This is a genomic window from Pseudomonas sp. OVF7 (genome assembly GCF_030644265.1).
Taxonomy (GTDB): Bacteria; Pseudomonadota; Gammaproteobacteria; order Pseudomonadales; family Pseudomonadaceae; genus Aquipseudomonas; species Aquipseudomonas gorinensis.
This window is the reverse complement of record NZ_CP128996.1, coordinates 3,199,440-3,257,110: the sequence shown is the minus strand read 5'-3', so window position 1 is coordinate 3,257,110 and position 57,671 is coordinate 3,199,440. Positions and strand designations below refer to the sequence as shown.

The 57,671-nt window shown below is 62.4% G+C and carries 49 protein-coding genes and 2 pseudogenes (1 of these 51 only partly in view); 14 read left to right on the top strand and 37 right to left on the bottom strand.

The genetic code is table 11. The features are described 5' to 3' along the window. Window positions 1-197: 197 nt before the first annotated feature. The 8 genes from QU606_RS14995 to QU606_RS14960 form a co-directional block, all read right to left on the bottom strand. Complete coding sequence (locus tag QU606_RS14995; protein ID WP_024074659.1) at window positions 198-785, bottom strand: hypothetical protein; 588 nt, start codon at window positions 783-785, stop codon at window positions 198-200. Then, complete coding sequence (locus tag QU606_RS14990; RefSeq protein ID WP_024074658.1) at window positions 785-1,483, bottom strand: hypothetical protein; 699 nt, start codon at window positions 1,481-1,483, stop codon at window positions 785-787. The genes QU606_RS14995 and QU606_RS14990 overlap by 1 nt, the downstream gene beginning before the upstream one ends. A 31-nt stretch (window positions 1,484-1,514) precedes the next feature. After that, a complete protein-coding gene (pstB, locus tag QU606_RS14985) occupies window positions 1,515-2,276 on the bottom strand; it encodes a phosphate ABC transporter ATP-binding protein PstB (RefSeq protein ID WP_017847588.1) in 762 nt (253 codons plus the stop codon). A 76-nt stretch (window positions 2,277-2,352) separates the two neighbouring features. Next, the gene (gene pstA, locus QU606_RS14980) at window positions 2,353-3,264 is read right to left on the bottom strand and encodes a phosphate ABC transporter permease PstA (RefSeq protein ID WP_024074656.1); all 912 of its coding nucleotides are present in this window, start codon (window positions 3,262-3,264) and stop codon (window positions 2,353-2,355) included. Then, on the bottom strand, window positions 3,264-4,229 hold the full coding sequence (pstC, locus tag QU606_RS14975; RefSeq protein ID WP_024074655.1) for a phosphate ABC transporter permease subunit PstC: 966 nt from the start codon (window positions 4,227-4,229) through the stop codon (window positions 3,264-3,266). The genes pstA and pstC overlap by 1 nt, the downstream gene beginning before the upstream one ends. A gap of 74 nt (window positions 4,230-4,303) precedes the next feature. After that, a complete protein-coding gene (gene pstS / locus QU606_RS14970) occupies window positions 4,304-5,332 on the bottom strand; it encodes a phosphate ABC transporter substrate-binding protein PstS (protein WP_069075677.1) in 1,029 nt (342 codons plus the stop codon). Window positions 5,333-5,549: 217 nt separating this feature from the next. Further along, window positions 5,550-7,328 carry an acyl-CoA dehydrogenase gene (locus QU606_RS14965; protein WP_304998521.1) on the bottom strand — a complete coding sequence of 593 codons (1,779 nt, stop codon included), beginning with the start codon at window positions 7,326-7,328 and terminating at the stop codon, window positions 5,550-5,552. A gap of 367 nt (window positions 7,329-7,695) precedes the next feature. Continuing rightward, complete coding sequence (locus QU606_RS14960) at window positions 7,696-8,718, bottom strand: AraC family transcriptional regulator (protein WP_024074652.1); 1,023 nt, start codon at window positions 8,716-8,718, stop codon at window positions 7,696-7,698. Between the two features lie 162 nt (window positions 8,719-8,880). Between QU606_RS14960 and QU606_RS14955 the strand changes: the two genes are divergently transcribed. Further along, on the top strand, window positions 8,881-9,732 hold the full coding sequence (locus QU606_RS14955; RefSeq protein ID WP_024074651.1) for a 3-hydroxybutyryl-CoA dehydrogenase: 852 nt from the start codon (window positions 8,881-8,883) through the stop codon (window positions 9,730-9,732). After that, window positions 9,725-10,339 carry a TetR/AcrR family transcriptional regulator gene (locus QU606_RS14950; protein WP_069075675.1) on the top strand — a complete coding sequence of 205 codons (615 nt, stop codon included), beginning with the start codon at window positions 9,725-9,727 and terminating at the stop codon, window positions 10,337-10,339. Before QU606_RS14955 ends, QU606_RS14950 begins: the two co-directional genes overlap by 8 nt. A 6-nt stretch (window positions 10,340-10,345) precedes the next feature. Here QU606_RS14950 and QU606_RS14945 read toward each other — a convergent pair whose 3' ends face one another. Both QU606_RS14945 and QU606_RS14940 read right to left on the bottom strand, forming a co-directional pair. Beyond that, complete coding sequence (locus tag QU606_RS14945; protein ID WP_081329171.1) at window positions 10,346-10,981, bottom strand: response regulator transcription factor; 636 nt, start codon at window positions 10,979-10,981, stop codon at window positions 10,346-10,348. Window positions 10,982-10,985: 4 nt separating this feature from the next. Further along, window positions 10,986-12,830 carry a PAS domain S-box protein gene (locus QU606_RS14940; protein ID WP_069075673.1) on the bottom strand — a complete coding sequence of 615 codons (1,845 nt, stop codon included), beginning with the start codon at window positions 12,828-12,830 and terminating at the stop codon, window positions 10,986-10,988. Window positions 12,831-13,069: 239 nt separating this feature from the next. Between QU606_RS14940 and QU606_RS14935 the strand changes: the two genes are divergently transcribed. Continuing rightward, on the top strand, window positions 13,070-14,692 hold the full coding sequence (locus QU606_RS14935) for an acyl-CoA synthetase (protein ID WP_024074647.1): 1,623 nt from the start codon (window positions 13,070-13,072) through the stop codon (window positions 14,690-14,692). Between the two features lie 88 nt (window positions 14,693-14,780). Here QU606_RS14935 and QU606_RS14930 read toward each other — a convergent pair whose 3' ends face one another. The 17 genes and pseudogenes from QU606_RS14930 to QU606_RS14850 form a co-directional block, all read right to left on the bottom strand. Then, window positions 14,781-15,851: a chemotaxis response regulator protein-glutamate methylesterase gene (locus QU606_RS14930; RefSeq protein WP_024074646.1), complete on the bottom strand. Its 1,071-nt coding sequence runs from the start codon at window positions 15,849-15,851 to the stop codon at window positions 14,781-14,783. Continuing rightward, window positions 15,848-16,360 (bottom strand): chemotaxis protein CheD, encoded by a 513-nt coding sequence (locus QU606_RS14925; RefSeq protein ID WP_024074645.1) that lies wholly within the window; start codon window positions 16,358-16,360, stop codon window positions 15,848-15,850. Before QU606_RS14925 ends, QU606_RS14930 begins: the two co-directional genes overlap by 4 nt. Continuing rightward, window positions 16,353-17,156, bottom strand: a complete 804-nt coding sequence (locus tag QU606_RS14920) for a protein-glutamate O-methyltransferase CheR (RefSeq protein WP_024074644.1) — start codon at window positions 17,154-17,156, stop codon at window positions 16,353-16,355. The genes QU606_RS14925 and QU606_RS14920 overlap by 8 nt, the downstream gene beginning before the upstream one ends. A 21-nt stretch (window positions 17,157-17,177) precedes the next feature. Continuing rightward, window positions 17,178-17,702: a chemotaxis protein CheW gene (locus QU606_RS14915; RefSeq protein WP_024074643.1), complete on the bottom strand. Its 525-nt coding sequence runs from the start codon at window positions 17,700-17,702 to the stop codon at window positions 17,178-17,180. 55 nt (window positions 17,703-17,757) lie between these two features. Further along, entirely contained in the window at window positions 17,758-18,270 is a 513-nt protein-coding gene (locus QU606_RS14910) for a chemotaxis protein CheW (protein ID WP_093235893.1), read from the bottom strand. 3 nt (window positions 18,271-18,273) lie between these two features. Continuing rightward, window positions 18,274-19,248: pseudogene (locus tag QU606_RS14905) on the bottom strand (methyl-accepting chemotaxis protein); the annotation flags it as partial. A 192-nt stretch (window positions 19,249-19,440) separates the two neighbouring features. Beyond that, window positions 19,441-20,691 (bottom strand): annotated as a pseudogene (locus QU606_RS14900) (MCP four helix bundle domain-containing protein); the annotation flags it as partial. A 23-nt stretch (window positions 20,692-20,714) separates the two neighbouring features. Beyond that, entirely contained in the window at window positions 20,715-22,865 is a 2,151-nt protein-coding gene (locus tag QU606_RS14895; RefSeq protein ID WP_304998519.1) for a chemotaxis protein CheA, read from the bottom strand. A gap of 4 nt (window positions 22,866-22,869) precedes the next feature. Further along, entirely contained in the window at window positions 22,870-23,187 is a 318-nt protein-coding gene (locus tag QU606_RS14890) for a lipid asymmetry maintenance protein MlaB (protein WP_102624675.1), read from the bottom strand. Window positions 23,188-23,220: 33 nt separating this feature from the next. After that, complete coding sequence (locus QU606_RS14885; RefSeq protein WP_024074638.1) at window positions 23,221-23,589, bottom strand: response regulator; 369 nt, start codon at window positions 23,587-23,589, stop codon at window positions 23,221-23,223. 13 nt (window positions 23,590-23,602) lie between these two features. Further along, on the bottom strand, window positions 23,603-24,880 hold the full coding sequence (locus QU606_RS14880; protein WP_370531098.1) for a methyl-accepting chemotaxis protein: 1,278 nt from the start codon (window positions 24,878-24,880) through the stop codon (window positions 23,603-23,605). A 70-nt stretch (window positions 24,881-24,950) separates the two neighbouring features. After that, window positions 24,951-25,580, bottom strand: coding sequence for a response regulator transcription factor (locus tag QU606_RS14875; RefSeq protein ID WP_024074636.1), 630 nt, complete (start codon window positions 25,578-25,580; stop codon window positions 24,951-24,953). Next, complete coding sequence (locus QU606_RS14870) at window positions 25,580-28,477, bottom strand: PAS domain S-box protein (protein ID WP_304998518.1); 2,898 nt, start codon at window positions 28,475-28,477, stop codon at window positions 25,580-25,582. The genes QU606_RS14875 and QU606_RS14870 overlap by 1 nt, the downstream gene beginning before the upstream one ends. A gap of 281 nt (window positions 28,478-28,758) precedes the next feature. Next, complete coding sequence (locus QU606_RS14865) at window positions 28,759-30,222, bottom strand: amidase (RefSeq protein ID WP_370531097.1); 1,464 nt, start codon at window positions 30,220-30,222, stop codon at window positions 28,759-28,761. Window positions 30,223-30,238: 16 nt separating this feature from the next. Further along, a complete protein-coding gene (locus QU606_RS14860) occupies window positions 30,239-31,471 on the bottom strand; it encodes an MFS transporter (RefSeq protein WP_150293536.1) in 1,233 nt (410 codons plus the stop codon). 10 nt (window positions 31,472-31,481) lie between these two features. Beyond that, complete coding sequence (locus tag QU606_RS14855; protein ID WP_304998516.1) at window positions 31,482-32,414, bottom strand: transporter; 933 nt, start codon at window positions 32,412-32,414, stop codon at window positions 31,482-31,484. Between the two features lie 68 nt (window positions 32,415-32,482). Next, window positions 32,483-33,475 (bottom strand): helix-turn-helix domain-containing protein, encoded by a 993-nt coding sequence (locus QU606_RS14850; protein ID WP_024074631.1) that lies wholly within the window; start codon window positions 33,473-33,475, stop codon window positions 32,483-32,485. A gap of 966 nt (window positions 33,476-34,441) precedes the next feature. Here QU606_RS14850 and QU606_RS14845 point away from each other — a divergent pair. From QU606_RS14845 to QU606_RS14810, 8 genes are all read left to right on the top strand, one after another. Further along, window positions 34,442-35,740: an FAD-binding oxidoreductase gene (locus QU606_RS14845; protein WP_024074628.1), complete on the top strand. Its 1,299-nt coding sequence runs from the start codon at window positions 34,442-34,444 to the stop codon at window positions 35,738-35,740. Between the two features lie 466 nt (window positions 35,741-36,206). Beyond that, window positions 36,207-36,572 carry a cupin domain-containing protein gene (locus QU606_RS14840; protein WP_024074627.1) on the top strand — a complete coding sequence of 122 codons (366 nt, stop codon included), beginning with the start codon at window positions 36,207-36,209 and terminating at the stop codon, window positions 36,570-36,572. A 56-nt stretch (window positions 36,573-36,628) separates the two neighbouring features. Then, window positions 36,629-37,288: a LuxR C-terminal-related transcriptional regulator gene (locus QU606_RS14835; protein WP_102623781.1), complete on the top strand. Its 660-nt coding sequence runs from the start codon at window positions 36,629-36,631 to the stop codon at window positions 37,286-37,288. Window positions 37,289-37,373: 85 nt separating this feature from the next. After that, window positions 37,374-38,195 carry a molybdenum cofactor biosynthesis F family protein gene (locus QU606_RS14830; RefSeq protein ID WP_304998515.1) on the top strand — a complete coding sequence of 274 codons (822 nt, stop codon included), beginning with the start codon at window positions 37,374-37,376 and terminating at the stop codon, window positions 38,193-38,195. Next, window positions 38,188-38,988, top strand: a complete 801-nt coding sequence (locus QU606_RS14825; protein WP_024074624.1) for an SDR family NAD(P)-dependent oxidoreductase — start codon at window positions 38,188-38,190, stop codon at window positions 38,986-38,988. Before QU606_RS14830 ends, QU606_RS14825 begins: the two co-directional genes overlap by 8 nt. Further along, window positions 38,981-39,751 carry an SDR family oxidoreductase gene (locus tag QU606_RS14820; protein WP_024074623.1) on the top strand — a complete coding sequence of 257 codons (771 nt, stop codon included), beginning with the start codon at window positions 38,981-38,983 and terminating at the stop codon, window positions 39,749-39,751. Before QU606_RS14825 ends, QU606_RS14820 begins: the two co-directional genes overlap by 8 nt. 173 nt (window positions 39,752-39,924) lie before the next feature. Continuing rightward, the gene (locus tag QU606_RS14815) at window positions 39,925-40,986 is read left to right on the top strand and encodes an aromatic ring-hydroxylating dioxygenase subunit alpha (protein WP_304998514.1); all 1,062 of its coding nucleotides are present in this window, start codon (window positions 39,925-39,927) and stop codon (window positions 40,984-40,986) included. 28 nt (window positions 40,987-41,014) lie between these two features. Continuing rightward, a complete protein-coding gene (locus QU606_RS14810; protein WP_304998513.1) occupies window positions 41,015-41,965 on the top strand; it encodes a PDR/VanB family oxidoreductase in 951 nt (316 codons plus the stop codon). A gap of 6 nt (window positions 41,966-41,971) precedes the next feature. Here QU606_RS14810 and QU606_RS14805 read toward each other — a convergent pair whose 3' ends face one another. The 6 genes from QU606_RS14805 to QU606_RS14780 all read right to left on the bottom strand — a co-directional run bounded on the left by QU606_RS14805 (window position 41,972) and on the right by QU606_RS14780 (window position 50,049). Continuing rightward, the gene (locus tag QU606_RS14805; protein ID WP_024074620.1) at window positions 41,972-42,685 is read right to left on the bottom strand and encodes a GntR family transcriptional regulator; all 714 of its coding nucleotides are present in this window, start codon (window positions 42,683-42,685) and stop codon (window positions 41,972-41,974) included. Window positions 42,686-42,740: 55 nt separating this feature from the next. Then, window positions 42,741-44,483 carry an acyl-CoA dehydrogenase gene (locus QU606_RS14800; protein WP_102623777.1) on the bottom strand — a complete coding sequence of 581 codons (1,743 nt, stop codon included), beginning with the start codon at window positions 44,481-44,483 and terminating at the stop codon, window positions 42,741-42,743. Between the two features lie 35 nt (window positions 44,484-44,518). Beyond that, window positions 44,519-45,760 carry a thiolase family protein gene (locus QU606_RS14795; protein WP_304998512.1) on the bottom strand — a complete coding sequence of 414 codons (1,242 nt, stop codon included), beginning with the start codon at window positions 45,758-45,760 and terminating at the stop codon, window positions 44,519-44,521. Beyond that, window positions 45,757-47,631 (bottom strand): feruloyl-CoA synthase, encoded by a 1,875-nt coding sequence (locus QU606_RS14790; protein ID WP_024074617.1) that lies wholly within the window; start codon window positions 47,629-47,631, stop codon window positions 45,757-45,759. The genes QU606_RS14795 and QU606_RS14790 overlap by 4 nt, the downstream gene beginning before the upstream one ends. Before the next feature lie 62 nt (window positions 47,632-47,693). After that, window positions 47,694-49,142, bottom strand: a complete 1,449-nt coding sequence (locus QU606_RS14785) for an aldehyde dehydrogenase (protein ID WP_304998510.1) — start codon at window positions 49,140-49,142, stop codon at window positions 47,694-47,696. A 76-nt stretch (window positions 49,143-49,218) separates the two neighbouring features. Next, on the bottom strand, window positions 49,219-50,049 hold the full coding sequence (locus tag QU606_RS14780; protein ID WP_010567568.1) for a p-hydroxycinnamoyl CoA hydratase/lyase: 831 nt from the start codon (window positions 50,047-50,049) through the stop codon (window positions 49,219-49,221). A gap of 213 nt (window positions 50,050-50,262) precedes the next feature. On the opposite strand from QU606_RS14780, the gene QU606_RS14775 reads away from it, so the two are divergent. Continuing rightward, the gene (locus QU606_RS14775; protein ID WP_304998509.1) at window positions 50,263-50,751 is read left to right on the top strand and encodes a MarR family winged helix-turn-helix transcriptional regulator; all 489 of its coding nucleotides are present in this window, start codon (window positions 50,263-50,265) and stop codon (window positions 50,749-50,751) included. Between the two features lie 5 nt (window positions 50,752-50,756). On the opposite strand, the gene QU606_RS14770 is transcribed toward QU606_RS14775, so the two are convergent. Further along, window positions 50,757-52,073, bottom strand: a complete 1,317-nt coding sequence (locus tag QU606_RS14770; protein WP_081329207.1) for an OprD family porin — start codon at window positions 52,071-52,073, stop codon at window positions 50,757-50,759. 308 nt (window positions 52,074-52,381) lie between these two features. Between QU606_RS14770 and mhpT the strand changes: the two genes are divergently transcribed. Beyond that, on the top strand, window positions 52,382-53,611 hold the full coding sequence (gene mhpT, locus QU606_RS14765) for a 3-(3-hydroxy-phenyl)propionate transporter MhpT (protein WP_277378382.1): 1,230 nt from the start codon (window positions 52,382-52,384) through the stop codon (window positions 53,609-53,611). On the opposite strand, the gene QU606_RS14760 is transcribed toward mhpT, so the two are convergent. The 3 genes from QU606_RS14760 to QU606_RS14750 form a co-directional block, all read right to left on the bottom strand. After that, window positions 53,608-54,555 carry a transporter gene (locus QU606_RS14760; RefSeq protein ID WP_193690441.1) on the bottom strand — a complete coding sequence of 316 codons (948 nt, stop codon included), beginning with the start codon at window positions 54,553-54,555 and terminating at the stop codon, window positions 53,608-53,610. The genes mhpT and QU606_RS14760 overlap by 4 nt on opposite strands. An 81-nt stretch (window positions 54,556-54,636) precedes the next feature. Continuing rightward, on the bottom strand, window positions 54,637-55,404 hold the full coding sequence (locus tag QU606_RS14755; RefSeq protein WP_069076181.1) for a coniferyl-alcohol dehydrogenase: 768 nt from the start codon (window positions 55,402-55,404) through the stop codon (window positions 54,637-54,639). A 57-nt stretch (window positions 55,405-55,461) separates the two neighbouring features. Next, entirely contained in the window at window positions 55,462-56,937 is a 1,476-nt protein-coding gene (locus QU606_RS14750) for a benzaldehyde dehydrogenase (RefSeq protein ID WP_150054496.1), read from the bottom strand. 270 nt (window positions 56,938-57,207) lie between these two features. On the opposite strand from QU606_RS14750, the gene QU606_RS14745 reads away from it, so the two are divergent. Beyond that, window positions 57,208-57,671, top strand: the start of a protein-coding gene (locus QU606_RS14745; protein WP_304998508.1) for a sigma-54-dependent Fis family transcriptional regulator. The gene runs 1,294 nt beyond the window's last position; 464 of the gene's 1,758 nt are visible here — the first part of the coding sequence; the start codon lies at window positions 57,208-57,210; its stop codon lies beyond the right edge, outside the window.

The following is a 57,671-nucleotide window of genomic DNA, read 5'->3' as shown; positions in this document are numbered from 1 at the left end:
TTGCCCTAATGCCGTTCAGTTAAGCGTACATCGCCTTCTGTAGGAGCGAGCTTGCTCGCGAAAAACGTCAACGATAACGCGTGTTTCCTGAGTGAACGCGGCGCCTGTGAGTTCTTCGCGAGCAAGCTCGCTCCTACAAAAAAGCCTTAACTGAACGGCATTAGGACAAGCCCGCTCACCAAAGCAGATACCCATGCTCAGGAGGAGAACACTTGCGCCCGTGGTCGCGCAGGCTGTGGGTGCCTGAGCGGTTGCTGCCGGGCGAGTTGCGCCTGGACATGAGCGACGGCATCCAGCACTCGCTGTGCCCAGTTTTCGTCCTGCGGGTCCACCACGACCACGCGGAAACCATGGTCATGGCCTTCACTGCGCACACCTTCGGAATCATCGACATGCAAGTCGATATCGAAGGCCGGCGGAAATTTGGAGGGGGTATTCGACAGGCCATGCACCGTCAGCGCACGGTTGTGCAGCACGCTGTTGACCACACCGTCGACACGGATGCCATACAGCATGAGCCAACGCCGAATATAGGACGGTGTGCGACCGGACGAGGTATAGACCCAGATGCTGCAACCCTGGCGGCGCAGTTCGCGGGTCAGGGCGCGTGTCCCCAGGCGCAGCGGCTCGCCGAGCAACCGGTGGACACAGGCCGGCAGCCGGCTGCGTTCGACGGCGCTATGGTGGAGCTGGCAGGCCAATGTGTCATCGATATCAAACGAGATACGGATGCGCGGGCGTTTGAACAGGCGCTGGAGCGTGTCGGTCACTGAATACCGTCCCATCAAAGGCCTCCCTGATAGGCAGGCACGGCGGTGTCGCTCAGGAAAAACTTCATTGGATCAGGCGCCTTATCTTCCAGGAACGCAGCGTATTTTTTCTTGATCTTGGGCAATTCGTACAACGCCTTGACGCCATGCTTGGCGGAGTTGCGTATGACCGAGGACGGGTTGAAATAGCCCTCGGCGTTATCCAGCGTCAGCACGAACGGCGGCAACCCGGCGCGCATCAGCAAGTAGCTGACGATCAGCGAGCCACTGCGGTTGTTGCCCTCGATGAACAATTGCGGCTTGCTGAGGATGCGCACATACACACCCGCGGCACGCTTCCACACGGACTCACTGCGATACGCGCAATACCAGTTGTACAAGTCCTTGATGCCACCTTCAACGTTGTTGAAAAAGTGCTCCTCGGTGGCCGCCAGGTGCTGGGCGTATTCCAGCCGACGCACCGGGTCCTTGCCGCAGAGCACGGTGGCGTTGATCTCCAGCATCAGGTTCAGTTGCTGCAGATCGAACAGGTCGACGCCGCGAGCGACATAATCGTCAATCAGCGCGTAGCCTTCAAGCACGTTGTGCAGCACTTCGTCCGTCAAGGGGTCGCGCGGCTCGGTAAAGTGCCGGCTGAGTTCGGCAAAGCGGCTCTGTACCTCACGCAGTGCGCGTTCGATCGCGGGCAAATCAAGGCGACGTGTTGCAGGCATTGGCAATCCTGAGAAACGTTGGATAAGTGGGTCAGCTGAACTTGCCGCTGATGTAGTCCCCGGTCATTTGTTCGCGCGGGTTGTCGAAAATCTGCGCGGTGGGGCCCATCTCCACCAGGTAGCCGGTGCGCGTGCCCTGGGAAATGTCCACTGAGAAGAAGGCCGTGGTGTCCGCCACGCGGATGGCCTGCTGCATATTGTGGGTGACCAGCGCGATGGTGTAGTCCTTCTTCAACTCGACCATCAGTTCCTCGACCCGGCGGGTGGCGATCGGGTCCAGCGCGGAACAAGGCTCGTCGAGCAACAGCACCTCCGGCTCGGTGGCGATGGCTCGGGCGATACACAGCCGTTGCTGCTGGCCACCGGACAGCGACAGGCCGCTGACCTTGAGCTTGTCCTTGACCTCATCCCACAGCGCGGCGCCTTGCAGGGCGTGCTTGACGCGATCACCCAGGTCGCCCTTGTAGCGGTTGAGGCGCAGGCCGAAGGCGACGTTGTCGAAGATGCTCATCGAAAACGGGTTCGGCTGTTGAAACACCATGCCGATATAGCGGCGCACGACCACTGGATCAACGCCCTTGCCGTAGACGTCCTGCCCGAGGAAATGCACATGGCCCTCGAAGCGAAAGCCCTTCACCAGATCGTTCATGCGGTTGAGGCTACGCAGCACGGTACTTTTGCCGCAGCCGGAAGGCCCGATGAAGCCGGTGATCTTGTTTTTTTCGATCGGCACATGGCTGTCACGCACGGCCATGAAGTTGCCGTAGAAAATCTTGTCCAGTTTGCAGTCCATGACCACAGGCGCCTGGGTGACAAACGGAGCGGCTCGTTGCGCAGTTGATACGTTCAAAATTCAGGTGCTCCCGTTCTCAATACTTGGGCTTGCCGAAAATACGGCTGACGATATTTACGACCAGCACGATCATGACCAGCACCAGCGAGGCCGCCCAGGCGAGCTCAAGCTGGTTGTCGAAGGGCATGCCTGAAAAGTTGTAAATCAGCACGGCCAACGAGGCCGTCGGATTCATGACGGCCAGGCTGCCGTCGTGGTAGATCCAGTAGTTGCTGAACAGCGCGGTAAACAACAACGGCGCGGTTTCGCCCGCCGCTCGCGCCACGGCCAGCATGACGCCCGTGAGGATCGCCGGCAGGCCGGTGGGCAAGACGATTTTCCAGATGACCTGCGAGCGTGTGCAGCCCATGCCGTAGGCCGCATCCTTCATGATCTTGGGCACCATCCTCATCGACTCTTCCGCCGTCAGCACCACGATGGGCAGCATCAGGACCGCCAGTGCCACGCCGCCCGCCGGGGCCGAGTAGGTCCCGGTGGTCATCACCACCAGGGCATAGGCAAACACCCCGGCCAGGATGGAAGGCAGCCCCGTGAGCATCTTGGCGGCAAAGCGCGAGGCGTTGGCCAGCTTGCTGTCCGGCCCCAGTTCGGCCAGGAAGATCGCCGCCATGATGCCGACCGGTACGGCGATAGCCGCCGCGATACCGACCATCACAAAGGTGCCGGCCATGGCGTTGCCGAAGCCACCGCCCGTCTCGAACCCCGTCGGAGGCAACTCGGTGAACACTTCCAGGCTCAGGCGCGCCCCGCCGCGCATGATCAGCATGTAGAGCACGGAGATCAGCGGCACGCTGGCCAGTAGCGCGCCGCCCCAGACCAGAGTGGTCAATACCAGGCTACGCAGGGCGCGGCCTTCGAACTTGCGCTGCAAGCTGGGCATCGCGCCTGCGGGCGCGGTCAGGTCGGTTGCTGCAGTGAGATCAGTCATCACTTATTACCCCGTTGGGCATACATCATGATCATGGAGCCGAAGACGTTCACGATCAGCGTGATCAACATCAGCACCAGTGCCGCGTACATCAACACCTCGATCTCGTTCGGCCCGGCTTCGGGGAAGTTCAGCGCCAGCAAGGCCGCCAGGGTATTGGCCGGGGCAAACAGCGACAGGGAGATGTTGTTCGCGTTACCGACCAGCATGGCCAGGGCCATGGTTTCACCCAGCGCGCGGCCCAGGCCCAGGACCAGCGAGCCGAAAATACCGGTGGCGGCGGACGGGACCATCACCTTGAGGATCGCTTCCCAATGGGTGGTGCCCATGCCATAGGCCGCTTGCTTGGTTTTCATCGGCACGGCGGTCAGGGCGTCCTGGGACACCGCGGCAATGGTCGGCAGAATCATGATGGCCAGTACCAGCGCCGCCGGGAGCAGCCCCGGCCCGCTCAAGGACGTGCCGAAAAACGGGATCCAGCCCAGTTCAGTGTTCAACCAGGCCGTCAGCGGGCGAATGGCCGGAATCACCACGTAGATGCCCCACAGGCCGTACACCACGCTGGGGATCGCGGCGAGCAATTCGACGATGGTACGAAACACGGCGGCCAGTTTTGCGGGCAGGAAGTCCTGGGTCAGGAAAATCGCCATGCTGACGCCGAAAAACCCGGCGATCAACAAGGCGATCAGGGCGCTGTACAGCGTGCCCCAAATAGCCGGCAGAATGCCGTACTTGCCCTGGTTGACGTCCCAGACGCTGCCGAGCAATACGTCAAAACCGTGCTTTTCCATGCCGGGAAGGGCTTTGCGTCCCACCTCGAAGACCAAGGCAAAGACCAATGCCAGCACCAGCACCACCCCTATTCGCGCAAGCGCACGGAAGGTCCGGTCAACCAGGAAATCCTTCGTAGACGGTGGCTGGCAGGCAGAATCCGGGTTAACCGGTACGACAAAAGGTGTGTTCATTGGCGAGTTCCGGAACAGGGGGGAAGCGCTCCCGGCATGGCTGGCAGCACACACCGAGAGAGGCCCTAAGCGCGTTACTGGATGTTGGCGGACGCTTTGCGAACCTGGTCCACGACCGATTTCGGCAGCGGGATATAACCCATCGAGTCGGCGATTTTCTGCCCCTCGGTCAGGCTGTACTCGACCATTTCACGCATGGCCTTGGCCTTGGCCGGGTTGCCGTTCTGCTTGCGGAAGATCATCCAGGTGTAGGAGGTGATCGGGTACGACTTGGCACCGTCCGGGTCCGGCAGCCAGGCCACCAGGCTTTCCGGCATTTTCACCGCGGCCAGGGCTTCGGCACCGCTTTCGGCGTTCGGCACGACGTAATGACCGGACTTGTTTTGCAGTTGGGCAAAGTCAACCTTGGCCAGCTTGGCGAAGCCGTATTCGATGTAGCCAATAGCGCCCGGGGTCTGGCGTACGGTGGCGGTCACACCATCGTTCTTGGGCGATTTGATGAATTTGTCGCTGGCTGGCCAGTTGACGGTGTTGCCCTCACCCAGCTCTTTCTGGAACTGCGGATTGATCGCTGCCAGGTGCTTGGTGAAGACCGCCGTGGTACCGCTGGAGTCTGCACGCACAACCACGGTGATCGGCGTATCGGTCAGTTTCAGGTCAGGGTTGGCGGCGACGATCTGCGGATCGTTCCACTTGGTGATCTTGCCCAGGAAGATGTTGGAGTACACATCCCGTGGCAGCTTCAGGCCCTTGGGGTTGCCCGGCAGGTTGTAGGCCAGCACGATTTCGCCCGCGGTCATCGGCAGCAACTGCGCGCCTTCGGCGACCTTGGCGATGTCTTCGTCTTTCATCGCCGAGTCACTGGCGGCGAAGTCGACGGTTTTATTCAGGAAGTCCTGTACACCCGCGCCGCTGCCCTTGGATTGGTAATCCACGGTGACACCTTCGCTTTTCTTGCTGAAGTCCTTGAACCAGGTGAGGTAGATCGGTGCAGGGAAACTGGCGCCGGAGCCGGTCAGGCGGACGCTCTCGGCAGCGAACACCGTGGTGCCGCACAGCGATACCGTAACGGCGAGTGCAACAGACTTCATCAAGCTTTTCATTAAGGGAACTCCTTGTGTTTAAGGGCTCCCGAACTTTGCAGCAGTGTTGTTACGTTTTTATGAATGTTGAATGGCAGGCAGCGTTTTTGTCCCCATTTATCGCCACAGCGGCCAATTTCGACGTTATTACCTCATAACACATGCAACTGACGCCGCCCTGGCCAATGGCGTCTGCAGCCGTGAGGTACCCCCGGCTGCAGACGCTACAACGCGGCGGTCAGAACTGCTCTTCCTCCAACGCCATGATGCTCGCGCTCCCGGCGCTGATCGCCGCCAGCAAGGCGTGCACGCGGGGCAGCAGTTGCTCGGCATAGAAACGTGCGCTGATGCCCTTGGCTTCAAGGAAGCTGGCGTCGCCCGTGCCGGCGGCCAGGCGCGCATGCGCCTGCACCGCCGAGCGCGCCATGAGCCAGCCGCCCGACAGGTAGCCGAACAGCATCAGGTAGTTAACGCTGACGCTGCCCGCCCAATCCCCATCGTGTTTGGCCTGGTCGAGTAACAGGGACAAGGCCTGGCGTCCGGCCCCGAGTGCGGCCTCCAGCGTCACCGCCTGGTACGCGAGGGCGTCGATGCGGTGCAGTTGCTCGACGGTTTCATGCATTTCATCCAGCAGGTTGTTCAACAGCTCGCCCTGGTTCAGCAGGGTCTTGCGCCCAACCAGGTCAAGCGCCTGGATACCGGTGGTGCCTTCATAAATGGTGAGGATACGGGCGTCACGATAATGCTGGGCCGCGCCGGTCTCTTCGATAAACCCCATGCCGCCGTGGATTTGCACGCCCAGGGAGGTGACCTCCTGGGCCAGCTCGGTCAGCCAGCCCTTGACGATCGGGGTCCACAGGTCGACCCGGCCCTGATGCTCGCGCGCAAGGTCTGCCGTGGCTGCGCACGCGGCACGGTCGACTTCCGCCGCGGCCACCAGGGCCAACGCGCGCATGGCTTCGATGGACGCTTTCATCTGCAACAACATCCGGCGCACATCCGGAAAGTGGATGATCGAGAAACGGCTGCCGTCCTTACGCGAGCCTTGCAGGCGGTCCTTGGCGTATTGACGCGCCTGCTGGTAGGCCCGTTCGGCAATCGCCAGCCCCTGCAACCCGACACTCTGGCGGGCGTGGTTCATCATGGTGAACATGCAGGCCAGGCCCGTGTGCGGTTCACCGAGCAAATAGCCGACGGCCCCTTCGGGGTCACCAAAGTTCATCACGCAGGTGGGGCTGCCATGAATGCCCAGTTTGTGTTCCAGGGAAATGCACTGCACATGATTGCGCGCACCTGGCCGGCCCTGGGCGTCGAGCAAGAACTTCGGCACCACGAACAATGAAAGGCCCTTGACGCCCACCGGAGCCTCTGGCAACCGCGCCAGCACCAGGTGCACGACGTTGTCGGTCATCTTGTGGTCGCCCCAGGTGATGAAGATCTTCTGGCCGCTGATCAGGTAATGATCGCCCTGGGGGACCGCCCGGCTCTTGATCGCGGCCAGGTCGGAGCCGGCATCCGGTTCGGTGAGGTTCATGGTGCCAGTCCATTCGCCACTGACCAGTTTGGGCAGGTAGTGCGCCTGCAGTTCGGCCGAGCCGTGATGGGCAATGGCCTCGATGGCGCCTTGGGTCAACATCGGGCACAGGGCGAACGCCATATTGGCGCTGTGCCAGATTTCATTGACGGCCGTGCCGATCACGTTGGGCAGGTTCTGCCCGCCATGCTGCTCCGCCGCCGTCAACGAGGGCCAGCCGCCCTCCTGGAACTGCCGATAGGCATCGGCAAACCCCGGCGTTTCCTGCACACCCTGCTCGCCCAACCGCGCCCCCTGGGTATCGCCGACCCGGTTGAGCGGTGCCAGCACGCCGGAACCCAAGCGGCCGGCCTCGCTCAAAATGGCCGAGACCAGCTCGTTATTGACATCCTGAAGCCCGGCGCTCGCGCATAACCGCTCAAACCCGACCAATTCCTCCAGCACGAATTCGATATCGCGGTACGGATGGGCATAACCACTCATTGCTGCTTTCCTCGTTGACTCGTTAGACAGGCTGCTACCGCCTTCGCCGCTGGCGATTGACCCAGACGGCCATCGGCAAAAACCCAGGTGTACTGCGGAGCCCGCAGCACATAGCGCTATTGAGCGTTGAGCGAGTGCGCCCTGGCAATTACCAAATCCGTCGAAAAACTGACGTAAACGGACACTCTCACTGAAGGAGGAACACTGTAACGGTGGGGAGCGGGCTCATTCAGTTAAGGCTTGTTTGTAGGAGCGAGCTTGCTCGCGAAAAACGTCAACGATAACGCGTGCTTCCTGAATGAACGCGGCGCCTGCGGGTTCTTCGCGAGCAAGCTCGCTCCTACAAAAAAGCCCTGACTGAATGGCATTAGGGCTTGCCCTGGACGCGGTCGCGGTAACGGCCAGGGCTTTCACCGGTCCACTTCTTGAAGGCCCGATGAAACGCGCTGGGCTCCTGGAAACCACTGTGCGCGGCGATTTCACCAATGCTGGCCCGTGTCTGGCACAGCAGCTCCAGCGCCATGCTGCGCCGGACTTCATCCTTGATCTCCTGAAACGAACAGCCCTCGCGCTCCAGGCGTCGGCGCAAGGTACTGGGGCTCATGTGCAAGTCCACCGCCAAGTCCTCCAGGGCCGGCCATTGGCTGTAATGACTGCCACGCAGGCGCTGGTACACCTGGGTCGAGACGCCATGTGGGTTGCGAAAGCGGATCACCAGCCATTGCGGCGCGCTGCGCAGGAACACCTTGAGCGAAGCCAGGTCCTGGACCACGGCCAGGTGCAGGTAGCTGCTGGCAAATTCGATTTCGGTGCGCTCGGCGCCAAACGTCAGGTTGTAGCCCCACAGCAACAGGTCGTCGCTCTGGGGCGGACGGGCATGGCGGAAATCGGCGCGATCGATGGGCACGCGTCGGCCACCCAACCAGCACAGCAGGCTGATCATCAGCACCAGAAAGGTTTCTTCGCCATAACGACGGGTGTCGTCATCGCCGCCGCCGGCCTCCAGGCGCAGCACCGCGCGCTTGCCCTGCACGCTGAGGCTGCCGCGAAAATCGCGCAGGAACAGGGAGAAACTGGCCAGGCACTGGGTGAGTGCCTTGCCCAGGTTCGGTTCCTGGATCAGCCCCCGGCAGATCAGGGCGAAACTGCCCGGCGGCATGCCATGGGAGTCGAGCCGGAAGAACTCGTCGTTCAACTCGCGAATCTGGATCAGCCATAACGCCGCAAACGCACTGGCCGGCACCCGGGCCTCGGGCTGATTCAGCAGCGCCGGCGCAATGCCCGCTTCGGCCAGCACCGCGGCCTGCCGCTCAGGCTGGTCGCGCAGCGCATGGATCATGACCTGCACGAAGTAGACGGCAACCGAATCCTTTTCCCGCGTGGGCATCATTCTGGGGTCCTGTAGCGTGAACATGGTAAGAAACGCCAATACAACTGACAGGTTACGGCATAGGCCGCCACATTGTCGGGCCCTAGACTCTCGCCCAATGCTCCGTATTGCAAGGCGTGCCTGCCCTGCAAAGGCAGCGCACCTTGAGAAGAGAGACTGACGATGAATTTGCAGACTATCGGCATAATCGGCGCGGGCACCATGGGTAACGGCATCGCCCAGGTCTGCGCAGTGGCCGGCATTAACGTGACCTTGCTGGACATCTGCGCCGGTGCCCTGGAAAAAGCCCTGGCCACGGTGGGCAAGAACCTTGATCGCCAGGTCAGCAAGGGGCTGCTCAGCGAGTCGCAGAAGCACGCCGCCCTGGACAAGATCCGCACCAGCACCGACTACACCAGCCTGGCGCCTGTGCAATGGGTGATCGAGGCCGCCACGGAAAACCTCGAGCTGAAACGACGCGTGTTGCAACAGATCGCCGCGCACGTCGATGAGCGGTGCGTGATTGCCTCCAATACCTCGTCGCTGTCCATCACCGAACTGGCAGCGAGCGTCAACGCCCCCGAGCGCTTTATCGGCCTGCATTTTTTCAACCCGGTGCCGGTGATGGGCCTGATCGAAGTGATCCGGGGCCTGCAGACCAGTGACGCGACCCACGCCCAGGCCATCGAGCTGGCCCAGTACCTGGGCAAAACCGCGATCACCGCCGGCAATCGCCCAGGCTTTGTGGTCAACCGCATCCTGGTGCCGATGATCAACGAAGCGATCCTGGTGCTCCAGGAGGGCCTGGCCAGCGCCGAAGACATCGACGCCGGCATGTGCCTGGGCTGCAACCAGCCGATCGGCCCGCTGGCACTGGCCGACCTGATCGGCCTGGATACCCTGCTGGCGATCCTGGAGGCCTTCTACGACGGCTTCCAGGACAGCAAATACCGCAGCGCCCCGCTGCTGCGGGAGATGGTCGCCGCCGGTTACCTGGGGCGCAAGACCGGGCGCGGCTTCCATAGCTATGGCTGAATATCGCTCGCGCCTGTGCGAACACCGCAACAAGGCCCTGGAACTGCTGGCCAGCAAAGGCTTCGGTCAAGTCGGCATGCGCGAGCTGGCGAGTAGCCTGGGGCTCACCCCGGGCTCGCTGTATCACCACTATCCCAGCAAGCAGCATCTGCTGCTGGACCTGATCGAAGAGTTCTACGAAGAACTGCTGACCACCCTGGGGCGCGTCGAGCAGCGACCACGCTCGCGCCAGGACAATCTGCAACGGCTGATCCACGCGCACCTGAGGCTGCATGAAGAGATGCCCTGGCATTTCCGCCTGGTGGAGCGTGACAGCGGTTGTCTCACGCAAGACCAGCAACTGCGGGTGCGGCAGTTGCGCGAACAATACGAACGCCGACTGTTGCAGATGCTCGGCCGGCCGCGGCGCCTGAGTGCCCAGGCCCTGCAAGCCGCTGGCCACGCCATCGCCACGCTGCTGAACAACGCGCCGAGCTGGCTGGCCGATCAGGCGCTGGATGAGGCGGAACGCACCGAACTGCTGGAGAACCTGCTCACCGGTGCCATCGAGCGCATGCTGGCGACAAGGCCCAGTGACCGGCCGAGCCTGCAGGTTGCCGTGGCCTGAGCCGCCTCAGCGCAGGTGCAGGGGGTCGACCAGGCCGGCGGCAATCGCCATGCCCACCAGCTCCGGTAAATGACTGGCCGCCATGCGTTTCATCACCCGTGCGCGATACAGATCGATGGTCTTGACGCTGACACCCAACTGCTCGGCGATTTCCCGGTTGGTGTAGCCCTGCACCAGCGGGAGCAACACATCGCGCTCCCGTGGCGTCAGTTGTTGCAGGCGCGCCTGGACCCGCGCAGGCCCTTCGCCCAGGCTGTGGTGTTGATCGGCTTTGCTCAGGGCTTGCTGCACGCTGTCCAGCAGCAACTGTTCGTTGTAGGGCTTTTCGATAAAGTCATGGGCACCGGCCTTGAAGGCACGGACTACGATCGGCACGTCGGCGTGGCCACTGACGAAAATCACCGGCAGGTGCAAGTCTCGGCTGCGCATGTGCTCCTGGACATTCAGGCCGCCCATGCCGGGCATGCGCACATCCAGCAGCACGCAGGCATTGAGGCGGCTGTCGCAGGCCTCAAGAAAGTCGCGGCCACTGGTAAACGGCAGCGCCTTGAGGCCCACCGACTCCAGCAACCAGACGGTCGAGTCGAGCATCCCCTGGTCGTCATCCACCACATACACCACCTGTTCCGTCACGCTGACCATGCCTTCATTCCTGTTGTTGTTGTGTTGCACCGCCCTGGGCATGTGCCGGCAAGCGACAGCACATTTGCAGGCCTGCCGACATCGGCACAGCCTGCAACTCGCCACCGAAACCTTCGATGATGCTGCGACTCATGGACAAGCCCAGGCCCAGGCCATTGGCCTTGCTGGTGTAGAACGGGGTAAATATCTGCTCCAGTTGGGCCGGTGATACACCGGGGCCCTGGTCGCTGACGTCGATCTGCACCCAGCCGTCACGCTGCGCCACGGCGCCGATGACCAGGCGCGAGGGCCGGCCGGGATGGGCTTCGCGATTCGCCTCGATGGCATTGCGCAGCAGGTTCAACAGCACCTGCTCCAGCAGCACGCGGTCGGCGTAGATCAGCGGCAGATTATCCGGCAGGCGATCCTCGATCGTCACCTGGCAATCGCCGGCCTCCCAGGCGCACAGGCGTACCGCTTCGCGGGCCACCTCCCGGGGGTTCAACGCCTCCATGCGCCGTCGGCCCTTGCGCAGGAATGCGCGCAGGCGCTTGATCACTTGCGCGGCATGGTTGGCATGCACGGAGATCCGCTCCAGGCCCTGCGCCACCCGTTCGGCCGCCGGGGAGTCGCTGCCCAGGGCACTCAGGTAACGCTGGCTGGCGTTGGCGTAGTTCACCACGGCCGCCAGGGGCTGGTTCATTTCATGGGCAATGCCCGACGCCAGTTCCCCCAGGGTCACCAGGCGCGCGGTGTGGGCCAGTTCATCCTGGTGATGACGCTGTTGAGCCTCGCGCAACTCCCGTTCAGTGAGGTCGCGAACCACCAGGGAATAAAAACGCTCGCCGCTGGCAGAGCGATGCGCCAGCAACATCAGCACCACGGGCACCGTCACCGCCCCACCCAGCGGTTGCAGGCGCGTGTCGAGGCTCCAGCGGCCATGGCGTTCCGCATTACTCCAGCCTTCGCGGTGCAGGCAGGCCAGGACCTCGCTGCCGAGAAACTGCGCCAGGCTCGGCATCTGCGGCGATTCAAGCAACCCCAGGATGCGTCGAGCGGCAGGGTTGAGATAGGTCACGGCCCCGCCGGGCTGGATAAACAACACGGGGTCGGTGTGGGCCTCCACCACCTCGGCCAGGCGCCGGGTGGTTTCCTCGGCCTGGACCCTGGCCGTGATATCGCGGGACACGCTGACCACCTCCACCACCGCCCCCGTGTAGGTCTCGCGGATTGCCCGGCAGGCCGTCTCGAACCACAGGTAATGCCCCTGACGATGGCGGATGCGATAGGTCATCGTGTAGTAACCGTCCTGCTCCAGGCCCTCACGGGCGCGACGCGCCAGCCTGGCCAAGCCCTGGCGGTGAAACAGGCGTTGCGCCGGGCGCCCACGCAACTCCCCCGGCCAATACCCCAGCAAGGCCCAGGACGCCGGCGAGGCATCGAGAAAACAGCCGTCGGGCGTGTGCCGGGAAATCAGGTCGGTGGTGTTTTCGATGATCAGCCGGTACAAGCGCCTGGCCTTGACCGATTCGCGCTCGGCGGCAATCTGCGCACTGGCGTCCCGGCAACGGGCCAGTACGCGATTGCCCCCAGGGTCGGGAATAAAGGTCCACACCAGGATGCGGTCGGCGAACTGCGCCTCGACATTTTCGATCGCCCGCGCCTGCCCCAGGCACGCCTGGACGAGCGACACGTAATTGACCGGCAACAGGCTTTCGCACTCGGCCAGGGACAGCTGCTCGAGCAATACCCGCAGCGCCGCATTGAGTTCCAGCGGCCGGGCCTGGGCGTCCAACAGGAGGCTCGGCTGCGGGTCATGATCGAGCAGCGGCGAGCAGCGCGGCACGCGCACAGAGTTGCCTATCATCATCGAACCTATGCAGAGGGAAAGCCGGTGAGCGAAATATAGTAGATATACTATACAACTCAGGTAGTACTTCCATATATCCGTGCGAACAGTATATAAAAGCGGCCGGAGAAGTCACCGCGCTTTTCCTGCTGGGGCCGGCTTGCCTACGCTAAAGCCTCAAGGCCAGCGTTGTCCGCCGAGCGGCCAGCACCAGCACCTCGACCAATAGAGCTAATAATCAGCCACCGGGTATTTGCACCATGTCCATTTACGAGCAAGGCCTCGCGCCGACCAGCGTCAATCACATCGCCCTCTCGCCGTTGAGTTTCATCGAACGCACCGCCAGCGTCTATCCCGACTACCCTGCCGTGATCCACGGATCGGTGCGCGCCACCTGGGCGCAAACCTATCGTCGCTGCCGACGCCTGGCGTCTGCCCTGGCTGGTCGCGGGATTGGCAAAAACGACACGGTGGCCGTCATGCTGCCCAATATCCCGGCCATGCTCGAAGCGCATTTCGGCGTGCCCATGATTGGCGCGGTCCTCAATGCACTCAATGTGCGCCTGGATGCCGAGGCTATCGCGTTCATGCTGGCCCACGGCGAAGCCAAGGTACTGATCGCCGACCGCGAGTTCCATGACGTGGTGCATGCCGCCATTGGCATGCTGGACCATCCGCCGCTGGTGATCGACGTCGACGACCCGGAATACGGCGAAGGCCAGCCGGTCAGCGAACTGGACTACGAGGCCTTCCTGGCCGAAGGCGATCCGGACTACGCCTGGCAGTGGCCGGAGGATGAATGGCAGGCCATTTCGCTGAACTACACCTCGGGGACCACCGGCAACCCCAAGGGCGTGGTCTATCACCACCGCGGCGCCTATCTCAACTCCCTGGGCAACCAGATGATCTGGGCGATCGGCAACCACCCCGTATACCTGTGGACCCTGCCGATGTTCCACTGCAACGGCTGGTGCTACCCGTGGATCATCACGGCCTTGGCCGGGGTGCATGTGTTCCTGCGCCGAGTCGATCCGCAGAAAATCCTCAATCTGATCCGCGAGCACCAGGTCACCCACTTGTGCGGTGCGCCGATTGTGCTCAACGCGCTGGTGAATATGCCGGACTCGGCCAAGGCCGCCATCGACCACCCGGTGAACGCCATGGTCGCCGGCGCCGCTCCACCGGCCAAGGTGATCGGTGCCGTGGAAGAAATGGGCATCAAGGTCATCCACGTCTATGGCCTGACCGAAGTCTATGGCCCGGTGACCCTCTGCGCCTGGCACGCCGAATGGGATGCCCTGCCCCTGGAAGAACGGGCGCAGATCAAGGCACGCCAAGGTGTGCGCTACCCGACCCTGGAAGGCGTGATGGTCGCCGACCCGAAAACCCTTGAACCCACGCCCCATGATGGCCAGACCATCGGTGAGATTTTCATGCGCGGCAATACCGTGATGAAGGGCTACCTGAAGAACCCGACCGCCACCGCCGAAGCGTTCGAAGGCGGCTGGTTCCACACCGGCGACCTGGCGGTGACCCACCCCGACGGCTATGTGGAAATCCGCGACCGGCTCAAGGACATCATCATTTCCGGCGGCGAGAATATCTCCACCATCGAACTCGAAGGTGTGCTGTACCGCCACCCGGCCGTCATGGAAGCAGCCGTCGTCGCCCGCCCCGATGAGAAATGGGGTGAAACGCCCTGTGCCTTCATCACCCTCAAGGCCGACCACCCCCACGTCCGCGAAGCCGAGATCATCAGTTTCTGCCGAGAACACCTGGCGGGCTTCAAGGTCCCGCGCACGGTGGTGTTCACGCAGTTGCCGAAGACCTCGACCGGCAAGATCCAGAAGTTCGTGTTAAGGGACATGGCGAAAAAGCTCTAGCCCGAACCCCAGACCACATTGTCGAAACGCGAGTCTTTGAGCCTGGGGCGCAGGGTGTCCTGCCGCCCCTCACACACGGACCGAAGCCTCAGCGACGCTGATGCGTCGACTGCAAAATCGCCGCCGCAATATGCTCAAGGGGCAGCTCACGCTCCACGGCCCCCAGCTTGAAGGCCTCCTTGGGCATGCCGTACACCACACAGGACTGTTCATCCTGGCCGAGGGTGCGGGCACCGTTGTCGTGCATTTCCTTCAAGCCGCGGGCGCCATCGTCCCCCATGCCCGTCATGATGATGCCCAGGGCGTTGCCTCCCGCACTGCGGGCAACCGAGCGAAACAGCACATCCACCGAAGGGCGATGCCGACTGACGGGAGGCCCGTCGACAATTTCTACCTGGTATTGGGCACCACTGCGCTTGAGCAACATGTGCCGGCCACCGGGTGCAATCAGCGCACAGCCGGGCATGACCCGGTCGCCATGCCTGGCTTCTCTGACCTCGATCTCGCACAGCCGGTTGAGTCGCTCGGCAAACGCCGCCGTGAAGTGTTCAGGCATGTGCTGCACGATCACAATGCCTGGGCAGACCCTGGGCAAGGCGGTCAACACCAGCTCCAACGCTTGCGTCCCTCCCGTGGACGTTCCGATGGCAACGATGTTTTCGGTGGTGCGCGCCATCGCCTGAGTGCTCCCAGGCAGTATGGCGTCGGCATTCAACCTGACGGGGACCCGCTCCCCGGACGGCACCATCCGCTTCATGTTGGCCCGGGCTGCGGCTTTGACGGCACCGGCCAGTTCATCGGCGCTGTCGGTCAGAAACTGGCGCAAATTGAGTTGTGGCTTGGTCACGATACTCACCGCGCCGGCAGCCAGTGCCTGCATGGTGGTGGCCGCGCCCTTCTCGGTCAATGTGGAGCAGATGACCACCGGCGTGGGGTGTTCGGCCATCAATTTCTTGAGGAACGTAATGCCGTCCATCCGTGGCATCTCGACGTCCAGCACAATGACATCCGGCCATTGCTTGTTCATTTTTTCCATGGCGAACACCGGGTCCGCGGCTGCGCCAATCACTTCAATAGCGGGGTCTTGTCCCAGGGTCGCCGTCAGTACCTGGCGAACCACGGCGGAGTCGTCAATGATCAGCACTTTGATAAGGCTCATGTCGTACGCTCTCCATGGGGTCTGCCGGGGGGTCGTTGCAGGGCCAGGTAGTTGAGTTCAATGTTGCCAGTGGCAAGATCGAGCACCACGGTGCGATACCCCACGCCTTCCACGTGGAAGTTGTGGCAAGGCAACTGGTGCAGGTCGAGCAGGCGCCTGGCTTGCTCGACATTGCGTTGCCCCACGTAGTGGTTATCCGCACGCGCAAGCCCGGGAAACATGTCCCCACCGCCGTAGACATTGATCCTGAACTCGGCAGGCCGGACCTTGCTCGCGTGTATCCGTGCGAGCAACAATTCGAGTGCTTCATTGCCGTAGCGCCCGTCCAGCACACCAGGCTTGGCCACCGCGCGCTGCGGCAGCAGGTAGTGGCACATGCCGCCCAGCAAGTGCCGGGGATGCCAGAACACCAGGGCCACACACGACCCCAGCACGGTCCGTAGCCGAATCGAGCCAGCGCCGAAAAACCACTCGCCGGGATTCAGGAACACCTCGCGGGAATCAGGCATGTGGCCTCCGGTAGATGGAAGGCTTGACCAGCCGCAGCTCATCGGTGATGCCATTGAGGCTCTCCGAGTGACTGACAATGAAATACCCACCCGGCTTGAGGTGGCTGACCAGCCGCTTGACGACCTGCACTTTGGTGTCGTTGTCAAAATAGATCATCACGTTGCGCAGGAAGATGACGTCAAACATCCCCAGTTTCGGCAACGGGTTATTCAAATTGATCGCCTGGAAGTCGATCCGCGACGCCAGCGCCGGTTCGACCATGAAACACCCGTGGTTGGTACCGACACCCTTGAGGCAATATTTATGCAGCAGTGCTTCGGGAATCCCGCGTGTCCCGTCCAGGGGGTAGCGCCCTAGGCGGGCCTTGTCCAATACCCGGCTGCTGATGTCCGACGCGACAATTTCCCAGGGCCGACCGGCGAGGTTGTCCGCCAGGACCATCGCCAGGGTATAGGGCTCCTCCCCGGTCGAGCACGCGCCACTCCATACGCGCAACGGCCCGCTGCCGCGCAGTTCGGGCAGCGCCACATCACGCAGGAAATCAAAATGCTTGGGCTCGCGGAAGAAATAGGTTTCGTTGGTGGTCAGCATGTCGATCGCCACCTGCAGTTCCGCACTGTCCTGCATCAGCACCTTGTAGTAAGCGCCGTAGTTCGTGAGCTTGAACACTTGCAGGCGCTTGGCCAGCCGAGCGCTCACTAACTGTTTCTTCGCATCGGACAGGCTGATGCCCGCGATCTGATGAATGAGATTGCGAAATTGCTGAAACTCGGCGTCGGACAGAATCACGTTCATAAGGACGTTTCCAAGAAAGAATCAGACGGTCGCAGGCAGCGAAGACTCAAGGTTCGCCAGTGCATCGACCTGCTCCAGGGACAGCACCCGACCGACATCCAGCAACAGCACGAAACCGCTCTCCAGCTTGCCGATGCCCAACAGGAAATCAGCCCTGACGTCGGTACCGAAGTTCAGCGAGGGTTCGATGTCCTGCCCGGCGATCTCGAGCACTTCGCTGACCGCATCCACAATGATGCCCACCGGCTTGCGCACGGCATTGGCCTGCACCTCGAGGATCACAAAGCAGGTCCTTGAGGTCTGTACGGTGCGTTCGCCGCGAAAGCGCACCCCCAGATCCAGTATCGGCACCGCGGCGCCTCGCAGGTTGATCACCCCGCGAATGCTGGGGGGCAACAAGGGCACACTGGTGATCGGCCCATACTCGATGATCTCTCGTACGTTGAGCGTGCCCACGGCGAACATCTCCTCCCCCAGCTCAAAGGTGAGGTACTGGCCTGGGCTCGAGGCCGTGGCATTGCCTGGGTTTTCGATGGATAGCGCCATGATTCACCTCGGATCAGTTACTGTCCGCCTGCGCCTGGGGGCGCGGCCGTTCGCGTCACACTTTCATCAAGCCGGCCATCTCATCGACACACAAAACATGCTCAATTTGCAGCAGCGTGACAAAGTCGCCTCGCACCTTGGTCATCCCCCGGATGAAGTCGGTGCGAATGTGATTACCGAAGGCGGGGGCGGGCTTGATATCCGCATCGAGTATCTCGATCACTTCGCTGACCGAGTCCACCACCACCCCCAGGACCTGGGACTCGCCCTCCTTCGCCGCCTCCAGGATGACAATGCACGTGCGGCTGCCCAAGACCGTCGTCCCCTGGCCAAACCGGGCCTTGAGGTCCACCACCGGCACCACCGAACCGCGAAGGTTGATGACCCCGCGCAGGAACGCCGGCATCATCGGCACGCTGGTCACCTGGTTGTATTCGATGATTTCGCGAACACTCAGGGTGTTGACCGCATACATCTCCTGGGCCGCCAGGAAGGTCAGGTACTGCAAGGGTTCCTCGGCTTGCAGTGGTGGCTCGAAAGTGCCCGACATAACGGCTGAGGCACTCATGGGTCAACTCCCGAAGCGGACGAAACCACCGCTCTCTGAATGGCTGTCCTGATCATGGGTGAACGTCGCACGGCTGGTGGCGGGCATCGAGACCGTCCGCCCGGCGCGCTTGGTCTGTACGGTGAAAAAGCCCATCAGTTCCTGCAACTGCTCGGCCTGGCCGCTCATCTCCTCGGCCGTCGCAGCCAGTTCCTCGGAAGCCGACGCGTTTTGCTGGGTCAGTTGGCTCATCTGCGACATCGCGCTGTTGATTTGCTCGGAGCCGATGGATTGCTCTTCGGAGGCGGCTGCAATTTCCTGCACCAGGTCCGACGTCTTGGCGATCGACGGCACGATCTCGTCCAGCAGGTTGCCCGCGCGTTCAGCCAAGGCCACGCTGTTCTTGGCCACTTCACCGATTTCCTGCGCGGCAATCTGGCTGCGCTCGGCCAGTTTGCGCACTTCTGCCGCCACCACTGCGAACCCCTTGCCATGCTCCCCAGCACGCGCGGCTTCGATGGCGGCGTTGAGCGCCAACAGATTGGTCTGGTAGGCAATGGAATCGACGATGCCGATTTTCTCGGCGATGGTCTTCATCGCTGCCACGGTATCCTTGACGGCTCGACCGCCTTCGGACGCTTCCTTGTTGGCCTTGCCCGCCATGCCATCGGTCACCTTGGCATTCTCGGTGTTCTGGGCAATGGACGCCGACATTTGCTCCATCGATGCCGAGGTCTGTTCCACCGATGCGGCCTGTTCGGACGCCGATTGAGCCATGCTCTGGGCCGTCGCGGAGATCTCTTCCGAGGCACTGGACAGCGAGTCCGCCGAGCCGCGCACTTCGGCGATGATTTCCGAGAGTTTTTCCACGGTGCCGTTGACGGAGTGCTTGAGCTCCAGGAACTTGCCTTGATAGTCGCCGTTGATGCTACGGGTCAGGTCGCCGCCGGAAATCGCCGACAACACCTCCATGGCTTCGGTAATCGGCACGATGATCGCATCCAGCGAACCATTGATGCCGAGGATGATGCGGCGGAAGTCACCCTGATGCCGTGTCACGTCAGGGCGGGTGTCCAGCTTGCCGATCAGCGCGCTGTCACTGATCTGGCGGGTGTCTTCGATCAGTGCCTGGACGTTAGCCCGCAGTTGCTCGATGTTCTCGTTGATAAAGGCTTTTTTGCCTGGGAACCGCTCAAGCGGCGCCGACAGATCGCCTTCGCCGAACGAACGGATACAGGCCATGGCCTTTTTCTTCACGCTGATATGGCCGCTGACCATGTCATTGATACCCTGGCCGATATCACGGTACGAACCCGAGAAGCGATCCACATCGATCATGACGTCGATGTCACCTTTTTCGTGCTCGCTGGACATGTGTTGCATTTCATTGATCAGCGCCAGGATAGTGGTGCGCAACAGCTCGATGTTTTCGTTGATAAAGGCTTTTTTGCCTGGGAAGCGCTCGAGGGGTGCCGACAGATCGCCTTCGCCGAACGAACGGATACAGGCCATGGCTTTTTTCTTGACCGCGATGTGGCCGTTGACCATATCGTTGATGCCCTGGGCCATGGAGCGATAACTGCCATGAAAGCGGCCAGCATCGATCTGCACGTCAATGTCACCCTTGTCGTGCTCACTGGACATACGGTCCATCTGCTCGATCAATTCATGCAGGCTCGCGCCCAACTGCTGCATGCTCGCCATCAGGCTGGTGGTGTCACCCTGGCGCAGCGTTGCCTTTGCCGTCAGCTCGCCGGCGGACAAACGTGCAGCGAAGGCTCGAACCACCGACGGCTCGGCACCGAGCTGGCGCATCAGGCTACGCCCCAGCAACCCACCGATCAGCAGGGTTGCCAACAGCGTCAGGCCACTCACCAACAGGATGATGTAGCGTGCATTCTTCTCGGTGGCGGTCGCGAGCAGTTGGCCCTTGCGCCCCAGTTCCAGGTTGTATTCGCGCAGATCACTGATCGCCGTCAGCGCCGCGTTTTGCAAGGGCTGGCTCGCCTCGATCAAGGCACGGGCCGAGGCTTGATCGCCGCTGGCGACGAACGTGTCGAAACGCGCCTGCAAGCTGGCGAACTCCTCCAGGCGACCACGCAGTTGCTTCAACAGTGCGGTGTCATGGTCGTCGGAGATCAACTCGGCCTGATAGTGATCCAGGGCTTTGGCAATGACACTGAAACGCTGGGCCACGCTCTCGGCGTAACTCGGCACGACATTTTTCTCGGGATCGTTCAAATGCTGCCATTGCAAGGCATGAAGGTCGGTGAAGGCCGCGGCGGCACGGTCGATGTCCAGCAAGCTGGGGACCGTATTGGCATTGGCATAACTGGCGCTCGTATTGATTTTATCGGTCAGGTAAAAGCTGGTGCCGCCCAACACGACAACACCCAGTACGGCCGTGAAAACCAACAACATGATGTTTCTGATAACGGTCATGGCGAGGAACTCCTGATGACGCTTCATTGAGTCGATAAAGGACTTGGGATCGAACGGTGGGTGGCGTCCTTGGCAACGAGTCCTAACAGATTGGGTATATCCAGAATCAGGGCGACGGCTCCACTGCCAAGGATCGTGAACCCGCCCAGTCCATGGGCCTCACCAAACACTTTGCCCAATGGTTTGATCACGGTCTGAAACTCCCCTTGCAAGCGATCGACCACCAGGCCGGCACGCAGGCCTGCGTATTGCACGACGACCACGTTTTCTCGGTTACCTCCAGGTTCTTGCACATCAAACATGTCCCGCAGGCGCAAGATCGGCAGCACATCGCCCCTGAGGTCCAGGTAGCCGGTGCCTGCCGATTGCTCCGGCGCCAGCTCGATGCACTCCTCGACCATGTTCAGCGGGATGACATAGGAAGCCTTGCCCACCCCGATCAGGAAACCGTCGATGATTGCCAGCGTCAGCGGCAGGCGAATGCGCACCGTGGTGCCCTGCCCTTCTTCGCTCTCGAGGCTCACGCTGCCGCGCAAAGCCGTGATATTGCGCTTCACCACGTCCATGCCCACGCCGCGCCCGGACAGGTTGCTGACCTGGTCGGCGGTGGAAAAACCCGGCTCGAAAATCAGATTCAGAATGTCTTTGTCCGCGGGTTGCTGGCCTTCGCCCACCAGGCCACGCTCGCGGGCCTTGGCGAGGATTTTGTCCTTGGCCAGGCCACCGCCGTCGTCCGACACCTCGATCACGATGCTGCCGGATTCGTGATAGGCGTTCAGGCGCACCGTGCCCTGGGCCGGCTTGCCACGTTGCAGGCGCGTGGACGCGGGTTCGATGCCATGGTCCATGGCATTGCGCACCAGGTGCGTCAGCGGGTCGCCGATACGCTCGACAACCGTCTTGTCCAGCTCGGTCTCGCCACCGCCGATGTGCAGCACGATGTCCTTGCCCAGCTCTTTGGATACGTCCCGCACCACACGCTGGAAACGCGTGAACGTCGCGCCGATCTGCACCATGCGTAATGTCAATGCCGAGTCACGGACCTCCTCCACCAACCGCGACAACAGGCTGGTGGCCTCGATCATCTCGCCAATCCCGCTACGCACCGCCACCAGGTTGGCTCCGGCGCCGGCGATGATCAGCTCACCGACCAGGTTGATCAGTTGATCCAGCTTGCCGGCATCGACCCGAATCAGGTTGCTTTCATGACTCGCTGCACTCTTGCCGGCCTTGATCACCGGCGCGTTCGAGTCCTGTGTTGCATCAGGCTCGTCGCGCGTCTCGGCCGCTGAGTGCTCGCCCTCCTGAGCGACGAGCACGGCCTGGGGCTCAGTCAATGTGCCGCAACGCACCAGCAGCTCGAGCAACGCAGCGTTGTCTTCCGGCAATGCATCGATGTGCGCGCGGCAGGCTTGGACAGTGGCGTGGGGTGCGAGGATCTGCACGATCGCGTCGTCGCGCACAAAATCAAAGGCGCCGTCGATAACCTCACGGGAAGCGTCGCTGGCCAGCGCGAGTTCAAACCCCAGGTAGTTGGTTTCCGGGTCCATGGACGCCAGGGGCGGCAACGCGTCGAACAGGCTGACGGTATGCAGCAAGCGCCCCAACGTGCTCAGGTAGCGCAGGAACGCCAAGGGGTCCATGCCATTGCGCAGGACATCCGGGCCAAAGCGCAGGGACAAATGCCAGTGGCCAGGACTTGCCCCTTGCTCATCCGTCGACGACGGCTCCCCTTTAGGGGTGGGCGAAGCGGTCGCGACCGAGCCGTCCAGGTACAGGGCAAGCCGCTCACCCAGGCGTTGGCCCTGGACCTGCAACGGTTCGTCCAATCGATCGAGGTTGCCATCCTCGGCCAGCAGGTCGATCAATTGGCCGATATGGTCACGGGCGTCGAGGAACAACGCACTCAACGCCTCGTCGACCCGCACTTCCAGGCTGCGTACCCGATCCAGGACGCTTTCGGCGACATGGGTGAACTCAACGATGGGCATCAAGCCAAACAAGCCGGCCGAGCCTTTGATGGTGTGGGCGACGCGGAACAGGCCGTTGATGGTGTCCAGGTCCTGCGGCGACTTCTCGATCTGTAGCAGCGCATCTTCCATCTGCAACAGCAGTTCGCGACTCTCGGCAATGAAAGTCTGCAGCACGTCATCCATGTTCATGGGCTGGGCCATACGATCATGCTCCGACCGACAAGGGGAAAGAGGCATTGGTGAAGTAGTCGTCAAGGCCGCTGAGCCGTATCGCTTCGGTCACCGTCGGGCTGGGGTTGCTCAGCAACAACTGCGTGCCCTCTTTGAGCGACTCGCGCTTGATGAGGATCAACAGTTGCAAGCCGGCGCTGTCCAGTTCGTCGACATTGGACAAGTCCAACTCGACCTCATGGGCCAGGGGAAACAACGACAACAACACGTCTTTTTGTTCAGTCGCCGTGTAGATCGTCAGGGGGCCTTCCATGACCTGGATACGACGGAGCATCGGGGTGGGGCTTTTCATGGAGACCTCCTGGCCAGCAGTTGCTGGTCATCGCTATGGCAGGATCAACTTGGAGACGGCGGTAAGCATTTGTGCGGGCTGAAAGGGCTTGACCATCCACGCCTTGGCACCGGAAGCCTGGCCTTGCTGCTTCATCGCATCACCGGCCTCGGTGGTCAGCATGATGACCGGCGTGAACTTGTAGGCCGGCAGCAGCTTGGCGGCCTTGACGAAACTCAAGCCGTCCATGTTGGGCATGTTCACATCACTGACAATCAGGTGGATTTTGCGGCCGTCCAGCTTGCTCAGTGCGTCTTTGCCATCACAGCCTTCGATGACGTCATAACCGGCGCCTTTGAGCGTGATGCTCACCACCTGCCGGATGGAGGCCGAGTCGTCGACGATCAGAATGGTTTTGCTCATCGGAAAAACTCCTCTAGAAAAAGGTGATTTCGTTGGCCTCGGCCTTGGCGTGCGGCTGACCGTCATGAATGGCGTGCTGCTCCGGCATCGTGTAAGCCGTTGAAAGCTCTTGCAGCCAACGGTCACTGCGCATCGGAGGGAGCGCATGCCCACTCAGGCTCGACGCTTGGCGCTCGTCCAGTTGCTGCTGCAGCTTGCCCAGGTCGCCGGTAATCAGGGTCAACATCTGGCTGACGCGATCCTGGAACTGCAAGGCGACCAGCACCTCGGCAATCTCGTCGGCGACGCCGGTACTCTGCTGCTGCAAGTCATGGCTGTTGCGTACGAGGGTCTGGGCGGTAGCGCGAAAATGTTCGATGACCTGAGAGACCACGCGCTCCGAATCGGCGAGGGTCACGGTGTCTTGCTCGGCGTGGTGGCGGGACATCTGCACCGTACGGGCAATAGCAGCGTTGACGGTGATCACGGTTTCACTGATCTTGCGCCCGGTTTCGCCGGACATGCTCGACAACTTGCGCACCTCATCGGCGACTACCGCAAAACCTCGCCCGGCCTCACCGGCTCGCGCCGCTTCGATGGCCGCATTGAGGGCCAGCAGGTTGGTTTGACTGGCGATGTCACCGACGAACTTGGCCATCTGCTGAAGTTGCTCGGTGAAACCCGAGAGCTGCATGACTTCCTTGAGTTCGCTCTCTTTATTCGACAGCGCGGTGCGCAGGGCCACCACGATGGAGTTGAGGTCCTGCTGGCCGACTTCCAGCAAGTCGACCAATTGTTGGGAGGCGTCTTGCCCGCCATTGCTGGCCACGCTGTGGCTGATGTTCGAGGACAGCGTGCCGAAACGTTCGCTGAGCTTGAGGATGGAGGTTTCGCTGATGGCTCGAGCCGCTTCTATCTGCCGCGACCAGATCGGAAGCACGCTCAGGCACACGTCTGCCAGGCCGTTATCGACGGCCAACGCCGCCGAGGCCACTGCCGGCTGATCGAGCTGCTGGCGCAGGCGGGCCCACTGGACCTGGTAGCCCCGGTTCGCCCAAAAGCCCAGGCCGATGCACAGCGCCAACAACAGACTCGCCACGCCCACTGACCACGCACTGAAGCCATTGCTGTAGGCAACTGCCAGGCCACCGAGCAGACCGGCCAAAGCCACGGGAAACAGCGTCAAAGCGGTCGAAGGCGGGGTGGTCTGTTCGCTCACGGTCTGTCTCCCATTCAAAGCATCTCGTCGCCGGTTGATCGGCTGTTCGATTGCCTGAGACAGATGCTGGCCCAATAATGGCACTGCTGCCATCGGACCATCCCTATTCTGGGGTAGGGATACCGGGAGTCCGGGTAGGAAAATCCCTACCCGCGGGGGTTGATCACGAAATACCCAAGGTCATGGCGAAGCGCACAATGTCTGCGGTGGAGCTGAAACCCATCTTTTCCATGAGCCGCGTCTTGTGGGTGCTGACGGTCTTGTTGCTGATGACCAACTGCTCGGCAATCTGGTTGACGCTCATGCCATGCGCCAGCAAGCGCAGGATCTGGAACTCGCGATCGGACAGGCTTTCCACGTAGGTGTGTTGCTTCAAGCCACTGCTCTGCAGGGCAATCTGCTCGGCCAGGTTGGGGTCCAGGTAGCGTTGACCACTGGCCACGCGACGCATGGCAGCCAACAGCGTCTCGGGGTCGCGGTCCTTGGTGAGGTAGCCGAGCGCACCGGCGCGCAGTGCGCGTTGCGCGATGTGAATCTCGTTATGCATGCTCAACACCAGGATCGGCAGATCCGGGTACTGGGTATGCAGCCGGGCAATCAGGATCTCGCCACTGATACCCGGCATGTTCATGTCGAGCAGCAGCAGGTCGATCTCGACCTGGCGCAACAGCTCGATCACTTGGGTACCACTCTCGGCTTCGGCCACCACCTGGACGTCGGCGACCAGCATGAACAACTGCTTGAGCCCTTCGCGCATGATGGTGTGGTCATCGGCAATCAGCATGCGAATCATCAGTACGTATCCTTGTGCATCGGAATGAACGCTTGCACCGTAGTGCCGTGTCCGGGATGGCTGAAAATAATCACTTTGCCGCCCAGCATCAGGCCACGCTCACGCATCCCGGCCAACCCTAAGGTCTTGCGGCCAACGGCATCCGGGTCAAACCCCTTGCCGTTATCCTGGACCTCCAGCAGCCAGTGGGTTTCCTGCGGGCTCAGGGTGACGCTGACCTGTGTCGCTTCGGCGTAGCGAGCGATATTGGTCAACGATTCCTGCACGATGCGAAACGCTGCGGTGATGTGGGTATCGGGGAGCGTCAGGGGAATCGAAGGCAGGTGCAACGTGCAAGGAACCCGGGTCAGGGTGACAAATTCGGTTGTCAGCCATTCCAGGCCGGAGACCAGCCCCAGGTTCAGCGCAGACGGTCGCAGGCTGGTGGAGACATCCCGTACGACCTGGATGGTCTTATCGGTCAGTACCATCAGCCGCTCGACCTGCGGGGTAAGTTCGGGCGTGCTGGCACCGAACTGAAACCTCAACAGCGATATGCCCATGCGCAGTGCGGTCAGGTGCTGGCCCAGTTCGTCATGGATTTCCCTGGCGATCAGTTTGCGCTCCTCTTCGCGCGCCGTTTCGCGGCGGGTCGACAGATCACGCAACTGTGCATTCGAATTGGCCAGCCGCCGCTCGGCAGCACGCAGCTTGGAAATGTCGCGCCCCACCGCCAGCACGCTGACTACCCGCTGGCCGTCGACCTCCGGCACAAAGTGGATCAGCACGACTTTGGGCGCGGCCTTCAACCCCGAGAGGAGAAACTCCTGCTCCGTCGCTTTATTCTGCTGGATCACCTGAGCCACCAATTCGCGAAACAGCTGAGCCTGGTTGTTCAGGGGGGCCACCGCATCCATGGGCATTCCGATCAGTTCCGGCCACGCCCCGCCCACCCATTTTTTCAGCTGCGCATTGACGTACAGCACTTGGCCATGCGCACTCACGCGCACGATAGCGTCCGGGCTGTTTTCAACCAGGGCGTTGATGTCGTGCTGGCGTTCGAGTTCTTTCTGCCGAGCCCTGGCCAACAGGGTAATGTCGCGACTGATCACCAGGATCCGCGGAGCCACCCGGGCCGAGTCCGCTACCGGCACCAGGGTCAAGTGCAGTTGACGAACTTCGTCACGCAGCACCATGCCCTCATCCGACTCGATCACGCGTCCGACCACCGTGCATTGCTCACAAAGCGCCTGGATTTTTTGCGCGCTCAACCGACCAAAGATCGACGCCAGGCTCTCATCGATCACCTCGCCATGCGCTTTGCCCAGCGCGCGCAACAACGCAGGGTTGACCTCGACGCAACGCAGGTCACCGACCGAGGTCATTTCCAGCAGGCACAGCATGTCCAGGGTGTGGTCGAAAATGTCCCGGTAACGACGCTCGCGCTCCCGGAGTAACGACTCCGACTGCCAGCGTTCGATGGCGATCGCCGCGATGTGACACGTCTGGCGTACGCGCAGGATATCGCTCTCATCCGGCTCGTCGCCGGGAGACAGGGACAACTCGAAAATGCCCAGGACGCGCCCTTGTTTGTCGACGATCGGTTCGGACCAGCCAGCAGCGGGACTGGATGCCGCCAGTCCAGCAGGGGCCTTGTACGTCGCCAGCCCGATGCCGAGCGGCTCTGCCAGCCGTACCCCGCAGGACCGATGGGGCAAGGCCATTTGCAAATAGCCCACCAGCAACGCCAGCGTCTCCTCCAGAGCCCCGCCGGTCGCCATTTTTTCGAAAATCCCCAGGCGCGCGTCTTCCAGGACCTGTTGCTTGCGCAGCTCGGTAATGTCGTGGGCCAGCGCCAGCACGCCGATCACCTCACCGCTATGACTGCGCTCGGCCATCAGGCTGACCGCACAACTGACATACTCGGTACTGCCCTCGAAGGTCCAGCTGTCGAGGAATTGCGCCGTTTCCCCCGTCGCAACCACATGACGCAGCTGGTTGAGATAGTGACCTGCGCCCTCGCCAGGGCTGACGCCTATCGACTCGTCATAAGACCGGCCGGTCAAGAGCAGAAAGGTCGGGTTGACGTAAGTGCGTAACAGATTGCGGTCGTAGCGAACAATGATGTTGGGTGAGTTTTCCGCGAGGGTGAGAAATTTGAGTTCGCTGCCCATCAAGGTTTCGCGAAGCTGCCAATTCTCGGTGATGTCCTCCAGTTGGGACACGAAGCAGACCGGCTGGCCTTGATCATCCCGTACCAGGCCCACGGTCAACCTGACCCACACCACGCGCCCGTCGCGATGGATATAGCGTTTATGCAACGTAGCGCCTGGCCTTGCACCGCGCTTGAGTTCGTCGATCAACTGCTTGCCGACATCGCGGTCCTCGGGGTGGGTCAGCGCCATGAACGTGGTGGCTTGCAGTTGCGCCTCGCTATAGCCCAGCAGCGTGCAGATGACGCCATTGGCCCGTAGCCAACGACCGTCCAGCGCCACCAGCGCCAGGCCGGTACCCGAGGAATCGAAAATGGACCTGAGCGGAATGTCCGAGAAACTTTCGGTACTCGATTGCGGGGGCGATGGCGCCTGGCGGGCAATGACCTCGACAATAAAATAATCGTCGCGCCATACCGTGAGCGAGATGTCCAACCCGCACGACACCCGGCTCAACGCCGCGAAAACAGCGCGCGTTTTCCCCGCCGCCTTTTCCAGGGCAGCGTAAAACAACCCATGGTCTTCGGACCGCAGGAGGGAGATAAATTCACAGCCCGTGGCGGGGCGAACGCCGTTCTGGATTTGCAGATGTGAGAACGCGGGATTGCCTGCGACCACCCGAGCAGCTCGATCCAGCGCGACCACTGCACCTGACAGGCAGGCGAGCACGCTCTCGAGGGTTTGCAGCATTTCATCGTCAGCCACTGCAGCTCCTTTGCCTGTCCTTCGCGAATGATTCTTCCCTGTGCTTCCTGCGGTAAAACACTCAGCAATGACTGGATGGACTATCACGCCACCGACTTGCCTGGCCTACACCGACCAGTCGGCCTACCGCAGGCTGGAGCATTTGTGTGATGACGCCTGGAGCTTTTCCGAAATACTTTGTAATCCTTATCTGAAGGGTAGCTCAAGATCAAAAATAACGACAGGGGGCTACCCGTGGTACGCGTTGATAACCATTGGCAGCCACCCTGTTTCGCCCCTGATTACAGCGCTGAAGCGGGCCGCCGGCAGGCATTGAACGGCGGGATTCGCCCGCGCCAGGGTTGGGCGCGCTCCAACTGCGCGGCGAGTGCGAACAGGGTACTTTCCTCGCCAAAACGACCGGCGAAGTGCGCGCCCATCGGCAAGCCCGCGGCGCTCCAGTACAGCGGCACCGACATCGCCGGTTGCCCGCTGGCGTTGAACACCGCCGTGAACGGCGAATAACTGTGGAAACGCTCAACCAACGCCTCCAGGCTCAAGCGATCGTCTTGCAGGTCCAGCTCACCTATCCGTACCGGTTCACGCGCTAACGTTGGCGTGAGTATCACGTCGTAGTCCTGCATGAACATCGCCAATTGGCGGCCCAAGGCATGTATCCACTCCACCGCCCCGGCGTACTGCGCGCCGCTGACGTCGCCCTTGGTGCGCAGAATGATCCGGGTGCGCGCCTCCAGTTCCTCAGGCCGTACCGCGCATCCGCGCATCTGGCCCAACACCTCGACGTAATGCCGGGTACCTGCACCAATGATGGTGAAGACCTTATCGAGAAACTCCGGCAGCACCACCGGCAATGTGGCCGGTTCAACACGATGGCCCAAGGCTTGGCACACACTGGCAGCCTGGCGCACGGCGTCCACAGACTCATCGGAGGTCGGCCAGGGTCCCAGTTGCTCGACCAACGCAATCCGCAGCGGTCGAGGGTCACGTTGCACTGCGCAGACATAGGGCTGTGCCGACAGGGGGGCCGCGTAAGGGGCGCCCAGGTCGATCCCGGCCGTGGCATCCAGCAACGCGGCGCTGTCACGGACCGACAGGGTAATCCCATGGGGGGTGCCCATGCCGGCCCAGCCCTCGCCAATCATCGGCCCCGACGGCAGCAGGCCACGGCTCGGTTTAAAACCAAAGACACCGCAACATGACGCAGGGACGCGCAAGGAGCCGCCACCATCGTTGCCATGGGCAAAGGGGACGACACGGGCAGCAACCAGGGCCGCCGCGCCGCCGCTGGAACCGCCCGCGCTATGCTCGAGGTTCCAGGGGTTGCGCGTCGCGCCAAAGCGAGTGGACTCGGTGGAGTAGGACGTGCCGAATTCGGGAGAGGTGCTGGTGCCGAGAATCAAACAACCGGTGCCGCGCAAACGGGTGACTATTTCGGCTTCAACGTCTGCGCGAGCGCCTCCCAACGCCTGCGAGCCATTGGTCATCGCGGCCCCCTTGACCGGCGAAAACAGGTCCTTGACCAGGGTCGGCACCCCGGCAAACACACCGTGAGCGGGTCGCGACGCGCGTGCCGCCTGCCGCGCCGAATCGTAGAGCCGCTCGGCCACCGCATTCAGCTGCGGTTCGATCCGTTCGATACGCTCAATCACCGCTTCCAGCAGCTCGCCGGGCTGCACCTCACCACGCCTGACCCACTCGGCCAAACCGGTGGCGTCCTCGCTGTCCAGCAGGTTGTGGATGTCCATGTTCATCTCCTATTGATTATGAATGACTTGATCTGAATGCCTGGGTGAGCGCTTTGCGCCGCGCTTGCAGGCCTGCCAGGGCCCATGCCAGGGCCGAGGCGAAGCTGGCGCAGGCCAGCCACAGGATTGAACGACGTACGTCACCCGAGTAAACGCTGAGCAAGGCCACCACCAGCGGGCTGACAAATTGACCGAAATACAGAAAAGCCGTGAACCCGCCCAAACCGCGCCCACGGGTTTTCGCACTCAGGGCATTCATCACCGGCGCCATCGCGTTAGGCACCAGGAGCCCGGCGCCCAGGCCGTGGATCAGCACTGCCAGCAACACCATGGTGTAGCTCGGCGCTCGCACCAGCAGCCACAATCCCAAGCCCAACAGGCTCAGCAACAGCGCATTGCAGCCGGGGATACCGATGCTCCGGCGCAACAGCGGCCAGGCTAACGAACCGCCCAGGGTCGCCAGCAGGCTGCCCCCCGCCGACAGCCCGATCATCGTGCTTGAGGTAACGCCGAGGCTGACGAGTAAAACCGGCGCCTGGATCGGCACGATAAAGCTCAGGACCATCCCGCTGAGGATCAGCAGATAACCGAGCACCAGGGGCAGCACGGCCACCCTGCCCTGTTCAGCCACCTCGACGGGTCGGCGGGCGACCGCGGGTTCCCACAGCACCTTGATCATCATCGGCACCAACAACAGTGGCAGCAGGTACAACAGGAATGGCAGGCGCCAGGAGTGTTCGCCCAATGCGCCGCCCACCACATAGAACAGCGAGCCGACCAGACCGATGGTGACCACTTGCCGATTGATGTAGCGCAGCCGCTCCTCGCCGTGCCAATAGTCGGCAATCAGCGTGGCGCAACAGGTCATCACCACCGCCTCCGCCGCGCCGAACAGCAGGCGTACACCGACGATGGAGGGCAAGTTATCCAGCAGGGCCGGGATGGCTCCGAGCACGGCATATAACAGGGTGGCGATCACCAGCAACGCCTTGCGCCCGACCCGGTCGGCCAACCAGCCGGCCAGGGGCGCGCACAGCACAATCGCCAGTGCCGGCCCGGTGACCGCCAACGGCACCAACAAGTCGGCACGCGGTTCCAGCGGGCCGAACTCGGCACCGAGCTTGGGCAGGATCGGCGCCACCATGGCCGCGCCCATGATGGTCAGGCTACTGCCCAGCATCAGCACCAGCCCTTCACGGCGCCCGGTGGCTTGCCGTGGTGCGGGGAAATCGGAATGTGATGAGTTCATGGCCAGCCCCTTAGAAGCTTTGAGAAATACGCAGCGCCACGGTGTAACCCTGGGCACGGTTGACGGCGTCGGTTTCCTTGTAGGCATGCAGCCACACGGCTGGCAGGCCGGGCTTGAAGTAGCTCACTGCCGGGCCGACGGCCAGCACCCGCGCGCGGTTGCCCGATTGCAGCCCGGGCGCATCGTCGTCGGTGAACTGGCGGTAGTAGTAACCCCCCAGGCCCAGGATCCACGGCCCCACATGCTGACCGACGGCAAACTCGTGCCGATACTCCACACCGCTTTTGTAATCGGTGGCAGGGTTACGGGTGTTGACGTCGACTTCAAAGCTGGAAGAAACCTCAAAGCCACTGTCGGTGATGTAAGTAGCGTTGACGATCGGCGAGAACGTCCAGTGATTGAGCCCTGGGGAGACCAGACGATTCTTGTCGTAGTCACCGGTGGGCGCCTGGATCTGCAACTGGGTGTTGATAAACAGATTCGGCGACAGATTCCATTGCAGGATCACCGGTAGAAATTGCACGTCAGCCAATCGAAACGGATCGGCTTCCAGGTTCAGCGGGCCGGCCGGTGTCGGTACCTGGAGGGAAGCGTCCATCTTGAAAAATGGCACCACCATGCCGAACCCATAGTTAGCGCCCAGCACGGTGTGATCCGTCATGCGCATATACGCGGCCGCGATGGACAAGACATCCAGAGAAAGATGGTTGTCAACTGAACGTCCGTGGCGATCTTTCTGCACATTGGTCGAGTAAAACGCTGTTCGCACCCCCACTGTCCCAAAAGGCGTGGCGGGCGGCATCATCCCCGCGCCGAAATCGTAGACACCAACGGCCGTGGTCGGCGAACCACTCTCGGTTCCGTGCACACTGGCGCAGCAACCGACCAGTCCCAGCGTAAACAGCGTCACACGCACGGTGCTTGCATTATTCTTGTTAATCATCGAATGCCCCTCCCATCAAGTGGTGTGGGCCATCCTAGTAACGCGTGACGTGAGCCGGTTATCCGTTTTCAGCAGAGTTGAGTGCGACGCAGGGTCTGTGAAGGGCTTTCGCCGAACATCGTGCGGTAATCGCTGGAGAACCGGCTCAGGTGCCAGAACCCCCAGCGCGCCGCCACTTCCTGTACGCCATGGGCTTGGGTGCTCATTCGCAGTTCACGTCGCACCGCATTGAGGCGCAGCGCACGCAGATAAGCCACCGGGTTGATCCCCAGGGTTTCCTGAAAACAGTACTGGAGCTTGCGTCGGCTGGCGCCGATGTGATTGCACAGGTCGAGGATCGACAGCGGCTCGTCGAGGTGACTCAACGCGTATTCGCGGGCGCGGTCGACCATCCTTTTGCGAGCCGTGGGATTGAGCGGCGGCGCTTGATCCGGCGCCACCAACTCCAACAAGTGCAGCATCACCGCATCGCGTATGCCGCGACGGATCGAGTCATGCCCCAGCACCGCATCACGCCCCTGATCGCAGCCCGCCAGTTCATCGAATAGCGCCATGAGTTCACGTTGCACCGATGAGTTGCCCAGGCGGTAACACTTGGGAAGATCGGTAATTCGAAACTGGCTGCCCTGACGCTCCAGGACATGCTCCAACGCCTGTTCTTCAATCGCCACACTGAGCAAATCCAAGTGTTGTGGCGTGAGCAGTTCGGGAAGATTTTCGCCATGGGCGACCAGCAGGCTAGGCTCATGGATCGGATGCCCCGAACAATACAGCGCGCCGCTGGCACTCAGGGGCAAGCTGAACGTGATCGCGCCTTTCCAGGCCGTTCCCCTTTTGATCATGGCCTGATTAGAGCGGTCGCGTGCCAGTTGCATCCAGCCCGAGCGGAATTCGATCAGCTCCCCTGTAAAGGGGCCCGGTGATAGTTGGTCATAGCGAACGTGCCAACCGTCCATATTACGAGCGTGCTCATCGATGTCGTTCGTCTGCCAACGCTGGAAGGGTAATGTCGATCGAACCAGCGCAGAGGCGGTGGGCACCAGCATATTGTTGTTGTTCATTGACCCAACCTTTTTCAGTTGCAAGGCTTACGGGTCGGTTATTACGCAAGTTCCATTCCGCCCTGTGGGGGGTTTGCGCATTTGTGCCGAAAATGGATAGTGGGGGGGGTTGCCAGGGGTGGGGATCTACACGGCTTTGGTGTGGCCCTGAGCCTGTGGTGGCTTGGGAGCCTATGACTATCTAACTGATGCTCCGCGGCTTAAATGTGGGAGGGGCGGTGCGACGATTCGACTTGCCCCCGATGGCGGCCTCGGGGCCGACCAGGATGTTGGAGTGGAATGAGTACATATCCGTTGCTGCGGTAACGGCTACTTAGGGTTCCGCTCTTACAGCGGGTCACTTTTGGAAGAGCGCCAAAAGTAACCAAAAACGCTTGCCCCACCACTCGGCACCTCGCTCAGGCTCGGTGTGCCCGCAATCCGACATTGATTTGGGGGGCCGCCGCCACGCGCCATCCATGGCGCGGGGCGGCTAAACCGGCATCCCTGCCGGTTTACCCCCCAAATCAATATCGGATTGCGGCCAGCGTGGTTTAACGGGGCGCTTGAGATCAAGATCAAGAGCGAGAGCGAGAGCGAGAGCGAGAGCGAGAGCGAGAGCGAGAGCGAGAGCGAGAGCGAGAGCGAGAGCGAGAGCGAGAGCGAGAGCGAGAGCGAGAGCGAGAGCGAGAGCGAGAGCGAGAGCGAGAGCGAGAGCGAGAGCGAGAGCGGCTCGCTTCGCATCGTGGATACGTTTGCGCGACTTGGACAGGGGTGGACGCAATCAGTCAGCGATCGACAATCGATTGCTGTGTGCAGCTTTACTGCCAGGCCGGATTCATGGTTGATGGTGGCAGCCACGGTCAAGACTGGCGGCACACAGCGTCAAGACATCTGCCGCTCGGAAGGGACTTAATAGCACCTGAGCGGAACAGAGCCTCCCGTCGGCTCTGCAGCGAGTTTTCTTTCACTATTCCAGGCTGCGCCATGATCAATATTGAAACGCCTACCTATTATTCGGCGACCAAGAAATACAACCTCAGCTTCCCCACACTCGAGCAGGACGTGGAAGCGGATGTCGTGGTGATTGGCGGTGGTTTTTCGGGGATCAATACCGCACTCGAACTCGCCGAAAAAGGCATCACCAATATCGTGGTGCTGGAAGCCCGCTACCTGGGCTTCGGTGGCACGGGCCGCAACGGTGGCCAGATCATGGCGGGGATCGGTCACGACCTGGAGAAAATCAAGCAGCAGGTGGGCGAGCAAGGGCTGCGCGAGATCTTTGAAATCAGTGAGCTGGGTGCTGGCATCATCAAGGATCGCATCGCCAAGTACTCGATCGACGCAGACTTCTGCCACGGCTATGGCTACATGGGCTTCAACGCCCGCCAGGAAAAAACCCTGCGCGCCTGGGAGAAGGACTTCAAGTCGATCAATACCCAGGACGAAATCCGCTTTATGGCGGGGTCCGAGGTCAAGCAGATCATCGGTTCCGACGCTTACAGCAGCGCGCTGTTGCACATGGGCGGCGGGCATGTTCACTCACTGAATCTGTTGCTGGGCGAAGCCAAGGCGCTGGTCGGACACGGCGTGCGTATCTATGAACACAGCCCGGCCCTGGAAGTCAGCTATGGCGAGCGCATCACCGTGCGCACAGGCCGGGGCTCGGTGAAAGCCTCCAAATTGTTGTGGGCCTGCGACAGCTTCCTCAACAAACTGGAACCCGAGCTGCACAAGACCACCCTAAACACCTACGCCTTCCAGTTGATGACCGAACCGCTGTCGGACGAGATGATCCGCCGAATCAGCCCGATACGCGGCGCCTACAGCGACATTCGACCGGTGATCGACTACTACCGGGTCACCAACGAAAACCGCCTGCTGTTTGGTGCCGCCACGCCTTTTGTCGAGCACATTCCGCTGGACCTCAAAGCCTGGAACCGCAACCTGATGCTGAAGATTTTCCCGTACCTCAAGGACGTGAAAATCGACCTGGCGTGGGGCGGGCCGATGGCGACCGGGGCCAACTTGTTCCCGCAGATCGGCACGCTCAGCGGGCGCCCCAATGCCTTTTATGTGCAGGGCTACGCGGGCTTCGGGGTCACCCCGAGCCACATCATCTGCAAGGTATTGGCCGAAGGCATGAGCGAAGGCTCTTCGCGCTACGACCTGATCAGCTCGGTCAAGCATGCGCAGATTCTGGGCAAGGACCACATACGCCCGCTGCTGCTGACAGCCGGCAAAAGCCTTCATCAACTATCAGGCTATTTCAACGGTCGCCGTTGAGCCTGATGCCCGTCAGTCAAGGAGGAACACTGTAACTGTGGCAAGCGGACTTACTGTGGCGAACGGGATTGTTGTGGCGAGCGGGCTTGCCCTAATGCCGTTCAGTTAAGGTTTTTTTGTAGGAGCGAGCTTGCTCGCGAAGAACTCACAGACGCCGCGTTCATTCAGGAAACACGCGTTATCGTTGACGTTTTTCGCGAGCAAGCTCGCTCCTACAGAAGGCGATGTACGCTTAACTGAACGGCATTAGGGCTTACCCCGCGTTGGGCTGCGAAGCAGCCCCAATAAGGCCGCCGCATTTCTCCTGGTGGAACCGGGAGACTGGTTTTAGGGCCGCTACGCGCCCCAACGCGGGGCAAGCCCGCTCGCCACAACAAGCCGCTTTCCACAGGTGACTGTTTGCCCGTTCTATCTCTTGACTGGCATTAGCCGTTAAGCCCCCTTTTTCATTCACAGGAGAACCGCCATGCCCGTTACCACCCTCAAGAAAGATGTCCAACTGTCGGACCTGGATGCCTGGGGCACGGTTGCCGACCTGGGCTCCGAGATCCTCGAAGGTGAGGTCAAGGCCTTTGGCAAAATGACCTTCGGTGCCCCCACCGACCCCGTCAGCAGCGCCTATTTCGGCACCACCCAAGGCAAGTTCCGGATGACCTACCCGTTCGCCGAGCAAGCCACGGTGGTCACCGGCGAAGTGGTCTTGACCGACGAAAGCACCGGCCAGAGCACCCGCTACAAGGCCGGCGACAGCTGGTTCGTGACCAAGGGCACGCCGGTGCTGTGGGAGGTGGTGAGCGAGAGTTTTGTGAAGCACTATTTCGCGGTAGCCTGATCGCCCCCCTCTGCCGGCTTCGGCCGGCAGCGTTTCTTCCAACCAGGTGACCGACCATGCACGCCATCCCCGCTCAGGAAGTCGCCGGCCATTGCCTGAAGGCGTTCACTCAACTGGTGCCCGCCAGCCAGGCAGCGTTCTATTGCGTCGACCGCCAGCTGCAAGCGCATGATTTCAGGCTGCAAGGCATGAGCGGTGAGATGCATCGCGACTACCTCGACAACTACCGCCAATTCGACCCGTTGCAACCGCGCAATTGCCTGTCCAGCGGGCTGGCGGTGGTACCGCTGGTTTTCGCCATGGCCCGCCAGCCGCTACGTGACAGCCGCCGCTATCAAGACTTCCTGCAACGCTACGGCGTGGTCGATGTGGTGGAGATCGTCGCCCATCGCGCCGACCAGCCTCAGGCGGCTATCTCCTTGCTGCGCACGGCGGAGCAAGGGGTGTTCACCACCGACCAACTGACTCAGCTCAACGCCTTGCAGGCCTTGTTGCAAATGGCGGTGGCCAATATGCAACCCTGCGACGACGCACTGGCCGGGCTCACGCCCAAGGAGCGCCAGATTGCCTGGTTGTTGCGTCAGGGCGCGAGCAACAAGCAACTGGCCCTGGAGCTGGATGTCGGCCTGCCCACCATCAAGACCCACCTGATCCACCTGTTCCGCAAGACGGGCGTCAGCAGCCGTACCGAACTGGTCGCCGCGCTGTTTCTCTAAGCCGCCTCAACCCTTCGGTTGATAGGCGAGCCTCGCGCGCCACCCCATGATCCGGGTTGTCTATTCCATCAACCGGAGTCATGCAATGGCCACACTATCCAACTGGATCACCGTAGGCGCCCTCGCCGACGGTTTTGCCCCCGACGCATTTATCCTGCCCAACCTTGCCGACCTCAGCGGCAGGACCTTCACGCTGAACTTCGCCAACGGCTGGCAGATCGAACATCGTTTTGACACCGAGGCCCTGCACTGGAACGCCGCCGACGGTCATTCCAGCGGCTCGGCCGTGTACCGCGCCACGTCCGTGCGCCCCGGCCTGTATCTGGTCGATTTCATCAAGCACGAAGCCACTCAGGCCTGGTCGATCAGCCTGGTGCTGGATACCACCACGTCGTCGTTCACCGCCGTGATCGGCCGCCTGCCGGACCGCGCGCAAACCGAAGAAGGTTTGTACAGTCGCGCCCTGGCCGGCAAGGCCCTGACCTCGGTTGAAGTGGAGTTCCTGCACGGCAGCCTGGATCAGCCCTGGCAGACAGGCCTGTGCCCCCACGGGCCCACCCAGGAACTGACGGGCCTGCGCAACCTGTATCGCTACAGCCCCAGCGAAGTGTACGAACACGTCTATCTGAACGATCAGTTCTATGCCTGGCAGTGCCTCAAGGGCGTCGAGCAAGGCCTGTGCGATACCGACCGCTGCCACGCCTACAAGATTGCCGATCAACTGTACCTGTTCGTCTGGCGCGAAAAGATCATTCCGACCCTCGGCCTGGTGTTGATCGACCTGCAACAGCACCGCAGCGACGGCAAGATCTTCGGGTATGCCGGTGCGTCCTTCGACGCCCTGTCCAACTTCCCGGTCAGTTCCTACTGCCAGGTCCTTAACCGCACGGAGTATCCCGATGCCTGATCCACGTACCGTCGTCATCACCGGTGCCGGCACGGGCATCGGTGCCGCCTGCGCCCGCCTGTACGCCGCCGAAGGTGCCAACCTGGTGTTGATCGGCCGTCGGCGCGCGCTCCTGGAGCAGGTTGCGCAGACAACCGGAGGCCTGATCCTGGTGGGCGATGCCGCCTGCCCAGACACCTGGGAGGGTTTTATCGCGCAGATTCAAGCCCACTACGGTCGCCTCGATGTGCTGCTGGCCTGCGCCGGCGGGCATGGCCTGGGCAGCGCCACCGAGACCCGCCCGTCGAGTTGGGAAGCCGCGTTGCGCAGCAACCTGGACAGCGCGTTCTACAGCGCCCGGGCCTGCCTGCCGCTGCTGATCGCCAGTGCCGGCAACATCGTTCTCCTCGGCTCCCTCGCCTCGTTGGCCGCCGGCCCCGACGTGTGCGGCTACACCACCGCCAAGCACGCACTGCTCGGGCTCAATCGCTCCCTGGCCCGCGACTACGGGCCACGTGGGGTGCGCGTCAACGCGGTGTGCCCAGGCTGGGTCACCACACCGATGGCTGACGAAGAAATGCAGCCATTGATGAATTTCCATGGCGAAACACTGCAACAAGCCTACGCACGCGTATGTGCCGATGTGCCGTTGCGTCGCCCGGCCAGCGCAGAAGAAATCGCCAGGGTATGCCGCTTCCTGGCCGGCCCCGACGCCTCGATCATCACCGGTGCGAGCGTCGTCGCCGATGGTGGTTCGAGCATTGTCGATGTACCGACGCTGGCCTATGCCCGCCTGGAGCACACACATGCATGAAGCATTGGATTTCAGCGCAAAGACGGTACTGGTGACCGGTGGGGCTCAGGGTATCGGCCGCGCCATCGTCGAAGCATTCGCCTGGCGTGGCGCGCGGGTGATGATCGCCGACCTGCGCGTCACGCAAGCCCAGGCGCTGGCCGCAGAGCTGACGGCACACGCGTGCCGGGTCGAGGCCACAGGCGTTGATATGGCCGATGCGGCAGCGGTGTTCGAGTTGGTTGGGGAGATAGAACGACGCTGGGGGCGCCTGGATATCCTGGTGCACAACGCCGGCTACTTTCCGTTGACAGCGTTCGCGCAGATCACCCCGTCCATGCTGGAACGCACACTGGCAGTCAATCTTTCGGCGCTGTTCTGGTTGACTCAGGCAGCCCTGCCCATGTTTCAGCGCCAAGGGGGTGGCTGCGTGCTGGTCACTTCATCGGTCACCGGGCCAAGGGTCGCCTACCCAGGGCTCAGCCATTACGCAGCCTCAAAGGCCGGGGTGAATGGTTTCATTCGCAACGCCGCACTGGAACTGGCCACCTACCAGGTGCGCGTCAACGGTGTCGAGCCGGGGATGATCGCCACGCCGGCCATGGACAACCTTGGCGACGCGCAGGTCAACGCCGACATCACCGGCCGAGTCCCCCTGGGGCGGCTCGGCGCCCCTCAGGATATTGCCGGGGCCATGCTGTTCCTGGCGTCTGACCTGGCGGCTTACATCACCGGGCAAACCCTGGTGGTGGATGGGGGCTCTACGTTGCCTGAAGTGAAATGAAACAGCGTTTGCCGAACAACTCAAGGCAGTGATGAACGCCGACCAGTGGATCCAATAACTTAAAAAATGATCGATAATCGCCCGATAAAAAGCGATTTAAGATTGACTCTCCATTCTAGCACTCATTTAATGGATCCATTAAATAAGAATAATCACTCGCCTGGAGAGTCGCCATGTACCCCAAGAACACTTGGTATGTTGCCTGCACCCCCGATGAAATCGCGCAAAAGCCGTTGGGTCGACAGATCTGCGGTGAAAAAATGGTGTTTTATCGTGGGCTGGAAGGCGCCGTCGTGGCGGTCGAGGACTTCTGCCCCCATCGCGGTGCGCCGCTCTCGCTGGGCTATGTGGAAAACGGCAACCTGGTCTGCGGCTACCACGGCCTGGTCATGGGCGGCGATGGCAAGACCGTGGAAATGCCCGGCCAGCGGGTGCGCGGCTTTCCCTGCAACAAGACGTTCGCCGCCGTCGAACGCTACGGCTTCATCTGGGTGTGGCCCGGCGATCAGGCCCAGGCCGATCCGGCACTGATCCATCATCTGGAATGGGCGGTGAGTGATGAATGGGCCTATGGCGGCGGGCTGTTCGATATCCAGTGCGACTACCGCCTGATGATCGACAACCTGATGGACCTGACCCACGAAACCTACGTCCACGCCTCTAGCATCGGCCAGAAGGAAATCGACGAAGCACCACCTGTCACCACGGTCGAAGGCGACGAAGTGGTCACCGCGCGGCATATGGAAAACATCATGGCCCCGCCGTTCTGGCGCATGGCCCTGCGCGGCAATAACCTGGCCGATGACGTGCCGGTGGACCGCTGGCAGATCTGCCGCTTCACCCCGCCCAGCCATGTGCTCATCGAAGTCGGCGTGGCCCACGCCGGCAAGGGCGGCTACCACGCCGCGCCCGAGCACAAGGCGGCAAGCATCGTGGTCGACTTCATCACCCCGCAAACCGAGACCTCCATCTGGTATTTCTGGGGCATGGCGCGCAACTTCAACCCCCACGATGAAGGACTGACCGCCAGTATTCGCGAAGGCCAGGGCAAGATTTTCAGCGAAGACCTGGAGATGCTTGAACGCCAGCAACAGAACCTGCTGGCCCACCCGACGCGCAACCTGCTCAAACTGAATATCGATGCCGGCGGCGTGCAGTCACGCAAGATCCTGGAGCGACTGATCGCCAGGGAACGCGCCCTCGAACCGCAACTGATCGCCACGACCACCGCCTGAACGGCACAACCCCTTGCGAGGACTGAAGATGATCGATGTGGTGGTGGTATCACGCAACAACGAAGCCCAGGATATTTGCAGCTACGAACTGGCCAGCGTCGACGGCAAACCGCTGCCGGCCTTCAGTGCCGGCGCGCATATCGACGTGCACCTGCCGGATGGACCGGTGCGCCAGTATTCGCTGTGCAATCACCCTGAAGAACGCCATCGCTACCTGATCGGCGTGCTCAAGGACCCGGCTTCCCGGGGCGGCTCGCGCAGCCTGCACGAACAGGTGCACGAGGGCACACACCTGACCATCAGCGAACCACGCAACCTGTTTCCCCTGGCCCACGACGCGCGGCGCAGCCTGCTGTTTGCCGGTGGCATCGGCATCACCCCGATCCTGTGCATGGCCGAGCGCCTGGCTCACGCGGGTGCCGACTTCGAATTGCATTATTGTGCCCGCGCCGAAGACCGCGCGGCGTTTGTGCAGCGTCTGAAAACATCGCCATTTGCCGAGCGGGTGTTCCTGCATTTCGATGAGCAGCCCCACACGGCCTTGAATGCCGCCCAGGTACTGGCAGCGCCCGAAGCCAACGTCCACCTGTATGTGTGCGGCCCCGGCGGTTTTATGCAGCATGTGCTCGACAGCGCTCGGGCCCAGGGCTGGCAGGAGGCATGCCTGCACCGCGAATACTTCACCGCGGCGCCGGTGGACAGCAGCCTCGACGGGGGCTTTTCGGTGAAAGTCGCCAGCAGCGGCCAGGTCTTCGAAATCCCGGCCGACAAGACGGTGGTCCAGGTCCTGGAAAGCCACGGTATCGAGATTGCCGTGTCGTGCGAACAAGGCATTTGCGGCACCTGCCTGACCCGCGTGCTGGAAGGCATACCGGAACACCGCGACCTGTTCCTCACCGAGCAGGAACAGGCGTTGAATGATCAGTTCACGCCCTGCTGCTCACGCGCGAAGACCGCGCTGCTGGTGCTCGATATCTGACAGGTGTCACGACGCGGGCAAAATCACCTTCATGCGCGCGTCGGCGGTGGCCGAGCTGAAGATCTCGGCATAGCGCAAGGTCGCATTGGCGTGCTCGCGCATGATGGCTTCGGCCCGCGCGCCCTGGCGATTGACCAGGGCATCAAAGACCGAGTGGTGTTGCATGTGGGCATAGTTGAAGCGCCGGTATTCGCGGGCCATGTCCTCGCGATCCACCGCCAGCGCGGTCACCGACGCGAAAGGCAGGTGATCGTTGCGTGCCAGGGCGTCGGCGATCGCCGGGTTATGGCTGCCTTCGACGATGACGTGGTGAAAGCGCATGTTCAGGTCGTGATAGACCTCCAGGTCGTCTTCAGTCACGTAGCCCTTGTCGAACAGTTGGTCGCCTTCCACCAGGCAGCGCTCCAGTGTCGCGCGCGCCGCAGCAGATAAACCGCGCTCGGCGGTTTGACGCGCCGCCAGGCCCTCAAGCACGCCACGCACTTCGACGGCGCCGGCAATGTCGTCCGGGCTGACCGAACGGACCTGATACCCACGCCCGCCGAACGGCACCAACAACCCTTCCTGTTCGAGGGTACGAAACGCCATGCGCACGGGCATGCGCGACACACCGAACCGCTGCGCCGTGGGAATCTCCATCAGGCGCTCCCCCGCCGCCAACTCCCCGCTGGCGATCATCTTGCGCAGTGCAACCAGTACCAATTGACCGGGTTTACTCATCCAGGCAACTTCCAGAAAACGTGAGTCGCCATAGTACCGCAAGCGTCCGGCGCCGTCAGACGAACGCCAGCGCTGCGCGCGCGCCGTCGATTGCCCCGAGGTGCTGCGCCAAACGCGACGGCAGGTAATCGAAAAAGAACCCGGCGCTTTGCAGCTTGGCGGCTCGCAATGGATCGTCTTCGGGCAGTGCCCTGGAGACCCGTGCGGCCCGCGCCCAGGCAAAGGCCAGCAGCGCCACGCCACATAACTGGAGAAAGTCCGGCGCGGCCCGATAGGGGTACTCGCTGTCATCCAGCGCTCGTTCACCGATGGCCTCGACCACACTCGCCAACGCGTCACACAGGCTGCCCAGTGCCTGGGCAAAACCGGCACACTCGCCGCACTCCCCGCCCTGCGCGGCTTCCGTGCGCAACTCGGCCAGCAGCAGGCCGAAGGCGCGGCCCTCATCCGCCAGCACCTTGCGCAGCAGCAGGTCATTGGCCTGGATCTCGTTGCTGCCCTCATAGATCATCGCGATGCGGCTGTCGCGCAGGGTTTGCTCGATGGCGAACTCAGTGACGTAGCCGTAACCGCCGAACACCTGCAGCGCATGGCTGGCCTGGCGAAAGCCCTGTTCGGTGAAAAACGCCTTGATGATCGGCGTCAGCAACGGCGCCAACTGGGCGGCCGACGAGTGCGGGTCATGCTCGGCCTGATCAAGCAGGTGCGCGGCCCAATAGCCGATCGCGCGCATCCCCTCGCTGGTGGCGCGCAACTCCAGCAACACGCGGCGCATGGCCGGGTGATAACGGATCGGATCAGCCGCCTGGGCCGCCACTTCTTCCGGCCTTGACGGCGCGCGCATCTGCACGCGTTCGGCGGCGTATTGCCGGGCGTTCTGCCAAGCGGCCTCGACATGCCCCAGGCCTTGCAGGCCCACATGCAGGCGTGCCGAGTTCATCATCACGAACATCGCCGCCAGGCCGCGATTGACGTCGCCGATCAGCCAGCCTTGGGCGGCGTCGAACACCAGGGAGCAGGTGGCACTGCCCTTGATGCCCATCTTGTGTTCGATGCCATCGCAGTGCACGCCATTGGCCTGGCCATCGTCCAGTTGCTTGGGCACCAGGAACAGCGAAATGCCTCGACTGCCCGGCGGCGCATCGGGCAGGCGCGCCAGCACCAGGTGCAGGATATTGGCCGTGAGGTCGTGCTCGCCGCCGGAGATAAACAGCTTGCTGCCGCTGAGGCGATAACTGCCATCTGCCTGAGGTTCAGCACGACAGCGCAGCAAGCCGACATCGCTGCCGGCCTGGGGCTCGGTCAGGCACATGGTGGGCAAGGCCTGGCCACTGACAATGTCGGGCAGGTAGCGCGCCTGCAACCACGGAGCAGCGTGGGCCTTGAGGCACAGGTAGGCGCCATGGGCGATCCCGGTGTACATGGCCCAGGCATGATTGCTGGCGTAGAGCATCTCTTGCAGCGCCGCGTCGAGCAATTGCGGCAAGCCCTGCCCGCCCTGCTCCTCGGCACACGCCAGCGCCGGCCATCCGCCCTCGACATAGGCGCGATAGGCCGCGACGAAGCCGTCCGGGGTGCTGACCTGGCCCGCCTGCCAGCGGCAGCCCTGGCGATCACCGTGGCCGTTCAACGGCGCCAGCACGCCCTGGCTGAAGCGTGCCGCCTCCTCCAGCACTTGTACCGCCAGCGGCAGATCCAGGGCCGCGAACGCCGGGTTGCGCTGCCAGGTATCGGGCGCCTGCAACCAGTGTTCAAGGACAAATTGCATATCGCGCAGGGGCGCCTCATAGCTCCACATCGGGACACCTCATCGACAAAAAAAGAATCGCGCACTCAAGCGCGATAGGTAGGGTTCTCGATCAGCAACGCCATGCCCTGCCCGCCGCCCACACACGCCGAGGCAATCCCGTAGCGCAGGTTGTGCTGGCGCAGTTGCCGGGCCAGGGTCATCACCAGGCGCAGGCCGGTGGCGGCCAGTGGATGCCCCAGCGCAAGCGAGCCGCCCTGGACGTTGAGGCGGGTGCTGTCCAGCTCCAGTTCATGGGCCACCGCCAGTACTTGGGCGGCCTGGGCTTCGTTGATCTCGAAGCGGTCGATGTCGCCCAGGTTCAACCCGCTGCGTTGCAGCAACAGGCGGATCGCCGGTGCCGGGCCGATGCCCATGAACTCGGGGGCCACACCGACCACCGCGCTGGCCAGCAGCCGGGCCAGGGGCGGATGCGTACAGGCCGAGGCGCGCCCCACCAGCGCCGCCGCCGCGCCATCGACCACCGCGCAACTGTTGCCGGCGGTTTGCACGCCGTCTGGATGCACGGTGCGCAAGCGCGCCAGGGCCGCAAGGTCGGTGGGTCGTGGGTGGCTGTCGACGCTGACGGCACCGGCCCAGCGCGCGAGGCTGATGCCCCTGGGCTGGTACCCCTCAAGCTCGAACACCTGGTTGTCGACCGTGACGATTTCTTCCGCCCAGGCGCCGTCACGTTGCGCCTGCAAGGCACGCTGATGGCTGTCGCAGGCGTGACGGTCCACGGCCTCGCGGCTCAGGCCATAACGGCGCGCCAGGTTGTCGGCGGTGGCGATCATGTCTAGGCCCGGGGCCGGGTCGTACAGGGCCTCCCAGAGGAAATCCTTGAATTGCACCTCGCCACCGAGACGAAACCCATCCCGGTGGGTGTAAGCCGCAATCGGGTTGCGCGACATGGACTCACTGGCCACGCACAACGCCAGTTGCACCTCGTCGCGCAGTTGTTCAGCGGCCTGGCGCAACAGCTCGAAACCGGTGGCGCAGATGCGCTGCACCCCCAGTGCCGGGACCGCTTGCGCCACACCGCTGTACAAGCCGATATGCCGTGGCAGCAAGTAGGCATCGAAGCTGGCCTGGGCCATGGAGCCGGCCAGTACGCTGTCCACTGCCAAGGGGTCGATGCCGGCGCGGGCCAGCACTTCACGGCCGACCTTGATCCCAAGGTCGATGGGCGACACCTGGGACAGTGCTCCGCCCAGGTCCACCCATGGCGTGCGCACTGCCTCGAAAATCGCCACGTCGGCAAACGCCGAGTACTGCCCGACGCTGTTCAAGGCTGGCGCTCGGCACGCAGGATCGACGCGTCTTCACCGCGATACAACGCCTCGACCTTGGCCGCGCGCCATTGCAGTACCGCACGCTGGTTGATCGAGCCTTTGTCGGTGATTTCCCCACGGTCGATGGACGCGGGCTCGTCGAGCAGGGCAATCCATTCCAGGCGACTGGCATTACCGGTGGCCTCGCGGTTGAGGCGCTGCAGCCACTCGCCGAACCACTGGCGCACCGGCGCGCTGGCGAGCACTTCGGCGTCGCTGGCGGCCGCGTCCAGCCCCGCCAGCCGACGGCACTCGTAGAGCCGGGGGAATACCAGGGCGCCCAGGCATTCGCGGTCCGGCGCCGCAACCACCAGGTCCTGCACCAAGGGCGAGCCTTCGAGAACCGCGCGATTGCGCAACGGACCGACGCTGACAAACACCCCGGAGGACAGCTTGAAATCCTCGGCAATTCGCCCGTCGAACATCAGCCCCAGTTGCGGCTGATTCGGGTCGGCCAGCTTGATTGCATCCCCCGAGCAATAAAAACCCTGCTGGTCGAAGACCTCGGCGGTTTGCTGGGGGGCGCGCCAGTACCCGGGCATGATGTGCGGCCCGCGAAAGCGCCCTTCGAACTTGCCGTCCACCGGCACCAGGCGTACCTCGCAGCCCGGCGCGGGCAAACCGATGTAACCGGCCATGGACAGTGGCCCGGTGGTGAAGGTGCAGGATGGTGCGGCTTCGGTCATGCCCAGCCCGGCCATCATGCGGATGCGTTCACCACAGTGCAGCTCGGCCACGCGGTCAAGGCGGTCCCAGACACTTTGCGAAAGGCCGGCGGCGGCGAAGAAGAACAGTTTCATGCGCGCAAAAAAACGCTCGCGCAACTCGGCGTCCTGTTCCAGGGCGTTGACCAGTTCTTCCCAACCCTTGGGCACCGTCAAATAGGCCGTGGGCGAAACCTCCTTGAGGTTGCGCAGGGTCTCAGCAAAGCCCTGGGCCGTGGGCTTGCCATCATCGAGGTAAAAGGTGCCGCCGTTGTAGAGCACAATGCCGACGTTGTGGCTGCCGCCGAACGTGTGGTTCCACGGCAGCCAGTCCACCAGCACTGGCGGTTCTTCGCCGAACACTGGAAAGGTCTGCAACAGCATTTGCTGGTTGGCACAGAGCATGCGCTGGGTGGTAATCACCGCCTTGGGCAATTTGGTCGAGCCCGAGGTGAACAGGAACTTGGCGATGCTGTCGGGGCCGGTGGCCTGGAACGCCGCGTCGGCTTCGGCGCCGCCCGGCGTTTGCAGCAGGCTGGCGAAGCTGACCTGAGTGCGTCCAGGCACATGGCCGCGCACGCTGATCAGCGGGGTCTCGGCCGGCAAGACGGCGTCGATGGCGCGCTGGTAAGCCGCCGCGTCGCTGACGAACACCAGCCCTGGCTGCAGCAAGCCACAGACATGGCGCAGCTTGGCGAAATCCTGGGACAGCAACGAATAGGCCGGCGATACCGGGCAGTAGGGAATACCGGCGTACATCGCGCCGAGCGCCACCTGCAAATGCTCGATGTCGTTGCCCGACAGCAGTGCCAACGGTTTATCCGCCGAGAGCCCATAGTTCAACAGGCCCTGGGCAATCGCGCGCACGCTGTCGAGCATTTCCCGGTAGCTGACCCGGCGCCAATCAGCGCCGGCCTGGCGCGCCGCGATAAATGTCTGCTCGGGGCGCACTTGGGCCCAATGCACCAGGCGATCGAGCAGGCGCGCTGGCAACTCGGCCAGGGGCTCCAGGGAGCGCATATGCAGCACGCCGTGTTCTTCAGTGACCGCCACCGGTGCGTGGCCGATGGAGACCTCGCGGTAGCGCGGTGCGGGCTGGGGTTGCGGTCTGAATTCGGAACTCACAAGGGTGTCCTCCAGCAAGGCGGATCAAAGCCGCCTCGTTATTGTTATGTCGCGACGCCTGCTCAGATCGGGTAATGCCGCGGCCCGTTCTGCAAGGTCACCCAGCGCAATTGCGTGAAGTGCTCGATCGAGGCCTTGCCGCCAAAGCTGCCGTAGCCGCTGGATTTGACGCCACCGAACGGCATCTGCGCCTCGTCATGCACGGTCGGGCCGTTGATATGGCAAATGCCCGACTCGACCCGTTGCGCCAGGGCCAGTGCACGCCCGGTGTCACGGCTGAAGATCGCCGCCGAAAGGCCGAACTCGGAATCGTTGGCCAGGCGCAGCAAGGCTTCATCACCGTTACCGCGCAGCAGCACCGCCACCGGGCCGAAGGATTCTTCGCGGTACAAGCGCATGTGTTCGGTAACGCCATCGATCAGGGTCGGCTGCAGGATGCTGCCCTCCAGCTGACCGCCCGTCACCAGGCGTGCGCCCTTGGCCAGGGCATCGTCGATCAGCGCCTTGATGCGTGTGCCGGCGCTGGCGTCCACCAGCGAACCCAGTACCGAATCCGGCGCAGCGGGGTCACCTGCGCGCAGGGTCGCGACCTTGGCCGCCAGCTTGGCGGTGAACGCATCGGCGACCTTGGCATCGACAATCAGGCGTTCGGTGGACATGCAAATCTGGCCCTGGTTGAAATAAGCCCCAAAGGCCGCCGCCGCGACCGCAGCGTCGAGGTCGGCGTCGTCGAGCACCAGCAACGGCGCCTTGCCACCCAACTCCAGCAAGGCCGGCTTGAGGTGACGCGCCGAGAGCTCGCCGACAATCCGCCCCACATGGGTCGAGCCGGTAAAGTTGACCCGGCGCACGGCCGGGTTGGCGATCAGCCGCGCGACAATCGCGGCGGCATCCGCCGGGGCATTGCTGATGACGTTGACCACGCCGTCACCCAGGCCGGCATCCTGCAACACCTGGCCGATCAGGCGGTGCACCGCCGGGCTCAGCTCCGAGGCCTTGAGCACCACGGTATTGCCGCAGGCCAGCGGCATGGCGATGGCACGGGTGGCGAGGATCACCGGGGCATTCCACGGCGCAATGCCCAGCACCACGCCGCACGGCTGACGCAAGGCCATGGCGAAGCTGCCGGGCACATCGGAAGGGATCACCTCACCGGTGATCTGGGTGGTCATCGACGCGGCTTCGCGCAGCATGTTGGCCGCCAGGCGCACGTTGAAGCCATACCAGTTGGCCATGGCGCCGGTCTCGCCGGCGGCGGCAATGAATTCGGCGCTGCGCGCCTGCAATTGCTCGGCAGCCTTGAGCAAGCGTGTGCGGCGTTCGTTGGGCGCCAGCGCCGCCCACGCGGGGAACGCGGCGTGAGCGGCCGCTACGGCGGCATCGGCATCTTCCAGGGTCGCGGCGGCAACCCGCGAGACCACTTCACCGGTCACCGGGTTGCGGCGTTCGAAGGTTCGACCGTCACGGGCGGGGCACGCCTGGCCGCCGATCAACAGGGGCACGTCCAGCATGGTGATTCCTCTTTATTGTCTTTATCGGGAATACGTTCAAGCAGGGTACAACGGCGCGGCCAGGTGGCCGCGCCCTTCAGCGTTTATACGCCTGCAGGCCAGGCTTGATGCTCTTGTCGTCAAGGAACTGCTTCATGCCCTGCTCGCGGCCACCTTCGGTGTCGAGCAGGCGCGACTGATCGAGCTTGGCGTAGAGGTAATCCTCGTTCTGCTCCCAGGTCAGTTCGCGGCAGCGCTTGAAGCCATGCTTGGCGGCACGCAGCACCACCGGGTTTTTCTCCAGCAGGTTGCGCGCCAGCTCAATGGTCACTTCGCGCAGTTGGGCCAGGGGCACGCTTTCGTTGACCAGGCCCATTTCGGCGGCTTTCTGCCCGCCAAACGTCTTGCCGGTCATGATGTAGTACAGCGATTGGCGATGGCCCACGGTATCGGCCATGGCTTTGCTCACCAGGTTGCCCGGCGGGATACCCCAGTTGATTTCCGAGAGGCCGAAAGTGGCTTCGTCGGCGCAGATCGCCAGGTCGCAGGCCACCAGTGGGCTGAAGCCGCCACCGAAGCACCAGCCATTGACCATGGCGATGGTGGGCTTGGCGTACATGCGCAGCAACTTCCATTGCCATTGCGAGGCTTCGCGGCGGATTTTCTCCTGGAGGATTTCCGGGCCGGCGTCCACCTCGCGAAAGTACTCCTTGAGGTCCATGCCAGCGGTCCAGGCTTCGCCGGCACCGGTCAACACCAGCACGCCGGCGGCAGGGTCCTGCTCGAGGGTTTCCAGCACGTCGATCATTTCCCGGTTCAGGGTCGGGCTCATGGCGTTGCGCTTTTCCGGACGATTGAGAATGACCCAGGCAATGCCTTCTTCGATCTCAACCTTGACGGTGGTCCAACGGCCTTCGTAATTGCTCATGGCGGTACGCTCTTGTTCTGGGTTTGAAGATGATTCGAAATTAAACCGCAAATATAGTTATGTCAATTAACTATTAATCCGCATAACCAATATTTTTTCGCTGTAAAACCTACGCTGTGCGGGCGTTATGAAAAGCCGGCATAGCCATGGCGCTCCAACCTCGGCAAACTAGATAGCCTTCTTAACCTCCACCTTCTGAGGATTGCACTGTTAATGGCCAAGCCTTCCAACCTCGCCGACGCCAGCCAGGCCCTGCCTGATCCCAACGAGGCACGCGTGCCAATGGATTCGGCCCTGGACGACCTGATCGGTTACGCCATGCGTCGCGCCCAGCTCAAGTTGTTCCAGAACCTGATTGGCCGTCTTTCCGACCACGACCTGCGCCCCGCCCAGTTCTCGGCCCTGGCGATCATCGAGCAGAACCCTGGCCTGATGCAGGCCGACCTGGCTCGCGCCCTGGCCATCGAGCCGCCCCAGGTGGTGCCGTTGCTGAACAAGCTGGAAAGCCGTGCGCTCGCGGTGCGAGTGCGTTGCAAGCCGGACAAGCGTTCCTACGGGATCTTCCTCAGCAAGACCGGCGAAACCCTGCTCAAGGAGCTCAAGGACATTGCCGCCCAGAGCGACCTCGACGCCACGGCCGCCCTCGACGGCCATGAACGTGAAGAGCTGCTGCGCTTGCTGAAGAAGGTCTATCAGGACTGACCGGCTTACCAGAGCGCCACGGTGTAGAGCACCAGGAACCGGGTCTGGTTTTCATCGCGAAAGGCCGCGCCGCCTGGGAAGTCATTGCGGTAGATCGACTTGCGCGCCATCAACCCGACGTTCTTCAGCGGGCCGCTCTGGATCACGTAGCCCAGCTCCATCTGGAACTCGCGCTCCTTGCGATCCTCGGCGTTGAACGCTGCCAGTTCGATGTTGTCGCCACGCACATACCGCAGCCGGCTCTTCAGCCCAGGCAGGCCCGATGCCGCGAAGTCATAGTCGTAGATCGCTTGCCACGTGCGCTCCTTGGCATTGAGAAAGTCCGAACTCATGGTCAGCTCGCTCATGCCCATCAGCTCGGTGCCGGAGATATAGGGCGTGGCCGTCTGCCCACTGGAATGCATGTAGCCCAGGCTGAATCGGTGACCGCCCAGGCGGTAGCCGAATAACGCCGAGAGGTTGCGGTTATCCACGTTGCCCGCCTTGGCGCTGCCGTCCTCGCGACTGAAGAAACTGCGCAGGTCGCTGGTGAGCACGCCATCGCCCACGGGCAGATTGTGCAGCAGCGCCAGGGTGTCCTGCTGGTAGAGGTCCGCGATTTGCGAGTGATAGACGCGCAGGCTGAGGTCTTTGTTGACCTGGTAATCACCACCCACGTACGCCAGGTGCGAGGTGGTGGCGGTGGGGTTGAAACGCCGGTTGGGCGAGGCGATGGTCATGGCCTGGTAGTCGGTGGAATCGCGCTTGTTGATGCGGTCGATGTAGCCGGTATTGAGGGTCAGGCCATCGATGTCCTTGGAGCTCAAGGTGGTGCCGCGAAAGGTTTGCGGCAACAGGCGCGAGGGGCTGGCAAAGGCGAACGGCAGGAAGATCGATACGTCGCCGGTCTTTACGGTGGTTTGTGCAAACCGCAACTTGGCGGTCGGTGCCAGGCGCGAGTATTCATCGGCGGCACGCTTGTCACTGGCCGACACCGGCAACAACTCGGTGCCGCTGCGGTCCGGCGACGAGTCGAGCTTGACCCCCATCAGGCCGCGGACATCCAGGCCAAAACCCAGCGGGCCTGGGGTATATCCCGACTCCAGGTTGACGATAAATGCCTGGGCCCATTCCCGCGCGGCGGTCTTCGCACCGTCGTCCTTGTAGTCGCGGTCCAGGTAGTAATTGCGCAGGGTCAACGTGCCGTGGCTGTCGTCGACAAAGCCTGCCGCCCAAAGCGGGGTGGGCAGCACGCTCAAGGCCAGCAACGCCATGAGCAGGCACGCAGGGTTGTTCGGCACACGGGCGACGGCTACAGCGTCTTCCATAGGGAGTTCTGGCATGTTCGTTGTCCATTTTTTGTTGTTGTTTTTGGGGTGGCACAGGCTCGGCCCACTGGGCTTGGCGAACAAAGAATGGAAACAGCCGACGCTGCTCGTCAACTGCGAATGACCGATAATCGAACATTAATAAAGCTATCTATTTTTAAGTCGAGTACAGATACGAACCACAACTACCTGTATTTAAAGTACTTATTTATTGATTTTGGCACTTTTCATCCGCCATTCATTTTTTAGTTATCTTTGTTATCTTAATCACCAGCAGCCATTCGTGCTTGCCACCACAACAAAAACAACAATGAGGTTTGCCCATGGACAGTCCATCGCGTCGTTCGACGCTGACTATCGCGTTGTGCTTTATCGTTGCGCTGATCGAGGGGTTCGATCTGCAGGCCGCCGGAACCGCTGCCGCAGGATTGCGCCAGAGTTTTGCCCTGGACCCGAAGATGCTCGGCTGGGTATTCAGCATCGGGATCATTGGCCTGCTGCCGGGGGCGTTCTTCGGTGGTTGGGTCGCTGACCGCATCGGGCGCAAGAAAATCCTGGTGATCGCCGTGCTGCTGTTCGGCCTGTTCTCCCTGAGCACTGCGTTTGTGGAAAGCTACCCGAACCTGCTGTTGGTGCGTTTTCTCACCGGCCTGGGGTTGGGCGCCGCGCTGCCCAACCTGATCGCGCTGTGCGCCGAAGCGGTCAGCGAACGCAACCGTGGTACCGCCATCAGCGTCATGTACTGCGGCGTACCGTTGGGTGGCGCATTGGCGGCCGTGGTGGCGATGTTTTCCAGTGAACACTGGCAGACCACCTTCATCATCGGCGGCCTGGCCCCCTTGCTCGCCGTGCCGTTGATGATCCTGTTGCTGCCTGAATCCACCGCCTTTCGCCAACAGCGCGACAACACCCCCGGCGCCCGCCCCTCCACCGGCCAGGCGCTGTTCGGCGAAGGTCGCGCCCGCACCACACTGGCCTTGTGGCTCAGCTACTTCTTCACCCTGACCGTGATGTACATGCTGCTGAACTGGCTGCCGTCGCTGTTGCTGGAGCAAGGTTTCAGCAAACCCCAGGCGGGCATGGTGCAGATGCTCTTCAATATCGGCGGCGCCCTGGGTTCGCTGCTCGGTGGCGTGCTGCTGGACCGGTGCAATGCCGTCAAAGTGGTGCTGGCCGTGTATGCCGGGTTGCTGGCGGCGTTGGCAGGGGTCGGGTTGTCGGTGGGCATCGTGCCCATGGCCATTGCCGGGTTTGCCGCCGGCCTGTTCGTCATGGCCGCGCAGTTGGTGCTGTACGCGTCGGCACCGCCCTCCTACCCCACCTCGGTGCGCGCCACCGGTGTCGGTGCAGCGGTGGCCGTCGGCCGCCTGGGTTCGGTAGCCGGGCCGCTGGCGGCCGGGCAACTGCTTGCCGCTGGCGCCGGCACCGCCGGGGTACTGCTGGCGACCTCCCCCGGCGTAGTGATCGCCGCACTGACCATCATCAGTGTGATGGTGCGTACGGCGCCACTGAACCTGCCCACCCCGGCAGCGGCCGGGCACACCAAGGCCTAGAACTTGTGCAGCCAGTTGAGCACCAGCTTGTTGCCCTGCGTGCGGTTCTCAGCCTGCTGCTCGAAGTAAGCGTTCACCGACAGCACGTTCTCCTTGTTGAAGGCATAGACCAGGCCTGGGCCCATGGCCCAGACCTTCTCCCGACGCCCGCTCACGGCGTGCCCATCGACCTTGGTGTCGGTGATCTGCTTCAACCAGTAGCCGTTCACCCCCACGCTCAGTTGCTGGCTCAAGGCATATTGCAGCGTCAGGTTGGCATGCAACGCCTGGCCGGCCTGGGTATCGGAAACATCCCCAAAGCCGGCCTGCGGGTCATCATTCTTGCCATTCCACAGGTACATGAAACGCCCGCTCGCCGACCACTGCGGGTTGAACCAGTACGTCGCCGCGTAATACGGGTTGAATGACCAGAAGTTGCTGCCGGGGTTGATCGAGCGCTTGCGGTCATAGGCCCCCACCGGCACCGAGATATCGGCTTCGACACGTTGGGTCAGCAGTGGGCTGCCATCGGCGCGGCTCAGGGTCGGCAGTTGCAGGAAGGGCCCCACAATCACATCACCAAAGCCAGCCCGCGAACTCAGCGCCGCATTGTTCAACCCATCGTCGACATCCACGTGGGCCAGGGAGGTGTTGATCAGGGTGAATCCTGGCATCGCACCATTGGCCAGGGGTTGGCCGAGGTAGATGATCTGGGTGGTAGGCGCCACCACTTCCACGTCCTGCTTGGGCAATGCCAGCTTGTGGCCGTTGGCATCATTGAAGCGGCTGGCCCGGGAGTACGTCAGGTATTCCTCCAGGTACCAGCCCGGGCCGGCCGGGGCCGGTGAGCCGTCGTAGAAACTGGTGCTGCCCAGGTTGAGTCCGGGCAAATCGTAAGCGTGTGCAGTCGATGTCAGTGCGACAAAAGTCATGGCCGCAACCGCCCGCAAGATAGGCTTGAGCATCTTGTATGTCCTGTATTTTTGTTGTTGTTCAAGACCCCCGGCACGGTGGATCCGCGCCGGGGTTTACCGCCGTTGCAACCTTTACACGTAGGTCGCCGCCAACCCACCATCCACCGGCAGGTTGACCCCGTTGACCCAGCGCGCAGCGTCCGAGCAGAGGAAGGCGATCACCGCGGCCACCTCATCGGCCAGGGCCGGGCGGGTCATGCGCTGGTTGTCCGCGGCCACCCGCTCCGGCCCGAGCATGCTGACGAAATCGCCGAGAATCGGGGTGAACACCGGCCCCGGCGCGACGCAGTTGATACGTACCGAGTGATCACGAAACCAGCCCTGGGATTGCTGGAAGCTCCACACGATCAGCGCTTCCTTGAAGTACTGGTAACAGCTGGCCTGCTCCACCGGATTGGCCGCCAGCCACTGCTGCCCGGCCTCGAAGCTGTGCGTCGCGGCCAGGGCCTTGTGCAGTTCCAGGCGTTGCGGCCATTGCGCACCGAGGACCGAGGCGACATTGACGATGCTGCCGCCCGCCGGCATGCGTGGCAGCAGCGTTTGGGTGAGATGCCGCAACCCCAGGTAATTGACCTCGGCCACCGTTTGCACCGGCGCCGTACCGGGCACGCCGGCGATGTTGCACAGCCCATCGACGCGCGCCGGCAGGCGCGTCACCAGCGCATCGATGCTGGCCGGATCGCCCAGGTCGGCCTGGAAGAAGCCATCCAGGGTCAGTTGCGGTGCATGGCGATCGACACCGATCACCGTCGCCCCCTGGAAACGCGCGAGCCGTGCCAGCTCGGCGCCAATGCCGGAAGCGACACCGGTGACGATCAAGGTTTTGTTGTGCAGGTTCATGTTCAAGCCCTCTTGTTTTTGTATAGGCATGCGTGTTTCAACCCCATGGGCCGGGGCTCAGAAGGGATAGGTCGGCGGCGTATTTTTCACCGTGACCCATTGCCACTGGCTGTATTCGTCCCAGTCGGCCGGCCCGCCCACGCTGCCGCCATTGCCGGAGGCACCGCGCCCACCGAAAGGGTTGATGCATTCGTCGGCCACGGTCTGGTCGTTGATGTGCAGCAGGCCGCAGTCGAGCCGCTCGCCGATGGCCATGGCGCGCCCGACCGACGGCGAGATGATGGCCGCCGAGAGGCCGTACTCGGTGCGGTTGGCCAGTTCGATGGCCTCCTCGTCGGTGGTAAAACTGACGACCGTCGCCACCGGGCCGAAAATTTCATCCTCGAAGGCGCGCATGCCTGGACGCACACCACTGAGTACGGTGGGCTGATAGAACAACCGGTCGTATTCGCCGCCCGCCTCCAACCGCGCGCCGGCCTGCAGGCTGTCGCTGACAATCTCGTGGACGCGCTGCAATTGCCGTTGATTGATCAACGGACCGAGTGCGGCTTCACCTCGCGCGGCATTGCCCACGGTCAGTGCCCGGGCCTTGTCCACCAACTTGCGCGTGAGGCGTTCGGCGATGGATTCATGGGCGAGAATCAAGCCGGTCGCCATGCAGATCTGCCCCTGGTGCAGCCAGGCGCCCCAGGCTGCGTTGCTCGCGGCCAGGTCCAGATCAGCGTCTTCAAGAACGATCAGGGGGTTTTTGCCGCCCAGTTCCAGCGCGACCTTTTTCAGATGCCGCCCGGCCACCTCGGCGACTTTGCGCCCGGCCGCCGTGGAACCGGTGAACGCGATCATCCGCACATTCGGGTCGCGGCACAGCGCTTCACCCGCCGGCGCGGCACCGGGCAATACGTGCAACAGCCCCTTGGGCAAACCCGCCTCTTCAAACAGCCGGGCGATGATAAAACCACCGCTGACCGGCGTCTGTGGATCGGGCTTGAGCACCACCGCATTCCCCGCAGCCAGGGCCGGCGCCACCGAGCGCAGCGACAGCACCAGGGGGAAATTGAACGGTGAAATCACCCCGACCACGCCATGGGGCTGACGCCGGGCGTAAGACAGGCGACCGGCCGCACTGGGCAGCACCAGCCCATGGGGTTGGGACAACAGCCCCGCCGCCTGATGCAGCAGCACAATGGCCTCGCGCACCTCGTGTTCGCCCTTGAACAGCGCGCCGCCGGTTTCCCGCGCGACGTACAGCGCCAGTTCGGCAAAGGACTGCTGAGCCAGGTCCGCCGCCTTGCGAAACACCTCGGCGCGTTCCCGTGGGCCGAGGGCGGCCCATGCCGGCTGCGCCAGGGCCGCACTCCGGCAAGCGATGGCGATATCGGCCGGGTTGGCCATGGCGCACTGCATCAACGGCTCGCCGGTGGCCGGTTCGATCACCGCGCTCAGGGCTCCCGAAGCGGGTCTCCAATCGCCGTTGAACAGGCATTCGGACTCAAGGGCCCGCTGTAGAAAATGGGTGGTTTCAGACACTGACATGGCAACTCCCGGTTCTTGTAATTGTCATCGCCTGCACACGGTGCAAACGCCGCATCAAGCCTTGAGCAAAGGCTGTGCCGCTTGCACACCCTGGCGCTGACATAACGCGCCGAAGGCTCTGGACCAAGGGTTGCCACGCACGGCCCATGGACACCCCGCAGCGCGGCGGTAAAAACCAGGCCGCTGGCACTTGTTCAATTGATAAGGTTATGTTTAATAACTATCTTCGCAGTTGCTCATATCGTTCACTCGCTTTGCAGGGGCATAACAATGACTAATCCCCACAGCGCGCTGCCCGACGACCGGGTGGCCACCGCGTCTTACCATCCGAGGGGCGATAGCCGCCAACTCAGCGACAGCAGTTCACCGACGCCGGCGGAACTGACCGACTGCCTGTTCTTTTCTCCCGAAGACGGGCGGATCTGGCTCAACGATCAACGTATGTTGTTGCTGCACAGCTCGTCGTTTGGTGCCCTGCGCAGGGAGGTCATCGAGCGCCTGGGGCTGGAACAGGCGCGCGGCCTGTTCACCCGTGCCGGCTACGCGTCCGGTGCGCGGGATGCCCGGCTGATCCGCGAACGCTGGCCACAGGCGGATGCCGCTGCCGTGTTTCGCGCCGGCACACATCTGCACACCCTGGAAGGCATGACCAAGGTCGAGCCCCTGCACTTCAAGTTCGACGCCGACTCAGGCTTCTACGAAGGCGAATTTCTCTGGCACCACTCATGCGAAGC

Coding starts and splice junctions, on each gene's coding strand:
- QU606_RS14995 (WP_024074659.1), bottom strand. CDS start 785: ATGGGACGGTATTCAGTGACCGACACGCTCCAGCGCCTGTTCAAACGC.
- QU606_RS14990 (WP_024074658.1), bottom strand. CDS start 1,483: ATGCCTGCAACACGTCGCCTTGATTTGCCCGCGATCGAACGCGCACTG.
- pstB (WP_017847588.1), bottom strand. CDS start 2,276: ATGGACTGCAAACTGGACAAGATTTTCTACGGCAACTTCATGGCCGTG.
- pstA (WP_024074656.1), bottom strand. CDS start 3,264: ATGACTGATCTCACTGCAGCAACCGACCTGACCGCGCCCGCAGGCGCG.
- pstC (WP_024074655.1), bottom strand. CDS start 4,229: ATGAACACACCTTTTGTCGTACCGGTTAACCCGGATTCTGCCTGCCAG.
- pstS (WP_069075677.1), bottom strand. CDS start 5,332: ATGAAAAGCTTGATGAAGTCTGTTGCACTCGCCGTTACGGTATCGCTG.
- QU606_RS14965 (WP_304998521.1), bottom strand. CDS start 7,328: ATGAGTGGTTATGCCCATCCGTACCGCGATATCGAATTCGTGCTGGAG.
- QU606_RS14960 (WP_024074652.1), bottom strand. CDS start 8,718: ATGATGCCCACGCGGGAAAAGGATTCGGTTGCCGTCTACTTCGTGCAG.
- QU606_RS14955 (WP_024074651.1), top strand. CDS start 8,881: ATGAATTTGCAGACTATCGGCATAATCGGCGCGGGCACCATGGGTAAC.
- QU606_RS14950 (WP_069075675.1), top strand. CDS start 9,725: ATGGCTGAATATCGCTCGCGCCTGTGCGAACACCGCAACAAGGCCCTG.
- QU606_RS14945 (WP_081329171.1), bottom strand. CDS start 10,981: ATGGTCAGCGTGACGGAACAGGTGGTGTATGTGGTGGATGACGACCAG.
- QU606_RS14940 (WP_069075673.1), bottom strand. CDS start 12,830: ATGATGATAGGCAACTCTGTGCGCGTGCCGCGCTGCTCGCCGCTGCTC.
- QU606_RS14935 (WP_024074647.1), top strand. CDS start 13,070: ATGTCCATTTACGAGCAAGGCCTCGCGCCGACCAGCGTCAATCACATC.
- QU606_RS14930 (WP_024074646.1), bottom strand. CDS start 15,851: ATGAGCCTTATCAAAGTGCTGATCATTGACGACTCCGCCGTGGTTCGC.
- QU606_RS14925 (WP_024074645.1), bottom strand. CDS start 16,360: ATGCCTGATTCCCGCGAGGTGTTCCTGAATCCCGGCGAGTGGTTTTTC.
- QU606_RS14920 (WP_024074644.1), bottom strand. CDS start 17,156: ATGAACGTGATTCTGTCCGACGCCGAGTTTCAGCAATTTCGCAATCTC.
- QU606_RS14915 (WP_024074643.1), bottom strand. CDS start 17,702: ATGGCGCTATCCATCGAAAACCCAGGCAATGCCACGGCCTCGAGCCCA.
- QU606_RS14910 (WP_093235893.1), bottom strand. CDS start 18,270: ATGAGTGCCTCAGCCGTTATGTCGGGCACTTTCGAGCCACCACTGCAA.
- QU606_RS14895 (WP_304998519.1), bottom strand. CDS start 22,865: ATGGCCCAGCCCATGAACATGGATGACGTGCTGCAGACTTTCATTGCC.
- QU606_RS14890 (WP_102624675.1), bottom strand. CDS start 23,187: ATGAAAAGCCCCACCCCGATGCTCCGTCGTATCCAGGTCATGGAAGGC.
- QU606_RS14885 (WP_024074638.1), bottom strand. CDS start 23,589: ATGAGCAAAACCATTCTGATCGTCGACGACTCGGCCTCCATCCGGCAG.
- QU606_RS14880 (WP_370531098.1), bottom strand. CDS start 24,880: ATGGCAGCAGTGCCATTATTGGGCCAGCATCTGTCTCAGGCAATCGAA.
- QU606_RS14875 (WP_024074636.1), bottom strand. CDS start 25,580: ATGATTCGCATGCTGATTGCCGATGACCACACCATCATGCGCGAAGGG.
- QU606_RS14865 (WP_370531097.1), bottom strand. CDS start 30,222: ATGGACATCCACAACCTGCTGGACAGCGAGGACGCCACCGGTTTGGCC.
- QU606_RS14860 (WP_150293536.1), bottom strand. CDS start 31,471: ATGAACTCATCACATTCCGATTTCCCCGCACCACGGCAAGCCACCGGG.
- QU606_RS14855 (WP_304998516.1), bottom strand. CDS start 32,414: ATGATTAACAAGAATAATGCAAGCACCGTGCGTGTGACGCTGTTTACG.
- QU606_RS14850 (WP_024074631.1), bottom strand. CDS start 33,475: ATGAACAACAACAATATGCTGGTGCCCACCGCCTCTGCGCTGGTTCGA.
- QU606_RS14845 (WP_024074628.1), top strand. CDS start 34,442: ATGATCAATATTGAAACGCCTACCTATTATTCGGCGACCAAGAAATAC.
- QU606_RS14840 (WP_024074627.1), top strand. CDS start 36,207: ATGCCCGTTACCACCCTCAAGAAAGATGTCCAACTGTCGGACCTGGAT.
- QU606_RS14835 (WP_102623781.1), top strand. CDS start 36,629: ATGCACGCCATCCCCGCTCAGGAAGTCGCCGGCCATTGCCTGAAGGCG.
- QU606_RS14830 (WP_304998515.1), top strand. CDS start 37,374: ATGGCCACACTATCCAACTGGATCACCGTAGGCGCCCTCGCCGACGGT.
- QU606_RS14825 (WP_024074624.1), top strand. CDS start 38,188: ATGCCTGATCCACGTACCGTCGTCATCACCGGTGCCGGCACGGGCATC.
- QU606_RS14820 (WP_024074623.1), top strand. CDS start 38,981: ATGCATGAAGCATTGGATTTCAGCGCAAAGACGGTACTGGTGACCGGT.
- QU606_RS14815 (WP_304998514.1), top strand. CDS start 39,925: ATGTACCCCAAGAACACTTGGTATGTTGCCTGCACCCCCGATGAAATC.
- QU606_RS14810 (WP_304998513.1), top strand. CDS start 41,015: ATGATCGATGTGGTGGTGGTATCACGCAACAACGAAGCCCAGGATATT.
- QU606_RS14805 (WP_024074620.1), bottom strand. CDS start 42,685: ATGAGTAAACCCGGTCAATTGGTACTGGTTGCACTGCGCAAGATGATC.
- QU606_RS14800 (WP_102623777.1), bottom strand. CDS start 44,483: ATGTGGAGCTATGAGGCGCCCCTGCGCGATATGCAATTTGTCCTTGAA.
- QU606_RS14785 (WP_304998510.1), bottom strand. CDS start 49,142: ATGCTGGACGTGCCCCTGTTGATCGGCGGCCAGGCGTGCCCCGCCCGT.
- QU606_RS14780 (WP_010567568.1), bottom strand. CDS start 50,049: ATGAGCAATTACGAAGGCCGTTGGACCACCGTCAAGGTTGAGATCGAA.
- QU606_RS14775 (WP_304998509.1), top strand. CDS start 50,263: ATGGCCAAGCCTTCCAACCTCGCCGACGCCAGCCAGGCCCTGCCTGAT.
- QU606_RS14770 (WP_081329207.1), bottom strand. CDS start 52,073: ATGCCAGAACTCCCTATGGAAGACGCTGTAGCCGTCGCCCGTGTGCCG.
- mhpT (WP_277378382.1), top strand. CDS start 52,382: ATGGACAGTCCATCGCGTCGTTCGACGCTGACTATCGCGTTGTGCTTT.
- QU606_RS14760 (WP_193690441.1), bottom strand. CDS start 54,555: ATGCTCAAGCCTATCTTGCGGGCGGTTGCGGCCATGACTTTTGTCGCA.
- QU606_RS14755 (WP_069076181.1), bottom strand. CDS start 55,404: ATGAACCTGCACAACAAAACCTTGATCGTCACCGGTGTCGCTTCCGGC.
- QU606_RS14750 (WP_150054496.1), bottom strand. CDS start 56,937: ATGTCAGTGTCTGAAACCACCCATTTTCTACAGCGGGCCCTTGAGTCC.